Source organism: Streptomyces inusitatus (assembly GCF_014651115.1).
GTDB lineage: Bacteria > Actinomycetota > Actinomycetes > Streptomycetales > Streptomycetaceae > Streptomyces > Streptomyces amakusaensis.
Window position 1 is genome coordinate 230,686 of the sequence record NZ_BMWG01000004.1, and the last position, 54,983, is coordinate 285,668.

At 71.1% G+C, this 54,983-nt stretch carries 60 protein-coding genes and 2 pseudogenes (2 of these 62 only partly in view); 38 read left to right on the forward strand and 24 right to left on the reverse strand.

Annotated elements, in window-relative coordinates; translation table 11 throughout:
- Positions 1-786: the 3' portion of a radical SAM family heme chaperone HemW gene (gene hemW / locus IE247_RS10475; RefSeq protein WP_190122712.1), read on the forward strand. 456 nt of this gene lie to the left of the window's left edge; only the last 786 of its 1,242 coding nucleotides appear in the window; its start codon lies beyond the left edge, outside the window; the stop codon is at positions 784-786.
- Between the two features lie 35 nt (positions 787-821).
- Here the strand turns inward: hemW and IE247_RS10480 are convergent, their stop codons facing one another.
- The 3 genes from IE247_RS10480 to IE247_RS10490 all read right to left on the reverse strand — a co-directional run bounded on the left by IE247_RS10480 (position 822) and on the right by IE247_RS10490 (position 3,747).
- Positions 822-1,862 (reverse strand): PLL family lectin, encoded by a 1,041-nt coding sequence (locus IE247_RS10480; protein ID WP_190122713.1) that lies wholly within the window; start codon positions 1,860-1,862, stop codon positions 822-824.
- 246 nt (positions 1,863-2,108) lie between these two features.
- Complete coding sequence (locus tag IE247_RS10485; RefSeq protein ID WP_190122714.1) at positions 2,109-2,921, reverse strand: DUF3097 domain-containing protein; 813 nt, start codon at positions 2,919-2,921, stop codon at positions 2,109-2,111.
- A gap of 10 nt (positions 2,922-2,931) precedes the next feature.
- The gene (locus IE247_RS10490; RefSeq protein WP_190122715.1) at positions 2,932-3,747 is read right to left on the reverse strand and encodes an MBL fold metallo-hydrolase; all 816 of its coding nucleotides are present in this window, start codon (positions 3,745-3,747) and stop codon (positions 2,932-2,934) included.
- A 174-nt stretch (positions 3,748-3,921) separates the two neighbouring features.
- On the opposite strand from IE247_RS10490, the gene hrcA reads away from it, so the two are divergent.
- The 4 genes from hrcA to IE247_RS10510 all read left to right on the forward strand — a co-directional run bounded on the left by hrcA (position 3,922) and on the right by IE247_RS10510 (position 8,159).
- Positions 3,922-4,947 carry a heat-inducible transcriptional repressor HrcA gene (hrcA, locus tag IE247_RS10495; RefSeq protein WP_190122861.1) on the forward strand — a complete coding sequence of 342 codons (1,026 nt, stop codon included), beginning with the start codon at positions 3,922-3,924 and terminating at the stop codon, positions 4,945-4,947.
- Positions 4,948-6,084: a molecular chaperone DnaJ gene (gene dnaJ, locus IE247_RS10500; RefSeq protein WP_190122716.1), complete on the forward strand. Its 1,137-nt coding sequence runs from the start codon at positions 4,948-4,950 to the stop codon at positions 6,082-6,084.
- Positions 6,085-6,342: 258 nt separating this feature from the next.
- Positions 6,343-7,416: a nitronate monooxygenase gene (locus IE247_RS10505; RefSeq protein ID WP_190122717.1), complete on the forward strand. Its 1,074-nt coding sequence runs from the start codon at positions 6,343-6,345 to the stop codon at positions 7,414-7,416.
- Positions 7,416-8,159 (forward strand): 16S rRNA (uracil(1498)-N(3))-methyltransferase, encoded by a 744-nt coding sequence (locus IE247_RS10510; RefSeq protein ID WP_190122718.1) that lies wholly within the window; start codon positions 7,416-7,418, stop codon positions 8,157-8,159. The genes IE247_RS10505 and IE247_RS10510 overlap by 1 nt, the downstream gene beginning before the upstream one ends.
- Positions 8,160-8,189: 30 nt before the next feature.
- Here the strand turns inward: IE247_RS10510 and IE247_RS10515 are convergent, their stop codons facing one another.
- The gene (locus tag IE247_RS10515) at positions 8,190-8,579 is read right to left on the reverse strand and encodes a hypothetical protein (protein WP_190122719.1); all 390 of its coding nucleotides are present in this window, start codon (positions 8,577-8,579) and stop codon (positions 8,190-8,192) included.
- Positions 8,580-8,654: 75 nt separating this feature from the next.
- Between IE247_RS10515 and IE247_RS10520 the strand changes: the two genes are divergently transcribed.
- The 5 genes from IE247_RS10520 (at position 8,655) to IE247_RS10540 (ending at position 15,080) form a co-directional block, all read left to right on the forward strand.
- On the forward strand, positions 8,655-9,353 hold the full coding sequence (locus IE247_RS10520; RefSeq protein WP_229868991.1) for a hypothetical protein: 699 nt from the start codon (positions 8,655-8,657) through the stop codon (positions 9,351-9,353).
- A gap of 48 nt (positions 9,354-9,401) precedes the next feature.
- Positions 9,402-12,665 carry a S41 family peptidase gene (locus IE247_RS10525; protein WP_190122720.1) on the forward strand — a complete coding sequence of 1,088 codons (3,264 nt, stop codon included), beginning with the start codon at positions 9,402-9,404 and terminating at the stop codon, positions 12,663-12,665.
- Between the two features lie 110 nt (positions 12,666-12,775).
- Positions 12,776-13,135: a histidine triad nucleotide-binding protein gene (locus IE247_RS10530; protein WP_190122721.1), complete on the forward strand. Its 360-nt coding sequence runs from the start codon at positions 12,776-12,778 to the stop codon at positions 13,133-13,135.
- Positions 13,136-13,140: 5 nt separating this feature from the next.
- Positions 13,141-14,058: a ribonuclease Z gene (locus IE247_RS10535; RefSeq protein WP_190122722.1), complete on the forward strand. Its 918-nt coding sequence runs from the start codon at positions 13,141-13,143 to the stop codon at positions 14,056-14,058.
- Between the two features lie 14 nt (positions 14,059-14,072).
- Complete coding sequence (locus IE247_RS10540) at positions 14,073-15,080, forward strand: adenosine deaminase (RefSeq protein ID WP_190122863.1); 1,008 nt, start codon at positions 14,073-14,075, stop codon at positions 15,078-15,080.
- Positions 15,081-15,119: 39 nt separating this feature from the next.
- Here the strand turns inward: IE247_RS10540 and IE247_RS10545 are convergent, their stop codons facing one another.
- Entirely contained in the window at positions 15,120-15,632 is a 513-nt protein-coding gene (locus IE247_RS10545; protein ID WP_190122723.1) for a hypothetical protein, read from the reverse strand.
- Between the two features lie 91 nt (positions 15,633-15,723).
- Between IE247_RS10545 and IE247_RS10550 the strand changes: the two genes are divergently transcribed.
- From IE247_RS10550 to era, 13 genes are all read left to right on the forward strand, one after another.
- A complete protein-coding gene (locus tag IE247_RS10550; protein ID WP_190122724.1) occupies positions 15,724-16,074 on the forward strand; it encodes a PadR family transcriptional regulator in 351 nt (116 codons plus the stop codon).
- Positions 16,071-16,736 carry a permease prefix domain 1-containing protein gene (locus IE247_RS10555; protein WP_190122725.1) on the forward strand — a complete coding sequence of 222 codons (666 nt, stop codon included), beginning with the start codon at positions 16,071-16,073 and terminating at the stop codon, positions 16,734-16,736. Before IE247_RS10550 ends, IE247_RS10555 begins: the two co-directional genes overlap by 4 nt.
- 163 nt (positions 16,737-16,899) lie before the next feature.
- Complete coding sequence (locus tag IE247_RS10560) at positions 16,900-18,027, forward strand: PfkB family carbohydrate kinase (RefSeq protein WP_229868993.1); 1,128 nt, start codon at positions 16,900-16,902, stop codon at positions 18,025-18,027.
- A gap of 147 nt (positions 18,028-18,174) precedes the next feature.
- Positions 18,175-19,293: a PhoH family protein gene (locus tag IE247_RS10565; RefSeq protein WP_190122726.1), complete on the forward strand. Its 1,119-nt coding sequence runs from the start codon at positions 18,175-18,177 to the stop codon at positions 19,291-19,293.
- Positions 19,294-19,306: 13 nt separating this feature from the next.
- Positions 19,307-19,804, forward strand: coding sequence for an rRNA maturation RNase YbeY (gene ybeY, locus IE247_RS10570; protein ID WP_190122727.1), 498 nt, complete (start codon positions 19,307-19,309; stop codon positions 19,802-19,804).
- The gene (locus IE247_RS10575; RefSeq protein ID WP_190122728.1) at positions 19,801-21,099 is read left to right on the forward strand and encodes a hemolysin family protein; all 1,299 of its coding nucleotides are present in this window, start codon (positions 19,801-19,803) and stop codon (positions 21,097-21,099) included. The genes ybeY and IE247_RS10575 overlap by 4 nt, the downstream gene beginning before the upstream one ends.
- Positions 21,096-21,449 carry an MmcQ/YjbR family DNA-binding protein gene (locus tag IE247_RS10580; protein ID WP_190122729.1) on the forward strand — a complete coding sequence of 118 codons (354 nt, stop codon included), beginning with the start codon at positions 21,096-21,098 and terminating at the stop codon, positions 21,447-21,449. The genes IE247_RS10575 and IE247_RS10580 overlap by 4 nt, the downstream gene beginning before the upstream one ends.
- 156 nt (positions 21,450-21,605) lie before the next feature.
- Positions 21,606-22,304, forward strand: coding sequence for a hypothetical protein (locus IE247_RS10585; protein WP_190122730.1), 699 nt, complete (start codon positions 21,606-21,608; stop codon positions 22,302-22,304).
- A 56-nt stretch (positions 22,305-22,360) separates the two neighbouring features.
- A complete protein-coding gene (locus IE247_RS10590) occupies positions 22,361-22,723 on the forward strand; it encodes a cytidine deaminase-like protein (RefSeq protein ID WP_190122731.1) in 363 nt (120 codons plus the stop codon).
- A 222-nt stretch (positions 22,724-22,945) separates the two neighbouring features.
- A complete protein-coding gene (locus tag IE247_RS10595) occupies positions 22,946-23,425 on the forward strand; it encodes a hypothetical protein (protein ID WP_190122732.1) in 480 nt (159 codons plus the stop codon).
- Positions 23,426-23,617: 192 nt separating this feature from the next.
- On the forward strand, positions 23,618-24,985 hold the full coding sequence (locus IE247_RS10600; protein WP_190122733.1) for a WxL domain-containing protein: 1,368 nt from the start codon (positions 23,618-23,620) through the stop codon (positions 24,983-24,985).
- A 57-nt stretch (positions 24,986-25,042) separates the two neighbouring features.
- Positions 25,043-26,101 carry a WxL protein peptidoglycan domain-containing protein gene (locus IE247_RS10605; RefSeq protein ID WP_190122734.1) on the forward strand — a complete coding sequence of 353 codons (1,059 nt, stop codon included), beginning with the start codon at positions 25,043-25,045 and terminating at the stop codon, positions 26,099-26,101.
- A 29-nt stretch (positions 26,102-26,130) separates the two neighbouring features.
- Positions 26,131-27,084 (forward strand): GTPase Era, encoded by a 954-nt coding sequence (era, locus tag IE247_RS10610; protein ID WP_373305537.1) that lies wholly within the window; start codon positions 26,131-26,133, stop codon positions 27,082-27,084.
- Between the two features lie 33 nt (positions 27,085-27,117).
- Here the strand turns inward: era and IE247_RS10615 are convergent, their stop codons facing one another.
- Positions 27,118-27,384 carry a protealysin inhibitor emfourin gene (locus tag IE247_RS10615; protein WP_190122736.1) on the reverse strand — a complete coding sequence of 89 codons (267 nt, stop codon included), beginning with the start codon at positions 27,382-27,384 and terminating at the stop codon, positions 27,118-27,120.
- 76 nt (positions 27,385-27,460) lie between these two features.
- Complete coding sequence (locus tag IE247_RS10620; RefSeq protein ID WP_190122737.1) at positions 27,461-28,540, reverse strand: M4 family metallopeptidase; 1,080 nt, start codon at positions 28,538-28,540, stop codon at positions 27,461-27,463.
- Positions 28,541-28,834: 294 nt separating this feature from the next.
- Between IE247_RS10620 and leuA the strand changes: the two genes are divergently transcribed.
- Complete coding sequence (leuA, locus tag IE247_RS10625; RefSeq protein ID WP_190122738.1) at positions 28,835-30,604, forward strand: 2-isopropylmalate synthase; 1,770 nt, start codon at positions 28,835-28,837, stop codon at positions 30,602-30,604.
- 256 nt (positions 30,605-30,860) lie between these two features.
- Positions 30,861-31,556 (forward strand): TerB family tellurite resistance protein, encoded by a 696-nt coding sequence (locus IE247_RS10630; RefSeq protein ID WP_190122739.1) that lies wholly within the window; start codon positions 30,861-30,863, stop codon positions 31,554-31,556.
- A 28-nt stretch (positions 31,557-31,584) separates the two neighbouring features.
- Here IE247_RS10630 and IE247_RS10635 read toward each other — a convergent pair whose 3' ends face one another.
- The 3 genes from IE247_RS10635 to IE247_RS34205 form a co-directional block, all read right to left on the reverse strand.
- Complete coding sequence (locus IE247_RS10635; RefSeq protein WP_190122740.1) at positions 31,585-32,007, reverse strand: Rid family hydrolase; 423 nt, start codon at positions 32,005-32,007, stop codon at positions 31,585-31,587.
- Between the two features lie 92 nt (positions 32,008-32,099).
- Complete coding sequence (locus IE247_RS10640) at positions 32,100-32,363, reverse strand: hypothetical protein (RefSeq protein ID WP_190122741.1); 264 nt, start codon at positions 32,361-32,363, stop codon at positions 32,100-32,102.
- 183 nt (positions 32,364-32,546) lie between these two features.
- Positions 32,547-32,768 carry a hypothetical protein gene (locus IE247_RS34205; protein WP_229868995.1) on the reverse strand — a complete coding sequence of 74 codons (222 nt, stop codon included), beginning with the start codon at positions 32,766-32,768 and terminating at the stop codon, positions 32,547-32,549.
- A 16-nt stretch (positions 32,769-32,784) separates the two neighbouring features.
- On the opposite strand from IE247_RS34205, the gene IE247_RS10645 reads away from it, so the two are divergent.
- A complete protein-coding gene (locus tag IE247_RS10645) occupies positions 32,785-33,732 on the forward strand; it encodes a hypothetical protein (RefSeq protein ID WP_229868997.1) in 948 nt (315 codons plus the stop codon).
- Here IE247_RS10645 and IE247_RS10650 read toward each other — a convergent pair.
- The 4 genes and pseudogenes from IE247_RS10650 to IE247_RS10665 all read right to left on the reverse strand — a co-directional run.
- Positions 33,714-34,673: pseudogene (locus IE247_RS10650) on the reverse strand (serine protease); the annotation flags it as partial. The gene IE247_RS10645 and the pseudogene IE247_RS10650 sit on opposite strands and share 19 nt — an antisense overlap.
- Positions 34,674-34,936: 263 nt before the next feature.
- On the reverse strand, positions 34,937-36,388 hold the full coding sequence (locus tag IE247_RS10655) for a S28 family serine protease (RefSeq protein ID WP_190122743.1): 1,452 nt from the start codon (positions 36,386-36,388) through the stop codon (positions 34,937-34,939).
- A gap of 356 nt (positions 36,389-36,744) precedes the next feature.
- Positions 36,745-37,386, reverse strand: a complete 642-nt coding sequence (locus IE247_RS10660) for a DUF1326 domain-containing protein (RefSeq protein ID WP_190122744.1) — start codon at positions 37,384-37,386, stop codon at positions 36,745-36,747.
- Positions 37,387-37,691: 305 nt separating this feature from the next.
- Positions 37,692-38,579 (reverse strand): RNA polymerase sigma-70 factor, encoded by an 888-nt coding sequence (locus IE247_RS10665; RefSeq protein ID WP_190122745.1) that lies wholly within the window; start codon positions 38,577-38,579, stop codon positions 37,692-37,694.
- Positions 38,580-38,740: 161 nt separating this feature from the next.
- Between IE247_RS10665 and IE247_RS10670 the strand changes: the two genes are divergently transcribed.
- Complete coding sequence (locus IE247_RS10670) at positions 38,741-39,223, forward strand: carboxymuconolactone decarboxylase family protein (RefSeq protein ID WP_190122746.1); 483 nt, start codon at positions 38,741-38,743, stop codon at positions 39,221-39,223.
- Between the two features lie 34 nt (positions 39,224-39,257).
- Complete coding sequence (locus IE247_RS10675) at positions 39,258-39,659, forward strand: SgcJ/EcaC family oxidoreductase (RefSeq protein ID WP_190122747.1); 402 nt, start codon at positions 39,258-39,260, stop codon at positions 39,657-39,659.
- Positions 39,660-39,740: 81 nt separating this feature from the next.
- Here IE247_RS10675 and IE247_RS10680 read toward each other — a convergent pair whose 3' ends face one another.
- The 3 genes and pseudogenes from IE247_RS10680 to IE247_RS10690 form a co-directional block, all read right to left on the reverse strand.
- Complete coding sequence (locus tag IE247_RS10680; RefSeq protein WP_190122748.1) at positions 39,741-40,271, reverse strand: hypothetical protein; 531 nt, start codon at positions 40,269-40,271, stop codon at positions 39,741-39,743.
- Between the two features lie 23 nt (positions 40,272-40,294).
- Positions 40,295-40,504, reverse strand: a pseudogene (locus IE247_RS10685) (ADP-ribosylglycohydrolase family protein); the annotation flags it as partial.
- A gap of 109 nt (positions 40,505-40,613) precedes the next feature.
- Positions 40,614-41,165 carry a hypothetical protein gene (locus IE247_RS10690; RefSeq protein WP_190122749.1) on the reverse strand — a complete coding sequence of 184 codons (552 nt, stop codon included), beginning with the start codon at positions 41,163-41,165 and terminating at the stop codon, positions 40,614-40,616.
- A 493-nt stretch (positions 41,166-41,658) separates the two neighbouring features.
- On the opposite strand from IE247_RS10690, the gene IE247_RS10695 reads away from it, so the two are divergent.
- The gene (locus IE247_RS10695) at positions 41,659-42,090 is read left to right on the forward strand and encodes a VOC family protein (RefSeq protein WP_190122750.1); all 432 of its coding nucleotides are present in this window, start codon (positions 41,659-41,661) and stop codon (positions 42,088-42,090) included.
- Positions 42,091-42,463: 373 nt separating this feature from the next.
- Positions 42,464-43,105 (forward strand): nSTAND1 domain-containing NTPase, encoded by a 642-nt coding sequence (locus IE247_RS10705; RefSeq protein ID WP_190122751.1) that lies wholly within the window; start codon positions 42,464-42,466, stop codon positions 43,103-43,105.
- A gap of 57 nt (positions 43,106-43,162) precedes the next feature.
- Here the strand turns inward: IE247_RS10705 and IE247_RS10710 are convergent, their stop codons facing one another.
- Entirely contained in the window at positions 43,163-43,315 is a 153-nt protein-coding gene (locus IE247_RS10710; protein ID WP_190122752.1) for a hypothetical protein, read from the reverse strand.
- Between the two features lie 17 nt (positions 43,316-43,332).
- Between IE247_RS10710 and IE247_RS10715 the strand changes: the two genes are divergently transcribed.
- The 3 genes from IE247_RS10715 (at position 43,333) to pip (ending at position 45,408) form a co-directional block, all read left to right on the forward strand.
- Positions 43,333-43,614, forward strand: a complete 282-nt coding sequence (locus IE247_RS10715; protein WP_190122753.1) for a hypothetical protein — start codon at positions 43,333-43,335, stop codon at positions 43,612-43,614.
- A 409-nt stretch (positions 43,615-44,023) separates the two neighbouring features.
- The gene (locus IE247_RS34210; protein WP_229868999.1) at positions 44,024-44,407 is read left to right on the forward strand and encodes a hypothetical protein; all 384 of its coding nucleotides are present in this window, start codon (positions 44,024-44,026) and stop codon (positions 44,405-44,407) included.
- Positions 44,408-44,430: 23 nt separating this feature from the next.
- Positions 44,431-45,408, forward strand: a complete 978-nt coding sequence (pip, locus tag IE247_RS10725) for a prolyl aminopeptidase (protein WP_190122754.1) — start codon at positions 44,431-44,433, stop codon at positions 45,406-45,408.
- Positions 45,409-45,423: 15 nt separating this feature from the next.
- On the opposite strand, the gene IE247_RS10730 is transcribed toward pip, so the two are convergent.
- On the reverse strand, positions 45,424-46,059 hold the full coding sequence (locus tag IE247_RS10730) for an NADPH-dependent F420 reductase (protein ID WP_190122755.1): 636 nt from the start codon (positions 46,057-46,059) through the stop codon (positions 45,424-45,426).
- Between the two features lie 78 nt (positions 46,060-46,137).
- Here IE247_RS10730 and IE247_RS10735 point away from each other — a divergent pair, with 78 nt between their 5' ends.
- The 3 genes from IE247_RS10735 to IE247_RS10745 all read left to right on the forward strand — a co-directional run bounded on the left by IE247_RS10735 (position 46,138) and on the right by IE247_RS10745 (position 48,240).
- Positions 46,138-46,578, forward strand: a complete 441-nt coding sequence (locus IE247_RS10735) for a winged helix-turn-helix transcriptional regulator (protein WP_190122756.1) — start codon at positions 46,138-46,140, stop codon at positions 46,576-46,578.
- A gap of 4 nt (positions 46,579-46,582) precedes the next feature.
- On the forward strand, positions 46,583-47,329 hold the full coding sequence (recO, locus tag IE247_RS10740) for a DNA repair protein RecO (RefSeq protein ID WP_190122757.1): 747 nt from the start codon (positions 46,583-46,585) through the stop codon (positions 47,327-47,329).
- Positions 47,330-47,415: 86 nt separating this feature from the next.
- The gene (locus IE247_RS10745) at positions 47,416-48,240 is read left to right on the forward strand and encodes an isoprenyl transferase (protein WP_190122758.1); all 825 of its coding nucleotides are present in this window, start codon (positions 47,416-47,418) and stop codon (positions 48,238-48,240) included.
- Between the two features lie 33 nt (positions 48,241-48,273).
- Here IE247_RS10745 and IE247_RS10750 read toward each other — a convergent pair whose 3' ends face one another.
- From IE247_RS10750 to IE247_RS10765, 4 genes are all read right to left on the reverse strand, one after another.
- Positions 48,274-48,714: a Fur family transcriptional regulator gene (locus IE247_RS10750; protein WP_190122759.1), complete on the reverse strand. Its 441-nt coding sequence runs from the start codon at positions 48,712-48,714 to the stop codon at positions 48,274-48,276.
- Between the two features lie 58 nt (positions 48,715-48,772).
- Positions 48,773-49,708: a metal ABC transporter permease gene (locus IE247_RS10755; RefSeq protein WP_190122760.1), complete on the reverse strand. Its 936-nt coding sequence runs from the start codon at positions 49,706-49,708 to the stop codon at positions 48,773-48,775.
- Between the two features lie 2 nt (positions 49,709-49,710).
- Positions 49,711-50,451, reverse strand: a complete 741-nt coding sequence (locus tag IE247_RS10760; protein WP_190122867.1) for a metal ABC transporter ATP-binding protein — start codon at positions 50,449-50,451, stop codon at positions 49,711-49,713.
- Positions 50,452-50,531: 80 nt separating this feature from the next.
- On the reverse strand, positions 50,532-51,530 hold the full coding sequence (locus IE247_RS10765; protein WP_190122761.1) for a metal ABC transporter substrate-binding protein: 999 nt from the start codon (positions 51,528-51,530) through the stop codon (positions 50,532-50,534).
- 236 nt (positions 51,531-51,766) lie between these two features.
- Between IE247_RS10765 and IE247_RS10770 the strand changes: the two genes are divergently transcribed.
- A complete protein-coding gene (locus tag IE247_RS10770) occupies positions 51,767-53,152 on the forward strand; it encodes a glycine--tRNA ligase (protein ID WP_190122762.1) in 1,386 nt (461 codons plus the stop codon).
- Between the two features lie 217 nt (positions 53,153-53,369).
- Entirely contained in the window at positions 53,370-53,600 is a 231-nt protein-coding gene (locus IE247_RS10775) for a DUF6243 family protein (RefSeq protein WP_190122763.1), read from the forward strand.
- A gap of 88 nt (positions 53,601-53,688) precedes the next feature.
- On the opposite strand, the gene IE247_RS10780 is transcribed toward IE247_RS10775, so the two are convergent.
- A protein-coding gene (locus IE247_RS10780; protein WP_190122764.1) for an MFS transporter crosses the window boundary here: on the reverse strand, positions 53,689-54,983 show its 3' portion. Its footprint extends 142 nt past the window's final position; 1,295 of the gene's 1,437 nt are visible here — the last part of the coding sequence; the start codon falls outside the window, past its right edge; it ends in the stop codon at positions 53,689-53,691.

Sequence of the window (54,983 nt, forward strand, 5' to 3'; positions counted from 1 at the left end):
TTCAACCGGATCTCCTTCGGCATGCAGAGCGCCCGGCAGCATGTGCTGAAGGTCCTCGACCGCACCCACACGCCCGGCAGGCCCGAGGCGTGCGTCGCCGAGGCGCGGGCGGCCGGGTTCGAGCATGTGAACCTGGATCTGATCTACGGCACCCCGGGGGAGAGCGACGAGGACTGGCGCGCCACCCTGGCGGCGGCGGTGGGCGCGGGGCCCGACCACATCTCGGCGTACGCGCTGATTGTGGAGGAGGGCACCCAGCTGGCGCGCCGCATCAGGCGCGGCGAGGTCCCGATGACCGACGACGACATCCACGCGGACCGCTATCTGATCGCCGACTCCGTCCTCGCCGACGCGGGCTACTCCTGGTACGAGGTCTCCAACTGGGCGACCTCCGAGGCGGGCCGCTGCCTGCACAACGAGCTGTACTGGCGGGGCGCGGACTGGTGGGGCGCGGGCCCCGGCGCGCACAGCCATGTCGGCGGGGTGCGCTGGTGGAATGTGAAGCACCCCGGCGCCTACGCGGCGGCGCTCGCCGGGGGCCGCTCGCCCGGCGCGGCCCGGGAGGTGCTCCCGGACGAGGACCGCAGGGTGGAGCGGATCCTGCTGGAGCTGCGGCTGCTGGACGGGGTCCCGCTGCGGCTGCTGAAGCCGGACGGTCTGGCGGCCTCCCGCAAGGCGCTCGCGGACGGGCTGCTGGAGGAGACGGCGTACGCGCGGGGGCGCGGGGTGCTGACCCTGCGCGGCCGGCTGCTGGCCGACGCCGTCGTCCGCGACCTGGTGGACTGAGTGGACTGAAGGGGCCGGGGAGTCCGGGCCGAGGCTCAGAGCGCCGCCAGGCTCCCGCCGCGCGCCGCCCAGCTCGCGGTCCAGCCGTTGTTGGGCGAGGTCTGCCACTTGTGCCAGAGGGCGTTGTCGAAGCTGAGGTGGAGCGATTCCAGCCGGCCGTCCGCGTTGCGCCCGAGCACGGGATCGGTGGCGAGCAGCCCGCCGTGCGCCTGCCAGTCGCTCCAGCTGCCGCCCGGCACCTGCTGCTCCGCCCGCCACGCGCCCAGATCGGTCCCCCGGGCGAAGACCACCAGCCGCCCGTCGGCCTCCTGGGAGACGGCGGGCACCCCGATCCTCGGTCCGCCGCGATTGGCCCAGCTCTGATGCCAGCCGCCGCCGGGCACGGTCTGCCAGATGTGGCGCAGCGTGTTGTCGGGGGCCTTCGCGAAGACCTCCAGCCGGCCGTCCTTGTTGGGGAAGACCGCGGGATCGGCCCGCAGATCGCCGCCGCGCGAGACCCAGCCCGGGTTCCAGGGGCCGTTCGGCGCGGTCTGCCACCGGTGCCACAGGGCGTCGTCGCCGCCGCGTACGAAGACCTCCAGCCGCCCGTCGTGGTTCTGGAAGACGGCGGGGCAGCCGCGCAGCACCCCGCCCCGGGAGATCCACCGGTCGTGCCAGCGGCCGCCGGGCGAGGTCTGCCAGATGTGCCAGAGGGCGCTGTCCTCGCCCCGGACGAAGACCTCCAGCCGGCCGTCGGCGCTCTGGAAGACGGCGATGCGCCGCCCCAGTACCCGCTGGTCGCCCAGCGGTCGCCAGGCCGTCGTCCAGTCGCCGCCGGGCGCGGTCTGCCAGAGGTGCCACACCCGGCCGTCGGGGCCGCCCGCGAAGACCTCCAGCCGGCCGTCGGCGTTGCGGAAGACCGTGGGATCGGTGGTGAGCGAGCCTCCCCGGCCGACCCACTCGGTGGCCCAGGAGCCGCCGGGTCCGCTCTGCCGGATGTGCCAGAGCGCGCCGTCCGAGCCGGTGGCGAAGGCTTCGAGGCGGTCCTCCGCGTCCCGCGCGGCGCGGAGACTCGCGAGGCCGGGGTCGAGAGCCATGGCTGTCCTCCTCAGTCTGCGGCGTGAACTCGCTACACAGAGTGTGCATTCTGTCGCAGTGAGGAGTTGTCCACGGTCGACGGTTATTACACGACAGGAGTGATTAACGGCTCAAAGTCGCAATAGTGACCTGAAGGAGACTTATTCACATATTCATCCCGTCAATCCATCCCCACCCGGCGACCAATCCGGGGCGGATCCAGGGGCGGATCAGGGCGGATCAGGGCAGATCCCGGCCTTCGGCCGTCACTCCGCGGTCACGAAGTCGATCAGCTCCTCGACCCGCCCCAGCAGCGCCGGTTCAAGATCCCGGTACGAACCCACCCTCGACAGAATGTGCTGCCAGGCCGCGCCCGTGTTCTCGGGCCAGCCCAGGGCCCGGCACACCCCCGTCTTCCAGTCCTCGCCGCGCGCCACCGTCGGCCACGCCGCGATCCCCAGCGAGGACGGCTTCACGGCCTCCCAGACGTCGATGTACGGATGGCCCACCACCAGCACATCGGATCCAGTGACCCGGGCCGCGATCCGGGACTCCTTGGAGCCGGGGACCAGATGATCCACCAGCACCCCCAGCCGGGCGTCCGGGCCGGGGCCGAACTCCGCGACGACCGCGGGGAGATCGTCGATGCCCTCCAGATACTCGACCACCACCCCCTCGATCCGCAGATCGTCGCCCCAGACCCGCTCCACCAGCTCCGCGTCGTGCCGACCCTCGACATAGATCCGCCCCGCCCGCGCCACCCGGGCCCGCGCGCCCGGCACCGCGACCGACCCCGAAGCCGTACGGGCCGCGGGCGAGGCCGCCCGGGCCGCCCGCGCCGCCGGGCGGACCAGCGTCACCACCGCGCCCTCCAGCAGAAAGCCCCGGGCGGCCAGCGGGAAGACCCGGCGCTTGCCGAAGCGGTCCTCCAGCGTCACGGTCCCGGCCTCGCAGCCGGTCACCGCGCCGCAGAAGCCCGTGGTGACCTCCTCCACCACCAGATCGGGGTCGGCGGGCACCTCGGGAGCCGGGGCCGACTTCTTCCAGGGCGGGGTCAGATCGGGGTGGTAGCTGCGCATTCGGCCGACGCTACGACACGGCGAACCGCTCCGCCAGCGCATCCCGCTGGGCGCGTACGAAGGCCGCGCCGACCACCGCGCCGTGCCCCGGCACATAGACCGCGTCCTCACCGCCGAGCGCCAGCAGCCGGTCCAGCGCGGCGGGCCAGCGCGAGCCCGCCGCGTCCGGGCCCGCCTGCGGCTCGCCGGACTCCTCCACCAGGTCGCCGCAGAAGACCACCCCGGGAGCCCCAGGCACCCTGGGAGCCCCAGGCGCCTTGGAAACCCCAGGCATCCCGGGAGCTCCGGAAACCCCAGGAGCCCCGGCGGCCTCCGGCCGGCCCGGCACGAAGGCCGCCAGATCGTGCCCGGTGTGCCCGGGCCCCGCATTCGCCAGCAGCACCCGGCAGCCGCCCCCCAGATCCACGGTCAGCTCCCCGGAGACCAGGTGCTCCGGCACGACCAGCGCGTCGGCCGCCTCCGCCGCCTCGTCGGCCGCGACCCCGTGGCGTACCGCGTCGAGACGGAGCGCGTCCCGCTCCCGCCGCAGCAGCGCGTCGACGCCCATCGCGCCGTACACCCGGGCCCCCGCGAAGGCCGCGGTCCCCATCACATGGTCGAAATGGGGATGGCCCAGTGCGATATGCGTCACCCGCCGGCCCCGCAGCAGCGCCTCGGCCTGGACGCGCAGCTCCGCGCCCTCCCGCAGGGTGGAGCCCGTGTCGTACAGCAGCGCGCCCTCGGAACCCACGATCAGTCCGCAGGTCGCGTCCCAGCCCGGCAGTCTGCGCCGCCCCACGGTGTCGGCCAGTCGTTCCCAGCCGTGGTCTTCCCAACTCACGTTCATACCGCGACGCTACTGGCAGTGCCCGAAGCGGGCGCGCGGTACCGTGACCGGTCGCCCTTGCCCAGGGCGTACCCCACGGCCGTACACTGGCACGGAGAAATTTTGGCACTCGAACCGGGTGAGTGCCAGGCAGTGACCGAAGAACCACCGAGGGACAAGCTGGAGGTGTGCGCGATGCTCAGCGAACGCAGACTCGAAGTGCTGCGCGCCATCGTCCAGGACTATGTGGGCACCGAGGAGCCCGTCGGCTCGAAGGCGCTCACCGAGCGGCACCGGCTCGGCGTCTCCCCGGCGACGGTCCGCAATGACATGGCGGTGCTGGAGGAGGAGGGCTTCATCGCCCAGCCCCACACCAGCGCGGGCCGTATCCCCACGGACAAGGGGTACCGGCTCTTCGTGGACCGGCTGGCCGGGGTCAAGCCCCTGTCGTCCGCCGAGCGCCGCGCGATCCAGAGTTTCCTGGACGGCGCGGTCGACCTCGACGACGTCGTCAGCCGTACGGTGCGGCTGCTCGCGCAGCTGACCCGTCAGGTGGCCGTGGTCCAGTACCCCTCGCTCACCCGCTCCACCGTCCGGCATGTGGAGCTGCTCTCGCTCGCGCCCGCGCGGCTGATGCTCGTACTGATCACCGACACCGGCCGGGTCGAGCAGCGCATGATCGACTGTCCCGCGCCCTTCGGGGAGGTCCCGCTCGCGGATCTGCGGGCCCGGCTCAACAGCCGGGTCGTCGGCCGCCGCTTCGCGGATGTGCCGCAGCTCGTCCAGGATCTTCCGGAGTCCTTCGATCCGGAGGACCGGGGCGGTGTGTCGACCGTGCTCTCCACGCTGCTGGAGACCCTGGTGGAGGAGACCGAGGAGCGGCTGGTGATCGGCGGGACCGCCAATCTCACCCGCTTCGGGCACGACTTCCCGCTCACCATCCGGCCCGTGCTGGAGGCGCTTGAGGAGCATGTGGTGCTTCTCAAGCTGCTGGGTGAGGCGAAGGAGTCGGGCGGTATGGGGATGACCGTCCGCATTGGTCACGAGAACGCCCATGAAGGACTCAACTCTACGTCCGTGGTCGCCGTCGGCTACGGTTCGGGCGACGAGGCAGTCGCCAAACTCGGCGTGGTCGGACCGACCCGCATGGACTACCCCGGAACGATGGGAGCGGTACGCGCAGTGGCACGTTACGTCGGACAGATCCTGGCGGAGTCGTAAGTGGCCACGGACTACTACGCCGTACTCGGCGTGCGCCGCGACGCATCTCAGGACGAGATCAAGAAGGCTTTCCGGCGGCTCGCACGCGAGCTGCATCCGGACGTCAACCCGGATCCGAAGACCCAGGAGCGGTTCAAGGAGATCAACGCCGCTTACGAGGTGCTCTCCGATCCGCAGAAGAAGCAGGTCTACGACCTCGGCGGCGATCCGCTGTCGCAGGCCGGCGGCGCGGGCGCGGGAGGCTTCGGAGCCGGTGGCTTCGGGAACTTCTCGGACATCATGGACGCCTTCTTCGGGACGGCGTCCCAGCGCGGGCCGAGGTCGCGGACGCGGCGCGGCCAGGACGCGATGATCCGGCTGGAGATCGAGCTGGGTGAGGCCGCCTTCGGCACCACCAAGGAGATCCAGGTCGACACCGCCGTGGTCTGCACCACCTGTAGCGGTGAGGGCGCGGCTCCGGGCACCTCGGCCCAGACCTGTGACATGTGCCGCGGCCGCGGTGAGGTCTCGCAGGTGACACGGTCCTTCCTGGGCCAGGTCATGACCTCGCGGCCGTGCCCCCAGTGCCAGGGTTTCGGGACCGTCGTCCCGACCCCCTGCCCGGAGTGCGCGGGCGACGGCCGGGTGCGCTCCCGGCGGACCCTGACCGTGAAGATTCCCGCCGGTGTCGACAACGGCACCCGCATCCAGCTCGCGGGCGAGGGCGAGGTCGGCCCCGGCGGCGGCCCCGCCGGCGATCTGTACGTCGAGATCCACGAGCTGCCCCACCCGGTCTTCCAGCGGCGCGGCGACGATCTCCATGTCACCGTGACCGTCCCGATGACGGCGGGCGCGCTCGGCACCAAGGTGCCGCTGGAGACGCTCGACGGGGTGGAGGAGGTCGACATCCGGCCCGGCACCCAGTCGGGGCAGTCGATCCCGCTGCACGGGCGCGGTGTCACACATCTGCGCGGCGGCGGTCGCGGCGACCTCATCGTGCACGTCGAGGTGATGACGCCGCAGAAGCTCGACGCCGAGCAGGAGAGGCTGCTGCGTGAGCTGGCGAAGCTGCGCGGCGAGGAGCGCCCGCTGGGGCAGTTCCAGCCCGGGCAGCAGGGCCTGTTCTCCCGGCTGAAGGACGCCTTCAACGGCCGTTAGCCGCTGACGCGGACAGACGAGAGGGGGTACGGGTCCGTCCCGTGCCCCCTTCTCCGTGCCGCCCCGGCCGCAACCCCTTCGCGCTCGCCGCCGAGCGTTCTTGTGAGGGCTCCCGGTAAGGGGCGCGACATGGGAGCGGGCCCAACTCACCGCTGCCGCGAGGATCTTGGCGAACGGCCCGTCCGGGCCCCGAAACCCCTCTGCGGACTGGGCCGTGCTCGATTCGGCGGCCCGGGAGCGGCATGGCACGATGCAAGCATGTCCTCCGCACTGACCGATCTCTGCCGGTATCCCATCGTGCAGGCCCCCATGGCGGGCGGCGCATCGTGTCCGCAGTTGGCCGCTGCCGTGTCCGAGGCCGGCGGGCTCGGCTTCCTGGCCGCCGGATACAAGACCGCGGGCGGCATGTACCAGGAGATCAAACAGATCCGGGGACTCACCGCACGGCCCTTCGGGGTCAACCTCTTCATGCCGCAGCGGGCCGCGGCCGACCCCGCCGCCATCGAGGTCTACCGCCATCAGCTCGCGGGCGAGGCCGCCTGGTACGAGACCCCTCTCGGCGACCCCGAGTCCGGCGGCGACGACGGCTACGAGGCCAAGCTCGCCATACTCCGCGACGACCCGGTGCCCGTCGTCTCGTTCACCTTCGGCTGTCCGGGCTCCGAGGTACTGGAGTCCTTCGCCAAGGCGGGCACCCTCACCGTCGTCACCGTCACCACCCCCGAAGAGGCCCGGGCCGCCCAGCTCGCGGGCGCGGACGCGCTCTGCGTCCAGGGCGTGGAGGCCGGCGGACACCAGGGGGCCCACCGGGACGACCCCGCCGCCGACGGCGCCGGGATCGGGCTGCTCACCCTGATCGCGCTGATCCGCGAGGAGGGCGTCGAACTCCCGGTCATCGCCACCGGCGGCCTGATGCGCGGCACCCAGATCGCCGCCGTGCTCGCCGCCGGGGCGAACGCCGCGCAGCTCGGCACCGCCTTCCTGGTCTGCCCCGAGTCCGGCGCGCACACCCTGCACAAACAGGCGATGACCAACCCCCTCTTCACCCGCACCGAACTCACCCGCGCCTTCTCCGGCCGTCCCGCGCGAGGGCTTGTCAACCGCTTCATGCGCGAGCACGGGCCCTACGCCCCCGCCGCCTACCCCCAGGTGCACCATCTGACGAGCGGTCTGCGCAAGGCCGCCGCCAAGGCGGGCGACGCCCAGGGGATGTCACTGTGGGCGGGACAGGGCCACCGGATGGCCCGCGCCGTCCCCGCCGGTGAGCTGGTCGAACTGCTCGCCGCCGAAACATGTCATGCCCGCGCCGCACTCGCCCCGGAGAGCCCCTGATGACCGCGCCCGTCTTCCTCGTCGACTCCCTGGAGGGGGCCGCGCCCGGCTCCCCGCTCACCCTCGAAGGGTCCGAGGGCCGCCACGCCGTCTCCGTACGCCGTCTTGAGCCCGGCGAGGAGATCGTGCTGACGGACGGCCTGGGCCGGGGCGTGGCCGGGATCGTACTGCGGACCGAGGGGAAGGACCGGCTGATCGTCGAGGCCCGGGAGTTCCCGGTGGAGCCCGAGCCCCGGCCGCGGATCACCGTCGTCCAGGCGCTCCCCAAGGGCGACCGGGGCGAACTCGCCGTCGAGACCATGACCGAGACCGGTGTGGACGCGGTCGTGCCGTGGTCGGCGGCGCGCTGCATCACCCAGTGGAAGGGCGAGCGCGGGGCCAAGTCCCTCGCCAAGTGGCGTGCCACCGCGCGCGAGGCAGGCAAGCAGTCGCGCCGTCTGCGCTTCCCCGAGGTGGCCGAGGCGGCCACCTCCAAGCAGGTCGCCGCCCTGCTCGCGGCGGCCGACTTCGCCGCGGTCCTCCACGAGGAGGGCTCGGAGCCGCTCGCCACCGCGGAGCTTCCGGCGGAGGGCTCGATCGTGCTGGTCGTCGGCCCCGAGGGCGGTGTCTCACCGCAGGAACTGGCCCTCTTCGCGGAGGCCGGGGCCAGGCCCTACCGACTGGGCCGCACCGTGCTGCGCACCTCGACGGCGGGTACGGCGGGCGTCGCCCTGCTGCTCGGCCGCACCGGCCGCTGGTCGTAGCACCTCGCCCCTCGCCCCTCGCGCGGAGTCTCAGGCTCCGCCCACCCGCGAGCCGGTGATCGCGACGAAGAGCGGCCAGCCGTCGATCTCGGCCGTCCCCGGCCGCGAGGGCATCAGCCCGCGCGCCGTCACCTGGTCGGCGAAACGCCGAATGACTCCCGGTTCATGCAGATTCAGCCAATTCCGTTCACTGTCACCCACACTGCCGGATTCGTAGTACCCGTCCGCGATGATCCAGCCGCCGCCGGGCCGGAAAACGATGTTGAGCCGGGGTGTGGTGCCCTCGCGGCGTAAAGAGAGGACCGTACGACAGTCACGCCAACGGCCCTGTTCGCCCGAGTGTTTGTGGAGAACTGTCCACATATAGACCGTATCGGGGTCGATGATGAGTCTGCGGGGCCGGAGCGGCTTCCTGGTCATCCCCGTGACCGTACGGGGGATTTGTGTCCGCAACCACTCTTTTGCTGACCGCCGTCCGGTGCCACGCTGCCGTCCATGAACGGCACCACCGGTAACGGCATGACCACGAACGGCGCGCGACGCGGCCGCCGTTCACTCCCGGCCGCGAGCGGCACCGCGCTCGCCGCGCTCGCCGCACTCGTGACGGTCCTCGCGCTGGCCGGCTGCGAACCGGCCCCCGGCGGCGGACTCAACGCCGGTTCCGTGGCCCACACCACCGACCGCACGGCCACCAGCACCTTCGAACGCCTCGGCGTCGGAGTGCGCTGGCTCAGCTGCCGGGCGGCGCTCGGCGAGGCCGACGGCGAGGCCGACGGCGAGGCCGACGGCGAGGCCGACGGCGCGGGCGGGGGAGAAGACGGGGGAGAGGACGGGGGAGGGACCGCGACCCCGGCCGCCCGGACCGGCCCCGCCACCGTCGACTGCGAGGGCGAGACCGCCTCCCGCAAGGAGATCACCCTCAAGGGCACCGTCACCGACGAGCGTTCCGGCACCTGTGTACGCGGCGACCTCAGGGCCAGGATCGACGGCAAGACCGCCTTCGACGCGACCTTCCTCGGCTCCTGCGACGACCCCGCCCCCACCGCCACCCGCCCCACCGCGCCCGACCAGCGCTCCCGGCCCGTACCCGCCGTGACGGTGACAGAGACCGTCACCGCGACCGTGACGGTGACGCGGACCGCGACCGTGACCCGGACCGCGGCCCGGGCGGTGGCCGTCACAGCCGAACCCTGATCCGTGAAACCCCTGCCCTACCGGCCCCGGGCTGCCTAGGGTGACAGGGTGACGCAGCCTGCTTACCTCCGGTATCCGCACACCCACGGCGAGTTGATCGCCTTCACCGCCGAGGACGACGTCTGGGTCGCTCCTCTCGACGGCGGCCGCGCCTGGCGCGTCAGCGCCGACGACGTACCGGTCGACCATCCCCGGATCTCGCCCGACGGCTCGCACATCGCCTGGACATCGCGCCGGGACGGCGCGCCCGAGGTGCATCTCGCGCCCGTCGACGGCGGTCCGACCCGTCGGCTCACCCACTGGGGCAGCCACAAGACCGCCGTCCGGGGCTGGACCCCGGACGGCGAGATCCTCGCCCTCACCACCCACGGCCGGCACTCCCTGCGCCGCACCTGGGCCCGCGCCCTCCCGCTGGACGGGGGGCCCGGCGCCGAGCTGCCCCACGGCCCGGTCGGCGGCCTCGCCCACGGCGAACCCGGGGTGCTCCTGCTCTCCGCCACCATGGGCCGCGAGGCCGCCGCCTGGAAGCGCTACCGGGGCGGCACGGCCGGAAAGCTCTGGATCGACCGCGACGGCACGGGCGACTTCACCCGGCTGCACACCGGGCTCGACGGCAAGGGCAATATCGAGTACCCGCTGTGGGTCGGCGGCAGGATCGCCTTCCTCTCCGACCACGAGGGCGTCGGCGCCCTCTACTCCTCCCTGCCCGACGGCTCAGAACTGCGGCGGCACACCCCCGTCGACGGTTTCTACGCCCGGCAGGCCGCCACCGACGGCACCCGTGTCGTCTACTCCTCCGCCGGTGAGCTGTGGATCCTCGACGACCTCGAAGGGGCCGGGCCCCGCAGGCTCGACATCCGCCTCGGCGGTCAGCGCACCGATCTGCGCCCCCGGTACATCCACGGCGACCACCACGTCGGCGCCGCCTCGCCCGACCACACCGGACGCGGCAGCGCCGTGGAGATCCGCGGCGGCATCCACTGGATCACCCACCGGGACGGCCCCGCGCGGGCGCTCGCCGTGGAGCCGGGCGTACGGTCCCGACTGCCCCGCACCTTCCGCGCCGGGGGCGAACAGCAGGTCGTATGGGTGACGGACGCCGAGGGTGAGGACGCCCTGGAGTTCGCGCCCGCGGCCGGTGCAGTGCTCGGCGCGGCCCCGAACAGGGTCGGGGCCGGACTCCTCGGCCGGGTGCACGGCCTCGCCGTCTCGCCCGACGGGAACAAGGTCGCCATCGCCTCCCACGACGGCCGGGTCCTGCTGGTGGAGCGCGAGTCCGGCGCGGTGCGCGAGGTCGACCGCAATGAGGACGGCGACGCCACCGGGCTCACCTTCTCCCCGGACTCCCGCTGGCTCGCCTGGTCGCACGCGGGCCCGCTCCCGCTCCGGCAGCTGAAGCTCGCCGACACCGCCGACCCCGCGAACCCGGTGGTCTCCGAGGCGACCCCGCTGCGCTTCCGCGACTACGGGCCCGCCTTCACCCTCGACGGCAGACATCTGGCGTTCCTCTCCGAGCGCTCCTTCGACCCGGTGTACGACACCCATGTCTTCGACCTCGCCTTCGTCGGCAGTTGCCGCCCGCATCTGATCACCCTGGCCGCGACGACGCCCTCGCCGTTCGGCCCGCAGCGCCACGGCCGGGCCTTCGAACCCGAGAAGCCCGAGAAGGCTGACAAGTCCGAGAAGGACAAGACCGACAAGACCGACAAGGAGAACGGGCACCCGGACGGCGAGAACGGCGCCCCCGTCACCCGTGTAGACCTCGAAGGACTCGCCGACCGGATAGTCCCCTTCCCCGTCGAGGCCGCCAACTACTCCACCCTGCGCGCCGCCAAGGACGGAGTGCTGTGGCTGCGCCACCCGGTGCGCGGAGTCCTGGGCGCGGCCCGGGCCACCTCCGACGACCTCGGCCCCCGCACCACCCTGGAGCGGTACGACCTGGTCCAGCTGCACAGCGAGGAGCTGGCCTCCGAGGCCCGGGGCTACTCCGTCAGCGGGGACGGCAAGCGGGTGCTGCTCGCCGTCGACGGAGGGCTGAAGGTGGTGCCGAGCGACCGCCGCGCCTCCCGTGACGAGGACAGCGACAGCAATATCACCGTGGACCTCTCACGGATCCGCCGGCTGCTGGACCCGGCCGCCGAGTGGCGTCAGATGTACGCCGAGGCCGGCCGGCTGATGCGGGACAACTTCTGGCGGGCCGACCTCGGCGGCACCGACTGGGACGCGGTGCTGGAGCGCTACCGCCCGGTCCTCGGCCGGGTCGCCACCCATGACGACCTGGTGGACCTGCTCTGGGAGGTGCAGGGGGAGCTGGGCACCTCGCACGCCTATGTCACCCCCCGGGGCGGATACGGCAGCCGCGCCACCCGGCAGGGTCTGCTCGGGGCCGACATCTCCCGGGCGGCGGACGGGAACTGGCGGATCGACCGCGTACTCCCCTCGGAGACCTCCGACCCCGACGCGCACTCCCCGCTGGCCGCCCCCGGTGTCGCGGTCCGCGCGGGCGACGCGATCCTCGCGGTCGACGGCTGCCCGGTCGACCCGGTCGCGGGCCCCGGCCCGCTGCTGGTGGGCGCGGCGGGCAAACCGGTCGAGCTGACCGTCGCCCCCGCGGGCGGCGGCGAGCCGCGCCACCCGGTGGTGGTGCCCCTGGCCGACGAGGAGCCCCTGCGCTACCACGCCTGGGTCGCCGACCGCCGGGCCCATGTCCACGAGAAGTCCGGCGGCCGGCTCGGCTATCTCCATGTGCCCGACATGCAGGGGGCTGGCTGGGCCCAGATCCACCGCGATCTGCGCGTCGAGGTGGCCCGCGAGGGCCTGGTCGTGGACGTCCGGGAGAACCGGGGCGGCCACACCTCCGAGCTGATCATCGAGAAGCTCGCCCGCCGGATCGTGGGCTGGGACCTGCCGCGCGGCATGCGCCCCTCCAGCTATCCCCAGGACGCCCCGCGCGGCCCGGTGGTCGCGGTGGCCAACGAGTTCTCCGGCTCGGACGGCGACATCGTCAACGCGGCGATCAAGGCCCTGGGCATCGGACCCGTGGTCGGCACCCGCACCTGGGGCGGGGTGATCGGCATCGACAGCAGATACTCCCTGGTCGACGGGACCCTGGTCACCCAGCCCAAGTACGCCTTCTGGCTGGAGGGGTACGAGTGGGGGGTGGAGAACCACGGCGTCGACCCGGACGTCGAGGTGGTGATGACCCCTCAGGACCACGCCGCCGGCCGCGACCCCCAGCTCGACGAGGCCGTACGGATGGCCCTCGCGGCCCTGGCCGAGATCCCGGCCAAGACGCCTCCCGCACTGCCCTGACCTGCTGCCGCACCGGCCGGGACCGTGAGCGGGTCCCGGCCGGCGCGTCGGCGGCCCGCTCCGGTCGATAGCATGCTCGGGACATCGGCCCACCCGAGGAGGAAACCGGTATGGCGGGAGAACCCCAGGCTGACTGCCTGTTCTGCAAGATCGTCGCGGGCGATGTGCCGGCCACCGTGGTGCGCGAGACCGACTCCGTCGTCGCCTTCCGGGACATCAACCCCCAGGCCCCCAGCCATGTCCTGGTCATCCCCAAGGCCCACTACCCCGACGCCGCCTCCCTCGCCGCTGCCGAGCCCGCGCTCGCCGCCGAGGTGCTGCGCGAGGCCGGCGAGGTCGCCGCCCTGGAGCGGACCGTCGACCCCGGCTACCGGATCGTCTTCAACACCGGCTCCGGAGCCGGACAGACCGTCTTCCACGCCCACGCCCACATCCTCGGCGGCCGCGGCCTCGCCTGGCCCCCCGGATAACCCGCGTGTCCGTACGAGAGCTGGTAGTCCTCGGCACCGCCAGCCAGGTGCCCACCCGGCACCGGAACCACAACGGCTATCTGCTGCGCTGGGACGCCGAGGGCCTGCTCTTCGACCCGGGCGAGGGCACCCAGCGCCAGATGCTGCGCGCCGGTGTCGCCGCGCACGACCTCAACCGGATCTGCGTCACCCACTTCCATGGAGACCACTCCCTGGGGCTCGCCGGCGTCATCCAGCGGATCAATCTCGACCAGGTCCCGCACGAGATCACGGCCCACTACCCGGCGAGCGGGCAGCACTTCTTCGAACGGCTGCGGTACGCCACCGCCTACCGCGAGAACGTGGCGCTGACCGAGGCCCCGGTCGGCGGCGGCACCGGCCTGATCACTCTCGCCAGGACCGGCGCGTACACCCTTGAGGCGCATCTCCTCTCACACCCCGTCGAGTCCTACGGCTACCGGCTCACCGAGCACGACGGCCGCCGGATGATCCCCGAGCGGCTCGCCGCCCACGGCATCGCCGGGCCCGACGTCGGCCGCCTCCAGCGCGAGGGCGAACTCCGCGGAGTCACCCTGGACGAGGTCAGCGAGGAGCGCCGGGGGCAGCGCTTCGCCTTCGTCATGGACACCCGGCTCTGCGAAGGCGTCCACGCCCTCGCCGACGGCTGCGACATGCTCGTCATCGAGTCCACCTTCCTGGACGAGGACGAGCGGCTCGCCCTGGACCACGGCCATCTGACCGCCGGCCAGGCCGCCCGCGCCGCCCGTGACGCGGGCGTGCGCCACCTCGTCCTCACCCACTTCTCCCAGCGCTACCCGGACCCCGGGGAGTTCGAGCGCCAGGCCCGCGCCGCCGGGTTCGACGCCGAGCTGACCGTCGCCTCCGACCTTCTGCGCGTCCCCGTCCCCAAACGTCGACCATGAGCGAAGCTGGACCCGTGCCCCTCCCCAAAGCCGAACTGCACCTGCACATCGAAGGCACCCTGGAGCCCGAACTCGCGTTCGCGCTCGCCGCGCGCAACGCGGTGGAACTGCCCTTCGAGAACACCGAAGCGCTCCGCCGCGCCTATGACTTCGAGGATCTCCAGTCGTTCCTGGACCTCTACTACAGCCTGATGGCCGTGCTGCGCACCGAGGACGACTTCGCGGACCTCGCCGACGCCTATCTGACCCGTGCGGCGGCCCAGGGCGTACGCCACGCGGAGATCTTCTTCGACCCGCAGGCGCACATCTCCCGGGGCGTTTCCCTGGGCACCGTCGTCGACGGCCTGGCCCGCGCCCTGGACGCGAGCGAGCAGCGCCACGGCATCTCCACCCGTCTGATCATGTGCTTTCTGCGGGACGAGTCCGCCGAGTCCGCCATGGAGACGCTGGAGGCCGCCAAGCCGTATCTGCACCGGATCACCGCCGTGGGCCTGGACTCCGCGGAGGCCGGCAATCCGCCGTCCAAGTTCCGCGAGGTGTACGAGGCGGCCGCCGCGCTCGGTCTGCGCAAGGTCGCGCACGCGGGCGAGGAGGGCCCGGCCTCGTACGTCAGGGAGGCCCTGGACGTCCTCGGGGTGGAGCGCGTCGACCACGGGCTGCGCTGCCTGGAGGACGCCGAGCTGGTCGCCCGGCTGGCCAGGGAGCGGATCCCGCTGACGCTCTGCCCGCTCTCCAACGTACGGCTGCGAGTCATCGACACGCTGGAGGACCATCCGCTCGACCGGATGATGGACGCGGGCCTGATGTGCACCGTCAACTCCGACGACCCCGCCTACTTCGGCGGCTATGTCGGCGACACCTTCCACGCCGTGCGCGAGGCGCTCTCGCTCGACGAGGAGCGCCTGCGCGAGCTGGCGCGCAACTCCTTCCTCGCCTCCTTCCTGGAGGACGACGAGGAGCGGCGGGCCCGGCTGATCGCCGAGGTCGACGCGTACGACTTCACGGTGGAACTGGCCGAGTAGCCCCCGGGCCCGGCGGACAGGCTCTTCCGTCCGCCCCGGCTAGCCTCCTGTGGTCGCGCCGGGGCGGAAGATCATCAGTACGACGACGACCGTCCAGAGCAGATTGAAGATCCCGGTGAGCCCGCTGAGCCGGGCCGCCGCCGGGCGGACGCGCTTCTCGTCCGCACCCGCACCCACCCCCGCACCCGGCGCCGTCAGTTCGAGCAGGGTCGCCTGGAGGGGCAGCAGCATCAGGACGAGCACGCCCGCGGCGATCGCGGTGAGCACCGTCGACACCAGCAGCCAGGCGTCCGTCAGAATCCCCATCCTCGCCCCGGTGGCGACCCCGAAGACCGGCACGGCGAGCCCCGCGATGGCGTAGCCCCGGCATATCCGGTGCAGCAGCCCGGCGATCGAGGCCGCCCGCTCGCCCCTCTCCTCGCCGTCGTCCGCGATCTCCCCGCCTGCCCCCGCCGCCCGGGCGTAGCGGGGAAAGATCGAGGCGGCCACGGTGATCGGCCCGATCGTCAGGATCGCCGCGAGGACATGGATGGACAGCAGCATTTTTGACACGGGTGGTGGCCTCCGGGCGAACCGATGTGTTGGCTGCCAATAGATAGCACGCCAAGATAGCCCTTGTGTAGGCTGCCTACCCATGAGGCCCATGAGGACAGACGCGGTGCGAGGGCACCTGGACGGACTGCTGCTGGCGGTGCTCGAACCGGGCCCGCTGCACGGGTACGCGATCATCGCGGCGGTGCAGCGGCGCAGCGGGGGTGTGCTGGAGCTGAAGACCGGCACCATCTACCCGGCGCTTCAGCGGCTGGAGCGCCTCGGGCTGCTCGACAGCGGCTGGGAGTCGACCGGCGAGCGCCGCCGCCGCCGCTACGAGCTGACGGAGGCGGGCCGGGGGGCCCTGACGGCCGAGCGGTCCGCCTGGAGCGAGTTCACCGCCGCGATCGGCTCCGTACTCAACCCCGCCGTGAACCCCGTCGCTCCCCGGCCCGCCGGATGAGCGCCGCCCGGATTCTGACCCCCGCGGACGCGGATCCCGTCGAGGAGCACGTCGCGGCCCTCGCCGCGGCCGTGCACGGCCCGGCCCGGGTCAAGGCCCGGATGATCGAGGAGATCCGGGACGGCCTCGTCGAGACGGCCGCCGCCCACGAGGAGGAGGGGATGCCGCCTTCGGCGGCCGCCCGCCGGGCGGTGCGCGAGTTCGGGACCGTCGAGGAGCTGGTGCCCGGCTGGCAGCGGGAGCTGACCGTCGCTCAGGCGCGGCACACCGCCCGGGCCGCCGCCATGGCCTTCCCGTTCCTGCTGGTCTGCGGGCTCCTGGTGCACGCCGTGGGGGAGGGCTGGGGGCTGCGGCTGCTCACCGTCCTCCTCGCGGCGGTCGCGGGCGTCGCCGGAGTGCTCGCCGCCGCGACGCCGGCCGTCACCGGGATCCTCGCCCGCAGAGTGGCGCTTCCGCCGGGGCTGCCGCTGGCCGTCGCCTGGACCGGCACCGCCACCGCGGTGGCCACCGCGCTCGCCACCCTCGGCCTGGTCGTCGCCTCGGCGCTGGCGCGGGAGTGGCCGGTGACGGCGCTCGCCGGGGTGCTCGCCGCCGTCGCGCACGCGCTGGTCGCGGGCCCGGCCAGGGCCTGCCGTCGATACGCCCGGCTGACGGCCGCCTGAGCCTGCGGCCTCCACGTCGTACGCCTCAGAAACACCGGGAGAGCACAGCTTTCGCGAATGCCCCCAAGGCCCCAGCAGTCACCATGATTCGCCGTGTCCGACCGTCCCGCCGACCCGGTTTGGCAGACTGGCCGGAAGCACCACGCACAGAAGCGGCGGCACAGTGAGCACTCGGCACGCGAACCACCACGGCCCACCGGTGACGGGCCACCACGCCCCCTGCCTCGATCCCCTCGCCCATCTGCGGACCCCCGAGGACCCCGGCTGCGACGTCTATCTCACCGGCACGGTCTTCCTCGACATCATCTTCACCGGCCTCGACTCCGCCCCCGTGCGCGGCACCGAGTCCTGGGCCCGGGGCATGGGCTCCAGCCCGGGCGGGGTCGCCAACATGGCGACCGCCCTCGCCCGGCTCGGTCTGCACACCTCGCTCGCCGCCGCGTTCGGGGACGACCACTACGGCGACTACTGCTGGGACGCCCTCGAACAGGGCGAGGGCATCGACCTCTCCCGGTCGCGCACGGTGCCCGGCTGGCACTCTCCCGTCACCGTCTCCATGGCGTACGAGGGCGAGCGGACGATGATCTCCCACGGCCACGAGGCCCCGCCGCCGGAGTCCGCCCGCGACAGCCCGCCGCCCTCCAGGGCCGCTGTGGCCTCCCTGACCCCCGGCCGCCGCGACGAGTGGATCGCCCGCGCCGCCGCCGGGGGGACCAGGGTCTTCGCCGACGTCGGCTGGGACGAGACGGGCCGCTGGGACCCGGCCGACCTCGCCGATCTGGAGCACTGCGAGGCATTCCTCCCCAACGCGGCGGAGGCGATGCGCTACACCCGCGCCGCCACCCCGGTCGCCGCCGCCCACGCGCTCGCCGAGCGGGTGCCGGTGGCCGTCGTCACCCTGGGGGCCGAGGGGGCGTACGCGGTGGACGGCCGCACCGGCGAGAGCGCCCAGGTCCCGGCCATCGCGGTGGAGGCGCTCGACCCGACCGGGGCGGGCGATGTCTTCGTGGCCGGATTCGTCACCGGGACCCTCGCGGAGTGGCCGCTCGCCGACCGGCTCGCCTTCGCCGGGCTGACCGCCGCCCTCTCCGTGCAGGAGTTCGGCGGCTCGCTCTCCGCGCCCGGCTGGCTGGAGATCGCCGCCTGGTGGCAGCGGGTGCGGGAGGTCGCCGGACAGGACGCCGCCCCGCTGCGACGGTACGCCTTCCTGGACGCGCTGCTGCCCTCGCCCCCGCTGGACTGGCCGCGCCGGCGCGCCGTGCCGACCATCGGCTTCCGCAGCCCGGTCTGACCCTGCCCGGCGGGCCCCCGCTTCCGGCCGGGCCCGCCGGAAAACCCCTCGGCCCCTGTCAGTGCGGCGTCGTACGCTTGAGGTCCAGAGGTTGTCGAGCGGCGAGAACCCTCAGCGGGAGGTATGCGCAGGCCACAGAGCCGGCCCATGACTCAGACACCCACAGCCCATACCGTCCCCCCGCGCCCCGAGGGCGCTGCGGGACCCCTGGCCACGGGACAGGCGCGCGCCGCGTTCACCGTCCCCGCCCACCACCCGATGGTGTCGCTCCTCGGTTCGGGCGACGCCCTGTTGCGAGTGATCGAGAAGGCCTTCCCGGCGGCCGACATCCATGTCCGGGGCAATCAGGTCAGCGCGGTCGGGCCGGCGGCGGAAGTCGCCCTCGTCCAGCGCCTGTTCGACGAGATGATGCTCGTGCTCCGCACCGGGCAGCCGATGACGGAGGACGCAGTGGAACGCTCGATCGCCATGCTCCGCGCCAGCGCGGAGGGCGCCGCCGACGGCGCCGAGACCCCCGCCGAGGTGCTCACCCAGAACATCCTCTCCAGCCGCGGCCGGACCATCCGCCCCAAGACGCTCAATCAGAAGCACTACGTCGACGCCATCGACAAGCACACCATCGTCTTCGGCATCGGCCCCGCGGGCACCGGCAAGACCTATCTGGCCATGGCCAAGGCGGTCCAGGCGCTCCAGTCCAAGCAGGTCAACCGGATCATCCTGACCCGCCCCGCCGTCGAGGCGGGAGAGCGCCTCGGCTTCCTCCCCGGCACCCTCTACGAGAAGATCGACCCCTATCTCCGCCCGCTCTACGACGCGCTGCACGACATGCTCGACCCCGACTCCATCCCCCGGCTGATGGCCGCGGGCACCATCGAGGTCGCCCCCCTGGCGTACATGCGGGGCCGCACCCTCAATGACGCGTTCATCATTCTCGACGAGGCGCAGAACACCAGTGCCGAGCAGATGAAGATGTTCCTCACCCGGCTGGGCTTCGACTCCAAGATCGTCATCACCGGCGATGTCACCCAGGTCGACCTGCCCAGCGGCACCAAGAGCGGTCTGCGCCAGGTCCAGGAGATCCTGGAGGGCGTGGAAGACGTCCACTTCTCGCGTCTGACGTCCCAGGACGTCGTCCGGCACAAGCTCGTCGGCCGTATTGTCGACGCGTACGAGAAGTACGACGGCCGGGACGGCGGCCAGCACGGCGGCCCGAGCGGCGGCCGGAGCGCCGGACGCCACGGCCATGGGACCGGAAACGGGAAGTAGCGGTAAAAGCACCATGTCGATCGACGTCAACAACGAATCCGGGACCGAGGTCGACGAGCGGTCGATCCTCGATGTCGCCCGTTACGCCCTCGCCCGGATGCGCATCCACCCGCTCTCCGAGCTGTCGGTGATCGTCGTGGACGCCGAGGCCATGGAGCAGCTGCACCTCCAGTGGATGGATCTGCCGGGACCGACCGATGTCATGTCCTTCCCGATGGACGAGCTGCGTCCGCCGGTCAAGGACGACGAGGAGCCCCCGCAGGGCCTCCTCGGCGACATCGTGCTCTGCCCCGAGGTGGCGAAGCAGCAGGGCGAGCAGGCCCCGACGGGGCACTCCATGGACGAGGAGCTTCAGCTGCTCACCGTCCACGGAGTGCTGCATCTGCTCGGTTACGACCACGAGGAGCCCGACGAGAAGGCCGAGATGTTCGGCCTCCAGGCGGCGATCGTGGACGGCTGGCGGGCCGAGAAGGGCTTCACCGGCCCCTCCCCGGCGCCGACCGTCTCATGAGCGCCCCCCTGGTTCTCGGCGCGGTCGCGCTGGTCATCGTCGCCTGGCTGGCCGCCTGTGCCGAGGCGGGCATCGCCCGCGTCTCCAGCTTCCGCGCCGCCGAGGCGGTCCGCGCGGGCCGGCGCGGCGCGAGCCGGCTGGAGCAGGTCGCCGCCGACCCCACCCGCTATCTCAATGTCGCCCTGCTGGTGCGGGTCGCCTGCGAGATGGCGGCCGGGGTGCTCGTCACCTACGCCTGCCTCCAGGAGTTCCCCGAGACCTGGGAGGCGCTCGCCGTCGCCATCGGCGTGATGGTCCTCGTCTCCTATGTCGCCGTCGGCGTCTCCCCGCGCACCATCGGCCGCCAGCACCCGCTGAACACCGCGACCGCGTCCGCCTATGTGCTGCTGCCGCTGGCCAGGATCATGGGCCCGATCCCCCAACTGCTGATCCTCATCGGCAACGCGCTCACCCCCGGGAAGGGCTTCCGCAAGGGCCCCTTCGCCAGCGAGGCCGAGCTGCGGGCGCTGGTCGACCTCGCCGAGCAGGAGTCCCTGATCGAGGACGACGAGCGCCGCATGGTGCACTCCGTCTTCGAGCTGGGCGACACCCTCGTACGCGAGCTGATGGTGCCTCGGACGGATCTGATCAGCATCGAGCGGTACAAGACGGTCCGTCAGGCGCTCACCCTCGCGCTGCGCTCCGGCTTCTCCCGCATCCCCGTCACCGGGGAGAGCGACGACGACATCGTCGGCATCGTCTATCTCAAGGACCTCGCCCGCAAGACGCATGTCAACCGCGACTCGGAGTCCGATCTGCTCTCCACCGCGATGCGCCCCGCGGTCTTCGTCCCCGACACCAAGAACGCCGGGGACCTGCTGCGCGAGATGCAGCAGAAGCGCAATCACGTCGCCGTCGTCATCGACGAGTACGGCGGCACCGCGGGCATCGTCACCATCGAGGACATCCTTGAGGAGATCGTCGGCGAGATCACCGACGAGTACGACCGGGAGCTGCCGCCCGTCGAGGATCTCGGCGACGGCCGCTACCGGGTCACCGCCCGGCTCGACATCGGCGACCTGGGCGAGCTGTACGGCCTGGACGAGCTGGACGACGAGGATGTGGAGACGGTCGGCGGACTGCTCGCCAAGTCCCTGGGCCGGGTCCCGATCTCGGGCGCGAGCGCCGTGGTCGACCTGCCGGACGGACGCGCGCTGCGGCTGACCGCCGAATCCTCGGCCGGCCGCCGGAACAAGATCGTCACAGTGCTGGCGGAGCCCGTCGAGGCCCGCGCGGAGGGGGAGCACGCGGCATGAGAGCGCGACAGCTGAGGGCGTTCTGTCTGGACTTCAACGACGCGGTCGAGGAGTTCCCGTTCGGCCCGGAGACCTCGGTCTTCAAGGTCGCGGGCAAGATGTTCGCCCTCAGCGCGCTCGACGGCGAGCCGCTGACGGTCAATCTCAAGTGCGAGCCGGAGATCGCGGAGCGGCTCCGCGCCGACCATCCCGAGATCGTCCCCGGCTGGCACATGAACAAGCGCCACTGGAACACGGTCACCATCGGCGGGCTCCCGGCCAAGATGGTCCGGGAGCTGATCGAGGACTCCTACGACCTGGTGGTGGCCGGTCTCCCCAGGGCGGAGCGCCTCCGCCTCGACCGCCCCTGAGGCCGTCCCCGAGTGCGAGCGGCCCCGGTGGTATCACCGGGTGCTGCCGCCCTCGATGGCGGTGAGATCCCGATTTATGTGTACTCTCCTCCAGTCCAGCAGGGTGGGCGGAAGAGGCTCCCCGGCAGCAACATCCATCAGGGAGTCACCACTTTCATGCGTGCCCGTATGCGCCGCGGCGTCGCCGCCGTCCTCACCGCCTCCGCCCTCTCGCTGACGGCCGCCGCCTGCGGCGGGTCCGACTCCGGCTCCGACGGCGACAAGAAGGCGAAGGACTCGGCCGCCAAGCCGCTGACCGCGGCCCAGATGAAGGCCGGTCTGGTCGGCGTCAAGGACCTCCCCGCCGGTTACAAGGTCGGCGAGGAGACCGCCGACGACGAGAAGTACACGGCGGACAAGAAGGAGTGCCAGCCGCTGGCCGACTTCCTCAGCCAGAAGATCGCCGGGGGCACGGACGGCGGCTCCGCCGACTTCGAGAGCGCCGACCAGAGCAGCATGGTCTCCCAGAACATCGTCACCTTCCCCGGCGCGGGCGCGACCGACTACGCCAAGAAGCTCTCCACCGCGCTGGACGCGTGCAAGGGCTTCGGCGTCGGCGAGGGCGACCAGAAGATGGCCATGACCATCGAGAAGCTCTCCGCCACCCCCAAGGCCGGCGAGGAGTCCCACTCCTTCCGCATGAAGACCGAGATCAAGTCGCTCTCCCTGAAGTTCGAGACGAACTTCCAGGTCGTGCGCCAGGGCACCGGCATCTCCCGGGTGCTCCACGTCCCGGCCGACGCCTCCGGTCACAAGGACTTCGACGAGCTCGCCAAGCGCGTGGGCGAGAAGTTCGTCAAGGCCGTCCAGAGCTGATCCACCCGGGCCGGGGCCCCCGCGTACGCGCCGGGGCCCCCGCCTATGCTCGGGGCATGACGCAGAGCACCGATTCCGGCGACCTCGGCCCCGAGGACCGCAAGATCATCACGCTGGCGCGCAGCGCCCGCGCCCGCAACGGTGTGCCCGAGGGCGCGGCCGTGCGCGACGAGACCGGCCGCACCTATGTGGCGGGCACCGTCGCCCTGGAATCCCTCGCGCTCAGCGCGCTCCAGACCGCCGTCGCCATGGCCGTGGCCAGCGGCGCGCGCTCCCTGGAGGCGGCGGCCGTCGTCTCCGAGGCCGAGACCGCGTCCGACGCGGACCGCGCGGCGGTACGCGACCTGGGCGGGCCGGACACCCCGGTGCTGCTCGCCGGTCCCGACGGAGAGCTGAAGTCGTCGGTCACCGCCGGCTGACCCCTTCGCCCACCCCCTCCCGATTCCGGTACGGCGCAAGAATCAAGCTGCCTTGTCTTGCAATCGCCGCCCGGGTGCGCCTCAATGACGCAGCCGCCTCCGTGAGCGGTCGCCTCCGTCCGCCCGTGCTGCCCGGGTGCCCCTGACCCGGTGCGGGCCGCCGTCGTGCGAGCCCCGGCGGCGGCCGCCCATCCATCCCTGAACGGGAAAGGGGACTTCCCCATGCGAGGCAGCGGTCCACTGATCGGCACGGCACTGACGGCGGGGACACTCGCCGCCCTCTCCCTCGTCTTCGCCCCGGCCGCGGCGGCGGTCACCCCCGGCACGGCACAGGCCTCCTACGACTGTGGATCCTGGGGCGGCGGTACGGCGACGCTCACCGCCACCCAGAACGGCACCTCGGCCACGATCACCATCAACTCGGCGGTGACCACCCCGGTCGCCGTCGCCAGGGACACCATCAGCTCGACGCTCACCCTGGCGAAGCGCGGCGGCGGGACCGTCACGTTCACCGGCAAGAGGAATCCCGCGCTCGCCGCCAACTCGGCGGTGACGATGGGGCCCCTGAGCGGCACGGTGGCCGCCGGGAACAGCCTGGACTCGTACTTCGCCGGGACCGCCCTGTCGATGACGATCTTCGGCTTCCCGGTCGGCTGCGACGCGCTCACCTCGCAGACCCCGGGCCCGTTCGTCTTCAACTGAGCCGTACCCGCTCAGAAAGCCACCCAGCCACCCAGCCAGCCGGGCGGCGGTGCGCGCGACGCCCGCCGCCGTCCGGCCGGACGACCCCGCCATTATCTGATGGGCCATCAGTCGACGGGTCCCGGCTCCCTTGACTTCTCGCCCGGCCCGCCCGTCAATGGCCCCCCGCGACTCTCCGAAGGGGGCACCCCGATGGCCTCAGCCGACCGAGCGGCCGCCGCGCGAAAACCAGCCTCCCGCCGTGGCGGCGCCCCCCGCCGGGCCGTCGCACTCGGCGCGCTCGCGCTCGTCATGGGGACGACGGCCCTCGCCGCGCCCGCACAGGCGCGGAGCGCCGCCGACGGCGCGGTGACCTTCGCGACCCGCTGTGTGCCCCCGCCCGTCGCGGGCATCCCGCCCATCCAGGGCACCACCACCGCCGAGATCACCGTCGACACAGCGACCCCCCGGGTCGGCGACACCGTCACCGTCACCTACAAGGTCGCCAAGCCCGCCGCGAGCAACCCGGTCGACCTGGCGCTCCCCGCCGACATCATGACGCCGAGCGGCGAGGTCGCCCTCGGCGGGGCGCAGAGCGGCAAGCTCACCGTCACCGGCCCCAAGAAGAACCCGCCCGTCCCCGGCAAGGGCGAATTCCCGCCGTTCTCGATGACCGGAACCTTTAAGGTCACCGCGCCCGGCTCGATCACCCTCTCGCCGGGCGACTACAACATCCACACCAGCTACATCATGGAACTCGACACCCCCTGCGCGGTCAGCACCCCGCCCGCGCCCGTCTCCCGGACCATCGTCGCGAGCGGGGAACCTGGAGCCAATGAGCGCGCCATCGCGCTCGCCACCGCCTCCGGCAAACCCGGCGACCGGGTCACCGTCACCGGAACGAGGTTCACCCCGCTCACCGAGATCACCCTCGCCGGCCGGGCCGGTCAGGCCCAGACCGCCGACAGGCTGACCTTCACCTCCGACGCCGAGGGCGGCTTCACCGGCCGCCTCAAGGTCAACGACAGGGCGACCACCGGAATCGTCGCGTACGAGGGCTCCGCCTGGTCGGCCGAGAAGGGCGCGGGCCCGGCCGCGTACACCGTCACCGACGACACCCCGCTGCCCAGGGACAGTCAGAAGCTGACCGCGTCCGTCACCGCCGGTGAGCTGTCCATGTCCCAGGAGGGCGACACGGTCCGGCTCTCCTCCGTCGACTTCGGCACCGGCGGGGGAGCCGACGGCGATCTCCGCACCATCACCGTCAAGGACTTCCGGGGCGGCCCGGCCGGCTGGTCCCTCACCGGCAGGGTCACCGACTTCACCGGACCGTCCGGCGGCGAGATCGACGCCGGACGGCTCCACTGGGTCCCCGCCTGCACCACGAAACAGGGCAGCCCCAGCACCTGCGAGGCCGGTTCCGAGGGGGCCGTCGGCAGCGCGGGCGCGACCCTCGCCTCCGCCCCGGACGCCACACTCACCGGCGGCGAGTTCACCGTGGACGCCTGGGTGTCGCTGAAGGTCCCGGCCTACACCGCCCCCGGGACCTACTCCGGCGTACTCACCCTCACGCTCACCTGACCGCCCGGCGGGCGGGCGCGCACCCGGCCCGCCCGCCCGCTCCCGGGAGCCGCCCCCATGCCCGTACCGCGCCGCCCCGCGCTCCCGGCCCCGCCCGGCCGCCCGCCCGCCCTCGCGCTCGTGCTCGGTCTCGCCCTCCTCGCGACCCTCCTCACGGCGCTCGGCCCACTGCCCGCCACCGCAGCGCGCGCCGCCGACAACGGCGAGTGGTCCGTCTTCCCCGCCGCCTCCCGGCCGGACGGCGGACGCCCCTACTTCCATCTCTCCGCCGACCCCGGCCACTCCGTCACCGACCGGGTCACCGTCGCCAACAAGACCGCCGCCCCGCTGACCTTCCGGCTGTACGCGGCCGACGCCTACAACACCGCCCGCGACGGCGGCTTCGCCGTGCGCTCCCCGGACGAGCGCCAACGCGGCGTCGGGGCCTGGGCGAAGCCCGCGCGGCAGCGGATCACCGTCCCCGCGCGCTCCTCGGTCACCGTGCCCTACACCCTCACCGTCCCCGAGTCCGCCGAACCGGGCGACCACGCCGGCGCGCTCGTCGCCCTGGACGAGCGCCTCGCGCCGCCGTCCGGCGCGGTCGCCGTCGGGGTCCGCCGGGCGGTGGGCGCGCGCGTCCACCTCAAGGTGACCGGGCCCGCCGTCCCCGCCCTCACCGTCGAGGACGTACGGATCACCCAGGACCGGCCACTGGTGCCCGGCACCGGCGAGAGCAGTGCTCTCATCTCGTACACCCTCCACAACCGGGGCAATGTGACCCTCGGCCCCGAGGTCGTCCTCAAGGCCGAGGGCCTCTTCGGCCGCGATCTGCTCAACCGGCGGCTGACGAGGGTCCCCTCCGAGCTGCTGCCCCGCCAGCGGATCCGTCTCACCGAGCGCTGGGCCGGCTCCCCCTGGCTGGAATGGGGCGAGATACGGCTGACCGCGAGCGCCGGACGGTTGCGGGAATCCGCCGGCGCCTCCTTCCTCGCGCTGCCCTGGACGGCAGCCGCCGCGCTCGCCCTCGTCCTGGCGGGAATCGCCCTCCGGATACGGAAACGAGTACGGAAACGAGTACGGGAAGGAGTACGCGAGCGCGTACGGGCACGGCGCGCCGGGACCCCGGCGAGAGCCTGACGACACGAGGGCGTCCGGCATCAGCGACAATGGGCGGCATGAGTGTTCGTACCCCGTCCTCCGAGCCCGCCGCCCACCGGGCCGGCTTCGCCTGCTTCGTCGGCCGCCCCAACGCGGGCAAGTCCACCCTCACGAACGCTCTCGTCGGTCAGAAGGTGGCGATCACCTCCAACCGGCCGCAGACGACCCGCCACACCGTGCGCGGCATCGTCCACCGCCCCGAGGCGCAGCTGATCCTGGTGGACACCCCCGGTCTCCACAAGCCGCGCACCCTTCTCGGCGAGCGCCTCAACGACGTCGTGCGCGCCACCTGGGCCGAGGTCGACGTGATCGGCTTCTGCCTGCCCGCCGACCAGAAGCTCGGCCCCGGCGACCGCTACATCGCCAAGGAGCTGGCGGAGGTCAAGAAGACCCCCAAGGTCGCGATCGTCACCAAGACCGACCTGGTCGACTCCAAGGCCCTCGCCGAGCAGCTCATCGCCATCGACCAGCTCGGCCGTGAGCTGGGCATCGAGTGGGCGGAGATCATCCCGGTCTCCGTCGTCGGCGAGAAGCAGGTCCAGCTCGTCTCCGATCTGCTGGTCCCGCTGCTCCCGGAGGGCCCCGCGCTCTACCCGGAGGGCGACCTCACGGACGAGCCCGAGCAGGTCATGGTGGCCGAGCTGATCCGCGAGGCCGCGCTGGAGGGCGTCCGCGACGAGCTGCCGCACTCGATCGCGGTGGTGGTCGAGGAGATGATCCCCCGCGAGGACCGCCCGGCGGACCGGCCGCTGCTGGACATCCACGCCTATCTGTACATCGAGCGCCCCAGCCAGAAGGGCATCATCATCGGCCCCAAGGGCAAGCGCCTGAAGGACGTCGGCACCAAGTCCCGCAAGCACATCGAGGCGCTGCTCGGCACCCCGGTCTTCCTGGACCTGCACGTCAAGGTGGCGAAGGACTGGCAGCGGGACCCCAAGCAGCTCCGCAAGCTCGGCTTCTGAGGCCCGGCGGTGGCGCGTGACCGTCGCGGACGGTCACGCGCCCTCCCTCAGCACCCGGGAGAACAGCTCCCGCTGCTCGTCGGTGAGCCGGGGGTCCGAGCAGTACACCGTGTGCCCGTCCACCGTCAGCTCATAGCCGAACCCGTCCGGAACGCCCGCCGGGGGAGCCCCGGCGGCGTCCGCGAGGGCCCGTTCGGCCAGCGCGCGCCATGTCTCCGCGTCGGCCCGGTCCAAGGTCTCCACCTCGGCGTATCGCTCGATCCCGGCGAAGCCGCCGGTACGTCGTACCTGGATGCGCATGGCTTCCGTTCTAGTACGGATCGGCCCGGGGCGGAAGCCGGATCCACCCCGGGCCACCCGGCCGTGGAACAAGCTCTCAGTTCGTCGGCACCTTCACCGTCGACCACGCCTTCAGCACCGCCTGGAGCTCCTCGCCGTCCCCGTAGCGGGCCCGCGCGGACTCCACCGTCAGCCGGGCGAACTCGCGGAACCGCGCGTTCGGCGACAGCTCGCCGCCGGTGAGGGTGTCGAACCAGATCTGACCGGCCCGCTCCCACGACTTTCCGCCCAGCTCGGTGGCGAGCAGATAGAAGGCGTGGTTGGGGATGCCGGAGTTGATGTGCACCCCGCCGTTGTCCCGGCCGGTACGGACATAGCCGTCCATGGTGGCCGGCTGCGGGTCCTTGCCGAGGACGTCGTCGTCGTACGCCGTCCCCGGGGCCTTCATGCTCCGCAGCGCCACGCCCGTGACCTCCGGGCCCAGCAGCCCCGCCCCGATCAGCCAGTCGGCCTCGGCGGCGGTCTGGCCGAGGGTGTACTGCTTCACCAGCGAGCCGAAGACGTCGGACACCGATTCGTTCAGCGCGCCCGACTGGGTGAAGTACTCCAGGTTCGCTGTGTACTGGGTGAGGCCGTGCGCCAGCTCGTGCGCGATGACGTCGACCGGGATGGAGAAGTCGAGGAAGAGCACCCCGTCCCCGTCGCCGAACACCATCTGCTCGCCGTCCCAGAAGGCGTTCGCGTACTGCCGGTCGTAGTGGACGCTGGCGATCAGCGGCAGCCCCTCGCCGTCGAGGGAGCTCCGGCCGTACGACTTCAGCAGCAGCTCGAAGGTGGCGCCGAGCCCCGCGTACACACGGTTGACGGTCGCGTCCTGCCCGGGCTCCGAGCCCTCCTCGCGGACCTTCTTCCCGGGCAGCAGGGTGCGGTTCTCGCAGTCGTAGACCGTCCGGTCCGGCTCCTCGGGGCCGACCGCGGCGGCGGAGGGGGCCGCGGCGCTCAGCCCCCGTACGGTGGTGATCCGCCGCCTGGTCCGGTTGGCGGCGTCGAGTTCCAGGGTCCGCTGGGCGAGCGTGGCGATCGCGGTGTCCGCGCCCCGGGCGAGGGTGTCCAGGACATGCGGCGGGATGATCGTGCAGAAGACGGGATGCCGGGAGCCTGCGTGGGTGTTTGCCATGAGCGGCAATGTGGCATCGGGTCACCCTCCTGTCACTGGTTGCCACGATGATTAGTGAAATAGAGTGAAGTATCCCGGTTGGCCGAATACAATCGACATCCCGCATAGTGATACGACACGGTGGGCCGGGGATTCCTCGGTTAGGCTGCCTCGCATCATGCGTTTCGGGCTGCTTCTTCTTAGCTGCCGCGGCGAGGGCCTGTAGTCGTAGGCCGACTCCCTCCCCGCGGGATCTGGTGCTGCTTCGAAATCGTCGGCCGTCCACACCTTTGGACCCCGAGGAGCCCTGCGCATATGTCTGAATCGTCCGTCGGTCGCCCCACGCCCATCACCAACGCGACCCACACCCAGAAGCCGTCCGGCATGCCGATCCACAAGTACGGCCGGTACGAGGCCGTCGACATCGCCGACCGCACCTGGCCGGACAACCGCATCACCGCCGCCCCCCGCTGGCTCTCCACCGATCTGCGCGACGGCAACCAGGCCCTGATCGACCCCATGTCCCCCGCCCGCAAGCGGGAGATGTTCGATCTGCTGGTACGCATGGGGTACAAGGAGATCGAGGTCGGCTTCCCCTCCTCCGGCGAGACCGACTTCGCCTTCGTCCGCTCCATCATCGAGGACGGCGCGATCCCCGAGGACGTGACGATCTCCGTACTGACCCAGGCGCGCGAAGAGCTGATCGAGCGCACCGTGGAATCCCTGCGCGGAGCCCACCGAGCCACCGTCCATCTGTACAACGCGACCGCGCCCACCTTCCGCCGGGTCGTCTTCCGGGGCTCGCGCGAGCAGGTCAAGCAGATCGCCGTGGACGGCACCCGGCTGGTCGTCGAGTACGCCGAGAAGCTGCTGGGCCCGGAGACGGTCTTCGGCTACCAGTACAGCCCCGAGATCTTCACCGACACCGAGCTGGACTTCGCCCTGGAGGTCTGCGAAGGCGTCATGGACGTCTGGCAGCCGGAGGCCGGCCGCGAGATCATCCTCAATCTGCCGGCCACCGTGGAGCGCTCCACGCCCTCCACCCACGCCGACCGGTTCGAGTGGATGAGCCGCAACCTGTCCCGCCGTGAGTACGTCTGCCTCTCCGTGCACCCCCACAACGACCGGGGCACCGCCGTCGCCGCCGCCGAGCTGGCGATCATGGCCGGCGCGGACCGGATCGAGGGCTGCCTCTTCGGCCAGGGCGAGCGCACCGGCAACGTCGACCTGGTCACCCTGGGCATGAACCTGTTCTCCCAGGGCGTCGACCCGCAGATCGACTTCTCGCAGATCGACGAGATCCGCCGCACCAGCGAGTACTGCAACCAGATGGAGGTCCACCCGCGCCACCCCTACGCGGGCGACCTGGTCTACACCGCCTTCTCCGGCTCCCACCAGGACGCCATCAAGAAGGGCTTCGACGCCATGGAGACCGAGGCGCGGGCCGCCGGCAAGAGCGTGGACGACCTGGAGTGGAACGTCCCGTACCTGCCCATCGACCCCAAGGACGTCGGCCGCTCCTACGAGGCGGTCATCCGGGTCAACTCGCAGTCGGGCAAGGGCGGCATCGCGTACGTCCTGAAGAACGACCACAAGCTGGATCTGCCCCGCCGGATGCAGATCGAGTTCTCGAAGATCATCCAGGTCAAGACCGACACCGAGGGCGGCGAGGTCACCCCCGCCGCGATCTGGTCGGTCTTCCAGGACGAGTACCTGCCCAACCCGGAGAACGCTGCGGCTCGATGGGGCCGGGTCCAGCTGCGCTCGGGCCAGTCGACCACCGACACGGACGGTATCGACACCCTGACCGTCGAAGCGGTCGTGGACGGCGTCGAAACCGTGCTGTCGGGGTCCGGGAACGGTCCGATCTCCGCCTTCTTCGCCGCACTGGGCGCGGTGGGCGTCGACGCCCGGCTGCTGGACTACACCGAGCACACCATGAGCGAGGGCGCGTCGGCCCAGGCCGCCTCGTACATCGAGTGCGCCATCGACGGAAAGGTGCTGTGGGGTATCGGTATCGATGCCAACACCACCAGGGCATCTCTGAAGGCGGTCGTCTCCGCCGTCAACCGCGCCAGCCGCTGAACCGGGTTCTCTTCGCCGCCGTGCCCCTGGCACATCCAGCCGTGGATGTTCCAGGGGCACGGCCCGTCGCGCCGTGAATTCCCCCTGCCGACAGCCGGAATCCGGGTGTGGTTCGCGGGGATTTCGCCGGTGGACCGGATGGCGGGTAATCAGCCATGTGCCGATGTCCTGCCGCCCGAGTGCTGACGGCACCCTCGTCATGTGGCTAACATCACGTCAACGCGGGAATGTTGCCGGAGCGTTACGGAGGTGCGCGGTGCGCGCAGGCCGGGGTTTGTTTGGCCGAAAGCTGCTGGTCTGCGGCATTCACACATCCTGGAACACGGTGGGGGACGGCGAGTTCTTCTGCCCGGACTGCGGCGGCGATCGCAACTACCGCCGCCGGACCGGCCGCCGCCGTTTCACCCTCCTCGGTGTTCCGCTGCTGCCGCGCGGCGCCGCGGGCCCGGTCGTCGAATGCGCCTCCTGCCACGGCCACTTCGGCATGGACGCCCTCGACCACCCCACCACCGCCCGCTTCTCCGCGATGCTCCGGGACGCCGTGCACACCGTGACCCTCGCGGTCCTCGCCTCCGGCGGCACCGCCTCCCGCCAGGTCAGGGAGACCGCCGTCGCCACCGTCCGCGCGGCCGGCCTCCACGACTGCACCGAGGACCAGCTCACCGGCCTCATCGAGGCGCTCGCCGCCGACACCGGCCGCTTCGTCACCGACGCGGGCCCCTACGGCGCGGCCCTGGCCATCGAACTCCACGAGGCACTGGAGCCGCTCGCTCCGCACCTGGCCCCGGCCGGCCGGGAGTCCATCCTGCTTCAGGGCGCCCGTATCGCCCTCGCGGACGCCCCCTACAGCCCCGCCGAACGCGAAGTCCTCGCCACGGTGGGCGCCGCCCTCCAATTCCTCCCGGCCGACACCGACCGCCTTCTCTCGACCGCCCGTACGCCCTCGCCCTGAGGGCTGAGGCGTCTGAGGCGTCTGAGGTCTACCGCTCGGGTCTCACCTCGTCGAGGACGGCGTCGACCTCCACCTCGACGAGCCAGTCCGGATCGATGAAGCGCGAGACCTCGACGAAGGTGGTCACCGGGCGGACCGCCGCGAACCGCTCCCCGTGGGCCCGTGCGGCTTCCCTCCACCGGGTCACGTCCGTGAGCATGACGCGAGTCCGCACGACATCCCCCAGTGATGCCCCCGCCGCCGTCAGCGCCGCCTCCGCGATGTCCAGGCATCTGACGGTCTGGGCATGGACGTCGCCCCGCCCCACGGTCGTCCCGTCGTCCCCGATGGGGGCGGTTCCGGCGACCGCGACATGCGCCCCCTTGCGGACCGCCCGGGAGAACCCGATGTCGGGTTCGAGCGGCGACCCCGAGCTGACGGTCTGGCGGGCTGTCCGGTGAATGGATTCCATCACCCCATGATCCCGGAGTGCCCTGTTCCTGAGGCGAGTTCTACGGGTTACAGGCCCCACGGGTTCTACGGGTTCTACGGGTCCTACGGGTTCTAAAGAGGTGCCACGCCGAACGGCAGCAGAAGCAGCAGCACCGTGGGAACGACCCCGGCGAGCAGCCCCGCCGCCGACTTGGCCCGGTTGATCCCGCTGACCAGCCCGAGGATTCCGAAGGTGACGGCCAGGGGACCCAGGGCGAAGGCGAGCGGAGCCACACCGAAGGCGTAGAGAGCCAGGCACACCAGGCCGATGACGCCCAGCCCGAGGGAGACGCCTCCGTAGAGACCGGCGGGACCGTCTGCCGCTTTGTCAGTCATGGCGAAACCCCTGCATTAATCCATGTTCACCCTGCATGTAAAGCCCTGTGCGCGAGGTGAAAATTACATTTGGGTGACATGATCACCACTCCGGCGATCATGTTAGCATCCCCGTCTGTTCCGGTCGCTCGGGCCCCCATCCGCTTACTGCGGGGCCCTGCTGACGGGACTGAATGACAGGAATCATGGGGGGAAACAAATGAAGAGCTTTTCAGTGGCGAAGATATCGGCCCTGGTGCTCGCTCCAGCCGTAATGGTGACGTCGGGAATCGCCCCGGCGGCCTCGGCCTCCGACATTGAGAAGAACGCCGATTCGGTGGCGTTCTCCCTTTCGGCGCTCACAAACGGCGAGACCCGGAAACTGGATTCGTCCGCCGCGCGCGGCACGTCGGCCGGTGCGCCCAAGGGGACGGACTTCGGCGTGGAACAGGCGAAGTCGGGCGAGAGGGCCGTGGTCGACCGCTCCAGTCTGGAGCAGGGAATCGCGGTTTCGTACGGCGGCTCGTTCGTCGATCTGTCGTGGCGCGCGTACGCGCCGGACGCGCGGTACGCGGTGACGCGGGACGGGCGCGAGGTGGCCGTCCTCCCCGCCGGTGTGTCCTCGTTCCGCGACACGAACGTCGTGAAGGGCGCCGAGTACGACTACCAGGTGGCCCCCGTGCTGCCGAAGGGCGGCCACGCCGAGGCCCGCCTCTGGGGAGTGAAGGCGGCCGTCCCCGAGTCGAGTTCCCGTGACGGGCTCCGGCGCGCGGCCTCCGAGCGGGTCGCGCTGGCTGCGGCGGCGAAGACCACCACGCTCTCCTGGATCACCTTCATCCCGCAGAAGAAGATCGACGCGCCGCCGGCCGGCTGCTCGTACAAGAAGGGCTACCAGTTCGGCGGCGACGGGCGCGGATACGACTGGAAGTCGAGCAAATACCGGTCCGCTCTCCACGCGACCGTCACCTGGAGCAATAAGAAGGTCGTCGGCAATAAGTCGATGGGTTCGACGACCGTCTACAAGAAGAGCAGTGGAAAGAAGGTGGCGACCAAGACCGCCACCGACAAGAAAATGGAAGCCAAGAAGCTCGGCAGCAGCGGCAGCAGCGTCGACATCCGTATGAAGATGCTCGCCCAGAACCCCTTCTGTAGCGGAATTCTGGGCATCAAGGGCGGAATCGATGGCGCCTTCACCATCAATATGACCAAGGGCGGAAACTGGACCATCCGCTCCGGCAAGCACCGTCTGATGCCCAACCACCACATCTACATCTACAACGGCGGCAAGGTCACCAACGTCTACCAGCGCGGGTACGCCTCCGTCACGTGCCTGATCGGCAAGGCGACCTGCTCCGAGGCCGACCTCACCGGCTACCGCGGCAAGTTCTGACGCGGCCCGGGGGCGCCCGGTGCGACCCGCTTCGCACCGGGCGCGACCCCGGCCCACCGCAGGAGCTTCGCGGTGGCCGAAGCCCTGTCCCGCTCGCTCAGATCCCTGATGTGGGCGTAGTGGTCCGCTCCCGGGGCCGTCAGCACCGCGCTGTCCCTCGCGCCCCTGCCGAGGCGGTACGGCTCCGCGCTCCACGGGTCGTACTCGCCGTTCACGAAGAGCATCCGCCGGGCGCTGTCGCGCACCCAGCGGTCGATGTCCGCCATGGCCTTCGGCTTGAACGTCATCGGGATCCCGCGCGGCACGAAGGTGCGCGGCGGCTGGTACGGATACCGGGTCAGCCCCTTGAGGTGCGCGGGCGTCCGCCGCGTGGGGGAGCCCAGCTCGGTCCCGGCCTGGTACTCGTAAGCGAAGTCGGTGAGGTTCTGATCGGCGAACGTGCTCAGCTTCACCAGCCCGTTGAGCGTCTCGTACAGCCGCTGGTCCGTGAGGGCCGCCGGGTCGGGCAGCGCTGGACGGCCGCCCTCCGGCGGCATGGCCCAGTAGTTCCAGGACACCTCCCGCACCACGGCCTCGTACGCCTTGTCCAGCGAGCCCACGGTGGTGAAGGTCAGTCCCTCGGCCGCCGCCTCGGCCGCCAGCCGCCGTTCCATCGCCTCCCGTCTGATCAGCCCCTCCCGCTCCAGAGCCCGCAGCCCGGCGCGCTGCTCGGCGGTGCCGACCCGCTCGAAGAACCGGTCGTACGCCGAGTCCTCGTCGTTGTCGACATCGTTGGGGGCGACATAGGCGACCACACCGTCCATGTCGTCCGGGTGGAAGCGCTCGTAGAAGGTGGCCGTCATCCCGCCCTTGGAGTTGCCGGTGGCGATCCACTTCTTGGGGTAGATCTTCTTCAGCGCGGTGAACAGCCGGTGCTGGTCGTCGGCGGCCTGCCGGACGGTGAGCTTCGACGCCGGTCGCGCCGGCCGCTGTCACGGTGCCCGCCAGCACGGCCAGGGACACGAGTCCGGTCAGCGTCTTGCGCTTATGTCTCCTCGTGGTGGATGTACGCACCTACGGACGTCGGCGTACGCACCCGAGTTGAGAAGACCGGCGGCCAGGGAGATCAACCGGCCTGAAAAGAAGGGCGGGTCGGCTTGAAGCGGCCCCTTCCGGACCTCCTTCCCACCGACCCGCCCACCCGCCCGCTCAGGGGCGATGATGCCTACGGAAGCCGCAGCACCCGGTCCCGCTGACCGTCCCTGCGGTCCAGCTCAGGGCTGAACGCACCCAGCGGCTTCGCCTTCGACGGGTCCTTCAGCACGGACCTGGGCGCGACCCCGGCCCACTTCTGGATCTTCGCGATGGAGAGCGTCCGCTCCTTCTTGGGCAGCCCGGCCACCTCCGCGCCGTGGTTGGCCTTGGGCACGGTGAAGACATAGCTGTCCTTCGCGCCCTTGCCGAGACGGAACGGCTCCGCGCTCCACGGGTCGTACGAGCCGTTGACGAAGAGCATCTGCCGGGCGTTGTCCCGCACCCAGCCGCCGACGTCCGCCATCGCCTTCGGCTTGAACGTCATCGGGATGTCGCGCGGCACATACGCGCGCGGCGGCAGGTCCTCGTAACGCGCCAGGTCCTTCAGATGCTTGGGCACCTTGATCGTCGGCGCGCCCAGCTCGGTGCCGGCCTGGTAGTAGTACGGCGTGAACGGTTCGAGGTTCGCGTCGCTGGCCCCGTCGACCCCGCCCAGCTCCAGCAGCGCGGTGTAGAGCCGGTCGTCGCTCAGCTTCTTCGGCGAGGCGGGGATCGCGTCGCACGCCTCGACCCCCGAGTACTGCCAGAAGCCCCAGGGCATACCGAGGATCGCGCCCTCGTACGCCTTGGCCAGTGAGCCCACCGTCTTGAAGGTCGCGCCGGTCTCGGCCGCCGTGGCGGCGAGGCGCTTCTCCATCGGCCCCCGGCGGACCAGCGCCTCGCGCTGGATGCCCTTCAGCAGGTCCCGGCACTTCTTGGTGCCGACCGTGTCGAAGAACTTGTCGTACGCCGAGTCCTCCTTGTTGTTCACGTCGTTGGGCGCGACATACGCGACCACGCCGTCCATGTCCTTGGGGTGGAAGCGCTCGTAGTACGAAGCGGTCATGCCGCCCTTCGAGGCCCCCGTGGAGATCCACTTCTTGGTGTAGATCTTCTTCAGCGCGGTGAACAGCCGGTGCTGGTCGTCGGCCGCCTGCCGGATGGTGAGCTTCGACCAGTCGGCGGGCTTCGGCCGCGACGGCGGGAAGAAACGGTGCTCCAGCGAGACCTCATTGCCGTCGATGATCTGCGCCGGCTCCGAGCGCTCCGGGTTGGGCCACAGGAAGTAGCCCGAGGTGTGGAAGACGGTGGGGCGGCTGGTGTCCTTGTGCAACAGGGTGAACTGCTGCCGGAAGGTGCCCTTGCGCGGGTTCTTGTGGTCGATCGGCTGTGCGTAGCTGAGCGTGAAGAAGCGGTGCTTGCCGACCTTCTCCTCACTGATGAACTTGATCCCCGGTATCGCCAGCAGCCGGCTCTTGATGTCCGCCGCCTTCGCCTGGCTCCCGACGGGCCGCTCCGGCACCTCGGCCGCGTGGGCCCCGGCCGCTGTCACCGTGCCCGTCAGCAGGGCCAGGGACACCATTCCCGTGAGCGTTCTGCGCATGCGCTGTCCTCCCCATGGATGCATCTACGACCGGGGGGACGGCGGAACGCGCCGGATGGTTGAGAACCAGGTGTGTGACATGGGCAACTCAACGGACCTCTGGACAGGGCGGGATGACGCACCGTCTCCGGCGGCGGCGCCGCGTCCGCCAGCTCGGCGGGCACCCTCCGCCGCAGAAAGCGCAGCACCGGCAGCGAGGTCTCCCGGTGGACGCCCTCGAACCCGCGCCAGTCGTCCATGGCCGCGCCCTCCCCTCCTCCGCATCGATCCACATCCTGTCTGTGTCCGGACAACGCGACTTCTTGCAGACCGGACGGGACCGATGCGCTCAGGAGCGGGGGCGGGAGCAGGAGCCGTTACGCCTCCGGCCGCCAGTCGAACGGGAAGTGCTTGCTCGACCCGCCCCGGTACTCGCGCGAGAAGTCAAACCCCTCCGCGCGGTCCTCACTCACCACACCCCACGTCGCCACCTGCCCCGGCCCGACCTCCGCCCCCGGCGCGTTGATCAGCTGCACCCGGCGCGTGGGATCCGACGTCGGCCCGGTCAGCGCCTTCGCCCCCACACTCACCTTGTCGGACACACTCGCCCGCCAGTACGCCAGATCCGGCGCGGCATCGAAGCGGATCGGCGCGTACGCCACCTCCCGCACCTCACTGATCAGCGAGCCGAACTTCCCCGGCCACCCGCCGACGTTCCCCCGGAAGATCTCCTCCAGCGCGTCCCGCTGCTCCCGCGTCCCCTTCTCGTCTATGTAGAACATCGCCTTCATCGTGGCGTCGGGGTCCCCGACCCACATGTTCCCCGCGAACTCCCCGAGCGCCACGATCCCGAGGCCGTCCAGGCGCACATCCCCGAAGTGCCCCTCATGGATCTGCCACACGAGCGTGAACAGACACCCGCCGTCCGTCGGAGCCTGCGCGAAGGTGCAGGGGCAGGGCATCGAGCAGCTGCACACGTCGAACCACTCGCCCTTGAGGTGCCAGTTGGTCTCGGTCATCACGGTTCCCTTCTCTACATACCCCGATGGGGTATGTGCCTATGGGAACGGTAGCCCGGCGTTCGCCGCTGCGTCAATTACCCCTGGGGGGTATCCGATTGAGTCTGCGGGTCCGGTGCGCGGGTCCGGTGGTCGGGGTACGGGTCCGCTCCGGGCCCGGGTCCGGGACTGCTTTCCTCACCGCGCTCCGCGCGAGCTGCGCCGCTTTACGTCCCGGCCCCGGTCCCTGCGCGGCCCCTTCGCGTGTACGTCGCCCCCCGGGGCCGTTTGTGACCGCACATCAGATCTCCCCCGAGCCCACGGCTTCACCGCCTCACAGCGGTCTCCCGGCCGACGCGTGACAGCTTCTCGGGATTGCGCACCGCGTAGAGCCCGGTGACGAGCCCGCCGTCGATACGCACCGACATGACCGTGTCGATCCCGCCGCCCCGCCGGAGGACCAGCCCCGGGCCGCCGTTGACCCGGGCCGCCCCGAGCGACATCGCGCCGCCGATCCCGCCGAGCACCCTGGCCACCCTGTCCGCGCCCACGACCGGCGAGAGCGCGGCCCGTACGACTCCGCCGCCGTCGGTCAGCAGGACGACGTCCGGCGCGATCAGGCCGAGGAGCAGCCGTAGATCACCCGTTTCGACGGCCTGTTGGAACGCCGCGAGCACACGGCGGGCCTCGGCGGGGGAGACCGCCTCGCGCGGACGGCGGCGCGCCGCGATGTGCGCCCGCGCCCGGTGCGCGATCTGCCGGACCGCCGCCGGGGACTTGCCGACGGCCGCCGCGATCTCGCCGTACTCAAGAGCGAACACCTCGCGCAGCACGAACACCGCCCGCTCGGTCGGCGCGAGAGTCTCCAGTACGAGCAGCATCGCCGTCGAGACGCTGTCGGCCAGCTCCGCGTCCTCGGCCACATCCGGCGCGGTCAGCAGCGGCTCGGGCAACCAGGGCCCGATATACGTCTCCCTGCGCCTGCGGAGCGTGCGCAGCCGCCCCAGCGCCTGGCGCGTCACCACCCTGACCAGGTACGCACGCTGATTCCGCACCGATCCGAGATCGACGTCCGCCCAGCGCAGCCATGCCTCCTGAACGACGTCCTCGGCGTCGGCGGCGGAGCCGAGCATCTCGTACGCGACGGTGAACAGCAGTGCCCGATGAGCGAGGAACGCCCCGGTGGCCGCCGTGCCCCCCGCGTGTTCCCCCATGGCCGCCGCCCCCCTTCGCCGTGTCACGCACACAGGACGCCGGTCCCGGCCGCCCTGTGACACCCGTGACCGGTGGTCCACGTCACACCGCCGCGCTGTCACAGGACCCGGGCGGCCGGCATCCCGTGTTCGTCATACAGATCTGCGAATGAGGACGAACCATGGAACCCCGTATGAACCTGTTCGCCAGTGGACTCGGCACCAGGATCGCCAAGCGCGTCTACGCCGTCAGCCTCGCGATCCAGGAGTCCCCCCTGCCCGAGTCCACCCGGGAACTGGTCCAGCTCCGCGCCAGCCAGATCAACGGCTGCGGCTACTGCGCCGACATCCACGCTAAGGACGCCACCGCCGCCGGTGAGACCCCGGCCCGCCTCCACCTCCTCGCCGCCTGGCGCCACTCCACCGTCTTCACCGACCCCGAACGCGCCGCGCTGGCCCTCACCGAGGAGGGCACCCGCATCGCCGACGCCGCCCAGGGCGTCTCCGACGAGACCTGGGCCCGGGTGCGTGAGCACTACGACGACGACCAGGCCATCGCCCTCGTCTCCCTGATCGCCATGATCAACGCGACCAACCGGCTCGGCGTGATCCTGCACCACCGGGGCGGTTCCTACGAGCCCGCCGAACTCGCGACCGGGTCTTGACCTCAAGTCCGCTTCGGGTACCAGGGTGATCCGCATGGACACCAGAACCGCAGACACCGCAGACATCAAAGCCATCGGACAGGTCGTCGCCACGGTCGAGCGCACCCAGCGCGCCAAGGACACCGAGGGCTTCCTCGCCCTCTTCCACCCCGACGCCCTCTGGACCACCGGCCACGGCAAGGTCCTGATCGGCTTCGACACGATCGCCGAGTTCACCCGCTCCGTACTGCCGACAGCCAGTTGGGACGGCGAGATCACCTACGAGGTCGTGCACACACAGTTCCTCCGGCCCGACGTCGCGGCCGTCAAGGTCCGGCAGCTCTACCGCTCACCGGAGGGCGAAACGGAAGGCGCTCCGCTTTACATCATGACGAAGCAGGACGACGGGAGGTGGCTGCTGCACGCCTGCCAGAACACCGGCGTGCAGGCTGAATAGAACCGCCGGGGCGCGGGCGGACCGCACTCGGTCCGGCCGGTGCCGAAAGGCCCGCGCCCCGGGCGTCAGGCCGGCGGGTGTTCAGCAAACCGACCACACATCCCCGGGAAGGAAATGAGAAAGGTCGTCCATCGCTTCGAAAGGCACGAACACCGGCCGCGTGAGCAGATGATCACCGGCCCGCTGAACATCGATCACCACCCCCAAGGCGTCGGACCCGGGCACGCCCGCGTCCATGTACGTGAGTTCCGCGTACGGCTCACCGGCCTCCGCCCGATCGGCCATCCACCGCTCCAGCACGGAGGGCACCCGCCCGACCAGCGCGACGCCTTCCGCGAAGACCTGAGGCCCGCACAGCGCGTCGACCACCACCCCCGACAGCCGCTCCTCCCGGTAGCAGAGCTTCAGGCCGAACTCCCGGTACACGCCCTCCACGACCGCGGATCCCCGGTGCTTGTGTCGCTGGGATTCCGCCGTGACACCGCTCAGCGCCTCCGACACCTCCCCGGGGCCCATGCCGAAGCGCAGCGGCCCCACGCTCACGAACGGATCCAGCGCCCACTGCCGCCGCTCGTCGTCCGGCAGCACCTTCCACCACTCGTACATACCCACGAACGCTACGGCAGCAAGATCCGTCAGGCGGAGCCCAGCCGCCGCGCCAGATCGACCAGATCGCCCAGCCGCAGCACCGTTCCCGGCCTCTCCGCCCCCGACAGGGGCACATGCAAGGGCTCGGTCCAGCGCGCGGGAATCGCCTCCGGCCCGTAAAGCGCGCCCGCGAGCCCTCCGGTGACCGCCGCGACGGTGTCCGTGTCACCACCGAGGTCGATCGCCGCGCGAATCGCCGCCCGCCGGTTGATCCGGAAGTGGGTCGCGACGGCCCGCTCCACGTTTTTCATCCGCGCAGGTCAGTGCGTGTACGTGTACGGGCCCGGAGGCGGCCGAGAGCTACGGCTACGCGCGGGTGCAGACGAGGTGGGTCTTGCTGGCACCGTCCACGTGGACGATGCGCAGGGTGCCGCTCTTCTTGTCGTACTTCACATCGAGCCGCTGGTCCCCGGTGTCGAAGGAGCCCGGCGGCGGCTTCCACGGCAGGCTCAGGGCGACGGAGCCGTCGACCGTCGCCGGGAGGTTCTCGGCGGAGGAATCGGTCATCTCCTGCGAGCCGCCAGGGTTGAGGCTCTCGGGGTGGTGCAGGTTCAGTCGGCCCCCCTGGAGAGACCATGTTCCCGCGAGCGTTCCGTGCTCGCCGAAGTCCAGCGTCCAACTGGTGCCCTCGACGGTCGCGGAGAACGTGCGGGTCTCCTCGCCCGGGTCTCCGACGGCGACCTTCCAGCCGCCGCGGAGGAACGCCGCGAGTGCCTGACCCGCCACGGATTCCGTCGGGGTGGGACTGGCATCGCCGCCCCCGCCCCCGCCGCCCCCGCCGCACGCCGTGAGCAGCGAGGCCCCGACGCCGACCGCGAGGTAGCGCAGAGCCGTACGGCGGCCCACCGCTCGGGACACTGTCCGTAACGCGTCCAGACTCATTGCTTCCCTCTCTGTTGTCTGCCTGTCAACAGAGAGGCTAATCGGGGGAGTTCACTGATTTCCTGTCATTAATTCCGGCAGTACAGGGGCGGCGCCGTACAAGAATTGCGCAAGGCGCTCCAACGTTCCGGAATCGTCAGTCGATGTCGTCCGCCGCCTCACCGCCGCCCTCCGAAAGGAACGAGAGCGCGGGGACCCAGTGACCGAGACCCCGCCGGCTCCTGCGCCGGGAAGCCTGCACCGGCCATCCCAAGGGCCGTGAGGGCCGCCATTCTTACGGAGCGGATCAGCGCGATGAACGCGTACGCGAACGCGCGCAGTCGGGGTGAGATGGTTTGAGGTCGTCTTACCGATGTGCCCGATAAATGGTTCACGGACGGCCGGAATACCGACTCGTCCGAGAACACTGCGCGCCGGACCTTCGAAAAACCAGATGCCGAGGGACAGCGCCCGCCACTACGGTGAGCCAATGGCATTGATCAGGAAGTTCCAGGTCACCTTCGACTGCGCGGAGCCCGAGCGTCTCGCCCGTTTCTGGTGCGAGGTGCTGGGATACGTCGTCCCGCCGCCGCCGGAGCCCTTCGCCACCTGGGACGAGTACAAGCACTCCCTGCCGCCCGAGAAGCGGGATTCCTGGTCGGCCTGCGTCGACCCCTCCGGCGAGGGCCCGCGTCTGTTCTTCCAGCGCGTCCCCGAAGGCAAGGTCGTCAAGAACCGCGTCCATCTCGACGTCCGCGTCGGCACCGGCCTCATCGGCAAGGAGCGCCTGGCCACCCTTGAGGCCGAGTGCACCCGCCTGCTCCCGCTCGGCGCGGTACGCCAGCGGCTGCTGTACGACGGCGGCGACGACTCGTGCATCGTGATGCAGGACATCGAGGGCAACGAGTTCTGTATCGACTGAGGCCTTGCGAACACTGGTGTCAGTAGCGATTTCTCCTTTCGGCCTCTCCCACGACGGCCGATGTCATCGACTGTGAAGCAGCGTGCTTGACGGGATCCTTCGATCATCTTGAGGGGTGATTGATGCGGGGATCGACTCGGATGCCGCTGGAGGGCGGCGGGGTGATTCTGGTCGAGGCCGGGCCGGGCCGGAACCGGAACTCGGCGGGCCGGTGAAGGCGGGCCGGGTCGGGGACGCTCTCCGTGAGCTGCCACAGACGTTGCAGGCCGCTCTGGTGCCGGTCCGTCACCAAGGCCGGCGCAACCGTTCATCTGAAGGTCAGACTGCTCTGGAAGAAGGATGAGCCCGCACCCGCTGCGGGGAACCCCGGAGCATGAGCGCCGGGGACGGGTCCGTGCCGGACTCGGTGGTCCAGGTACTGGCGGTGGACGGTGAGGTGGCCGGGGCGGGCTTTCTGGTCGCTGCTGATGCCGTCGTCACCTGCGCACATGTCGTACGCGCGGCCGGACAGGGGCCGGGCGGCCGGGTGCGGCTCGCCTTCCCGCACCTGCCGGGCGCGCCGAGGGTGTGGGGCGAGGTACCGGCGGAGCAGCGGCGGATGCTGATGCTGCTGGGCTCTTCCGGAGCGGGAAAGACTTCGCTGGTCAACGCAGGTGTGCTGCCCGCCCTGGCGGACGGGGCACTCTCGGGCAGCGACCGCTGGCTGCCCGTGGTCACCCGTCCCGGACAGGACTTCTTCGCGGAACTGGAGAACGCGGGGCTGCCCGGCGCTTCCACCGACTGCCTGACAGCCTCGGCCGGGGCCCGCCTCGATGCGGAGCCCGGCTTCGACCGGCTGCTGATCGTCGACCAGTTCGAGGAACTTCTGACTCGGCCGGGCCCCGTGTCCGACAGTGACGCATCCGAACGTCCGCACCCATGGCGCGTAGAAACATGCCCTCGTTCTCGGCCAGGACGCTCACCGTGTTCGTGCATATCGGGCGGCGGTACCCGAGCTCGGCATGCCACCGAGTAGTCGAACCACGCGAACCAAATGTGCGCGGATCAGGGAGACAGGCCCTGGTTCCCTGTCTCAGGTCTCCGCCGCCGTGGGCGTCATCGTCTCGCTGGAGTTCTGCGATACGGGCTGAAATACGGTCAACCATCGATGCGCTGACGCGACGGCCGTCCAGGGCTGGTACAGCTCCGGGGGCAGCAGGTCGTCGGGGAAGTCGGTCGCGTCCATACCCGTAGGCTGGGCAGGTGTCCGAACTCCTGTCGTTTCAAAGCTACTTCGCCCGTTGTTCGGAGAGGTCCGACAAAGTCGGCTTCTCGCTCCGGGACGGCAGGGAGTTCCTCGGCTGGGTGGTCGAGGTGGAGGAGAGCCGGATCCTTGTCTCCTGGGCGCCGGGTCCCTTTGACGACCCGGTCGACGACGGTGACGGGGAAGATGGCGACGAGTGGGTGGCGTTCGCATCGATCCGCCCCGGCACCGTCGGCCACTACGACCGGACGGTCCGCCGCTGGGTGAGCATGTTCGGCTGAACCGCGCGGCTCGTCAGGGCGTTGCGGGTGGCTCCGGCACCTGTACGGATACGGGCAGCAGGCCGTCGGCACGGTCGGCTCCTGCGGCACGCACCTGCTCGGGCGAACGGGACAGTCCCCCATGTCGTGGGCGCTCTGGCGGAAGTCGGGCGAGGACGGCCCCCAGGGCTCGAAGTGTCCGGCGGGAGGGTCCCCCGGATCTGGGTGATTCGCAACCCGGGGAAGCTGCGGCCGTGGACGGGGGAGCCGCCGCTTCGGACGCCGGGCAACGGGCAGCCGTCAGAGGTCACTTGGCTCGGCGTGGAGCCTGAACGGTCCGGTGGCCGTCCACGTAAAATGATCTGCGGGGAAGTGGCAGGCGCCGGCCCGCACCGTATCTCTCCCGATCTTCCGGAAGGGTTTCGCTCTCGTGCTCACGACCGTTGCCATGCACTGGATCTGGCTGATGGCCGCTGCGGCCACGGTGATTCACTGTTTCGCCATGGCGAAGTGGATTCCCCTGCCGGTGGTCCGTACGGCATATCCCTTGGTAATCGTCGGGTGTGGCGTTCTCGTCATCGCGCTCGGCGACGGGAGGGAACTCACTTCGGTCGAGAAGCTGGTGCTGTACCCGTCCTCGCTCATCGGCCTGACGGTCGGGCTGCTCCCCAGCCGCAAGCTGTTCACGGTGTGGGCCCTGGAGCTGAAGGAGGGTGTGAGGCGCGAGAGGTTCGAATACCCGCGCTGGCACGTCCCGTTCGCGGTCGGTACCACGGTCGTCTTCATCGTTCTCGGGTTCGCGCTGACGCGCTGACGCGGTTCGCCGATGATGTGGTCATGACCTACATCACCGAGATGTATCCGCCGATCGAACCCCGGCTGCGCGGCATGCTCGATGTCGGGGACGGCAATCGCGTGTACTGGGAGGAGTGCGGGAACCCGGAGGGGAAACCGGTGCTCGTGGTGCATGGAGGGCCGGGGTCGGGGTGCCGGCCGGGGCTGCGGAGGATGTTCGATCCGGGGAGGTGCCGGATCATTCTGTTCGATCAGCGGGGGTGCGGGCGGAGCACGCCGCACGCGAGTGATCCGGCGACGGACATGCGGCACAACACCACCGCGCATCTGATCGCGGACATGGAGCGGCTGAGGGAGCGGCTGGGGGTCGGGAGATGGCTGCTGTACGGGGGATCCTGGGGCTCGACGCTGGCGCTGGCGTACGCGCAGACGCATCCGGAGCGGGTGTCGGAGATCGTCCTCCAGGCCGTCACCACCTCCCGGCGCTCCGAGACCGACTGGCTGTACCGGGGCGCGAGCCGCTTCTTCCCCGAGGCGTGGGACCGCTTTAGGGCGGGAGCGCCGGGAGTCCCGGCCGACGGGGAGGGGATCGTCGCCGCGTACGCGCGGCTCACCGGGCACTCGGACCCCGCCGTACGGGCGAAGGCGACCGCGGACTGGTGCGCCTGGGAGGACTCCGTGCTGCTGATCGAGACGGCGGGGGCCACCACCCCGTACACCGATCGCGCGGACCTCGCCAAGCTGGCGTTCGCGCGGATCTGCGCGCACTACTTCGCCCATGGCGCATGGCTGGAGGAGGGGGCGCTGCTGCGGGACGCGGGACGGCTCGCGGGGATCCCCGGGGCGCTGATCCACGGCAGGCTCGACATGGTGTGCCCGGTCGGCACGGTGTGGGAGCTGGCCAAGGCGTGGCCGGACGCGGAGCTGACCGTCGTCGAGGACGCGGGGCACATGGGGTCGGAGGCGATGCTGGACCGCGTACTGCGGACCCTGGACCGGTTCGCGGGGGCGCCCCGCTGACGTCGGCCGCGGCGCTCAGCGGGCGACCGCCAGACCGAAGGGCACCGGACCCAGCGCCCGGACCAGGCCGCCGACCATCAGGACGAAGGACTCGGGGCCCCGGGCGCTCGCCACACCGCCGAGATCGAGGATCCACGCGGGCGGCCAGCCCAGCGAGATGAGCAGAGCCTCGGCCGCGCGCTTGGCGTCGCCGTCGTCCCCCGACAGAAAGGCGGACGGCGGGACGCCGAGCGAGGAGGGAACGGCCATGACCGAGACATGCACGGTGTTGAGGGTCTTCACCCCCCGGACGCCGGGCAGCGTCCGCTGAAGCTCCTCGGCGAGGCTGCTCCCCGGATACCGCAGGGCCGAGGCGAAGCCGTGCGCGTCCGGCACCACCGCGTTGGCCACATCGATGAGCACCTTCCCCGCGAGCCGGGGCGCGAGCGGGCCGAGCACCTCGGCCGACACCGCCCCGGGCAGCGCGTTGATCACCAGATCCGCCGCCTCGGCGGCCTCTTCGGGCCGGGTGACCCGTACCCCCGGGCCCCAGTCCCCGGCGGCGTCCGGGCGGCGGGCGCCCACGATCACCCGGTGGCCCGCCGCGCTCAGCGGGAGGGCGAGGGCGCGGGCCACTTGGCCCGCGCCGACAATGCCAATGGTCTGTGTCATGCCCCCGACGCTAGGGCGGCGCTACGGTCGGACGGGAGTAGGCACTTCACCGTGCCCAGCGCACCCGGAGGGACGCCCATGACCACCCGCACCGCCGCCGAGCGCCGCGCCGAGGCCCGTACCGCGCACCGGGCCCGGTTCGCCGACTGCCCCACCAACCGGCTCCTCGACCGCCTGGGGGACAAATGGGTCGCGCTCGTTCTCAAGGAACTCTCCGACGGGCCGCGCCGCCACGGCGAGCTGAACCGGGCGATCGCGGGCGCGAGCCAGAAGATGCTCACCGAGACCCTGCGCCGCCTGGAGCGCGACGGCCTCCTGAACCGGACCGTCACCGCCGCCGTCCCGGTGCGGGTGACCTACGACCTCACCCCCCTCGGCCGCGGTCTGCTGCCCGTCCTGGCCGCCGTGACGCGCTGGGCCGAGGAGAACTCCGGCCGGATCGACGCGGCGCGCAGGGAGTACGACGAGTCCGGGGCCCGGGACGCGGTACGGGCGGGGTCCGGCGGTACGGGACAATGAGGCCATGAGCCTGTTCCGCGACGACGGCATCGTGCTGCGCACCCAGAAGCTGGGCGAGGCCGACCGTATCGTCACGCTGCTCACCCGCGGCCATGGGCGGGTGCGGGCCGTGGCGCGCGGGGTCCGGCGGACGAAGTCGAAGTTCGGGGCCAGGCTGGAGCCCTTCTCCCATGTCGATGTGCAGTTCTTCGCGCGGGGGAGCGAGCTGATCGGCCGGGGGCTGCCGCTCTGCACCCAGAGCGAGACCATCGCCCCCTACGGCGGCCGGATCGTCACCGACTATCCGCGCTACACGGCGGGCACCGCGATGCTGGAGACCGCCGAGCGCTTCACCGACCATGAGGGCGAGCCCGCCGTACAGCAGTACCTCCTGCTCGTCGGCGCGCTGCGCTCGCTCTCGCGCGGCGAGCACGCGCCGCACCTGATCCTGGACGCGTTCCTGCTGCGCTCCCTCGCGGTCAACGGGTACGCGCCCAGCTTCGACGACTGCGCCAAGTGCGGGCTGCTGGGGCCGAACCGATTCTTCTCCGTCGCCGCCGGCGGCGTCATATGCGGGGACTGCCGGGTGCCCGGGAGCGTCGTACCCTCGGCGGAGGCCATCGGGCTGCTCAGCGCGCTGCTGACCGGCGACTGGCCCACGGCGGACGCCTGTGAGGCGCGTCATGTCAGAGAGGGCAGCGGGCTGGTCTCCGCCTATCTGCACTGGCATCTGGAGCGCGGCCTGCGCTCGCTCCGCTATGTGGAGAAGTAGCGGCCCGCCTTCAGTACCGAGCGAACACCGAAGCAGAAGAAGCAGAAGAAGCAGAAGCAGAGCAGAAGCTAGGAGATGTGAGCCGCATGGCACGACGCGGAATCCTGGGCCGGTCCCGCCGCGAGTACAAGATCCCCGAGCCGCACCCCTCCGGGGAGCGGCCGCCGAAGATCCCCGGCGAACTCGTCCCCAACCACGTCGCCTGCGTCATGGACGGCAACGGCCGCTGGGCCAAGGAGCGCGGCCTGCCGCGCACCGAGGGCCACAAGGTCGGCGAGGCCGTCGTCCTCGATGTGCTCAAGGGCTGCCTGGAGATGGGCGTCAAGAACCTCTCCCTGTACGCCTTCTCCACCGAGAACTGGAAGCGCACACCCGACGAGGTGCGCTTCCTGATGAACTTCAACCGGGACGTCATCCGCCGCCGCCGCGACGAGATGAACGAGCTGGGCATCCGCATCCGCTGGGTCGGCCGTATGCCCAAGATGTGGAAGTCGGTCGTCCAGGAGCTTCAGATCGCCCAGGAGCAGACCGTCGACAACGACGCCATGACGCTGTACTTCTGCGTCAACTACGGCGGCCGCGCCGAGATCGCCGACGCCGCGCAGAAGATCGCGCGCGATGTGGCGGCGGGCCTGCTCGACCCGGCGAAGGTCAATGAGAAGACCTTCCAGAAGTACATGTACTACCCGGACATGCCGGACGTGGACCTCTTTCTGCGCCCGAGCGGCGAGCAGCGCACCTCCAACTATCTGCTCTGGCAGAGCGCGTACGCGGAGATGGTCTTCCAGGACGTGCTGTGGCCCGACTTCGACCGCCGCGACCTGTGGCGGGCCTGTCTGGAGTACGCCCGGCGCGACCGCCGCTTCGGCGGCGCGGTGCCCAACGAGGTCCCCGGGCAGAGCGGTGCCTGAGGACAGGCCCTAGGGCCTGTGGGCGCCCGGGGGTCAGCGACCCCCGGGCTTGGCGCTCGCGCACTCCGCGCAGGTGCCGAAGATCTCCACGGTGTGGGCGACATTCACGAAGCCGTGCTGCGCCGCCACCGTCTCGGCCCACTGCTCCACCGCGGGGCCCTCGACCTCGACCGCCTTGCCGCACACGCGGCAGACCAGATGGTGGTGGTGGTCGTCGGTCGAGCAGCGGCGGTAGACGGACTCGCCGTCATTGGTGCGCAGGACGTCGACCTCGCCCGCGTCGGCGAGGGACTGGAGCGTCCGGTAGACCGTGGTCAGCCCGACCGAATCGCCCCGGTGCTTGAGCATGTCGTGCAGCTCCTGGGCGCTGCGGAACTCGTCCACCTCGTCCAGTGCCGCCGCCACCGCGGCGCGCTGCCGTGTGGATCGGCCTCGCACTGGTGCGGTGTTCCCGCCGCTTGGCGCCGTCGCCACAGCTGCCTCCTCGCTCGCCCCGACCTGCTTGTCAGGGCCAATTCTGCCAGGCCCGGCGTCAGACCTTGACGTCGTCGCCCGGGAGCCGGGTGCGCGGGACCTCGGAGAGGGTCTCCGAGGGGCACTCCGGCGCGCCCGTTCCCCGGCCGTCCGCCCCGGCCCTCGCGGCCTCCGTGCGGCGCGCGCGGAGCCTGGCGAGCGGGGTGGCGAGCGCGGTGAGGGCGATGAAGACGGCGATGGCGAGCAGGACGATGGTCGCGCCCGGGGGCACGTCCTGGTAGTACGAGGTGGTGGTGCCCGCCAGGGTCACGGCCACGCCGATGCCGACCGCCAGCGCGAAGGTCGCCCTGAACGAGCGGGAGATCTGCTGGGCCGCCGCGACGGGGACCACCATCAGGGCGCTGACCAGCAGCAGCCCCACGACGCGCATCGCGACCGAGACGGTGACGGCGGCGGTGACCGCGATCAGCAGATTCAGGAAGCGCACCGGCAGCCCGGTGACCCGGGCGAACTCCTCGTCCTGGCTGACGGCGAAGAGCTGCCGGCGCAGTCCGACCGAGACCAGGACGACGAAGGCGGCGAGCGCCCCGATGGCGATCAGGTCGGAGTCGGAGACGGAGGAGAGCGAGCCGAAGAGGAAGGAGCTGAGATCGCCGGTGGAGCCGGTGTCGGAGACATTGATCAGCAGCACACCGCCCGCCATGCCCCCGTAGAAGAGCATCGCGAGCGCGATGTCGCCCCGGGTCCGCCCGTACGCCCTGATCAGCTCCATGGTGACCGCGCCGACGACGGAGACGAGGGTCGCCATCCAGATCGGGTTGGTGGAGAGCAGGAAGCCGAGGCCGACACCGGTCATCGCGACATGGCCGATGCCGTCGCCCATCAGCGCCTGGCGGCGCTGCACCAGATAGATGCCGATGGCGGGCGCGGTGATGCCGACCAGCAGGGCCGCGATCAGCGCCCGCTGCATGAAGGCCGTCTCAAGGATTTCCATGGTCAGGTCAGCAGTCCTGTGCGGAGCGGCTCGTCGGCCGCGTGCGGATGTACGTGGTCGTGGCCGGGCAGCGCGTGCTGGCCCACGGCCTTCGGCGGCGGCCCGTCGTGCACCACGCAGCCGTCGCGCAGCACCACGGCCCGGTCGATCAGCGGCTCGATCGCGCCCAGCTCGTGCAGGACGAGGAGCACGGTCGTACCGGCGGCGACCTGGTCGCGCAGGGTCGCGGCGAGGATCTCCTGGCTGGCGAGGTCGACCCCGGCCATCGGCTCGTCCATGATCAGAAGCTTGGGCTCGGAGGCGAGCGCGCGGGCGATCAGCACCCGCTGGTGCTGGCCGCCGGAGAGCGCGCCGACGGAGTCCTTGGCCCGGTCGGCGAGGCCGACCAGCGCGATCGCCCGGTCGACGGCCGCGCGGTCGGCGCGGGAGAGCAGTCCGAGCCGGGTGCGGGAGAGGCGTCCGGAGGAGACGACCTCGCGCACGGTCGCGGGGACCCCGCTCGCGGCGGTGGTGCGCTGGGGCACGTATCCGACGCGGGACCACTGGCGGAAGCGGCGCAGCCCGGTGCCGAAGAGTTCGATCTCGCCCTCGGTGAGCGGTATCTGTCCGATCACGGAGCGTACGGCGGTGGACTTGCCGGAGCCGTTCGCGCCGAGGAGGGCGACGACCTCGCCGCGGCGCACCGTCAGATCGACGCCGCGCAGCACGGGGCGGGAGCCGAGGGTGGCGCGTGCTCCCCGCATGCTGATGACGGCGTCGCCGATGGCGGTTTCGCCGTCGGCGGCTATGGCGGGCTCGCTCACAGGGGACTCCGATCGGGTGGTCACGACGCGCCCAGCGCCTTCTTCAGCGCCGTCAGATTGGACTCCATCACCTCGATGTAGTCGGAGCCCCTGGACTTGTCGGTGATGCCTTCGAGCGAGTCGAGGACGTCCGTCGTGAGCCCGGTGTCGTCGGCGAGGGTCTTGGCGGTCCGGTCGCTGGCGAGGGTGTCGAAGAAGACGGTGGTGACCTTGTCCTTCTCCGCGATGGTCTGGAGTTCCTTGATCCGGGCCGGGCTGGGCTCCGCGTCGGGGTTGATCCCGGCGATGCCCTCCTGGTCCAGGCCGTACCGCTCGGCGAGGTGGCCGAAGGAGGTGTGGGTGGTGATGAAGGTCTTGGTGGCGGTCTTGCTCAGGCCTTCGCGGTAGTCGGCGTCGAGCTTGTTCAATTCGCCGACCAGGGTCGCGGTGTTCTTCCGGTAGGCGTCCGCGTTCTTCGGGTCCGCCTTCCCCAGGGACTCGCCGACGCCCTCGGCGACCTCCGCGTACTTCGCGGGGTCGAGCCAGATGTGGGGGTCGCCGGCCTCGGAGCCGTGGTCGTGGCCGTGGTCGTCCTCTTCGGCGCCGTGGTCGTGGCCCTCGTGGCTCTCCTCGTGGCCCTTCTCGTCCTGGTGGGTCTCCAGGGAGGTGAGGGTCGCGGCGTCGACCGTGTGCTTCACGCCGGACTGCTCGATGGCCTTGTCGACGGCGGGCTGGAGACCCTTGAGGTAGAGGATGTAACCGGACTCGCCGAGCTGGGCGGCCTGGCGCGGCTTGAGTTCGAGATCGTGCGGCTCGACGCCCGGCTTGGTCAGCGCCGTGACGGAGACATGCTCGCCGCCGATCCGCTCGGCGAGGAACTGCATGGGGTAGAACGACGCCGTCACCTTCAGCCTGCCGTCCTCCGAGCCGCCCCCGGAACCGGAGCCCGAGTCGGCGGAGGAGCAGGCGGCGACCGCCGTCAGGCCGAGAACGACTGCTCCGGCGGTGGCGGTGGTGCGTATGAGGCGTCGTACGTTCATGACAGTCATTTTCAACAAAAGTGGAAACGATTGTCAACAAACCTGGAGCGAATGCGGGCGAACACACACAGCCGCCCCCACCCGGGGGACCCCCGGGGATCCCCCCGGCTCCCCGGGGTGACCTGCGCGGCGAGTCCCGGCCGTACCCGCCCGGCCATCGATTTGATCCGGGGGGTGCGTGCGCCGGTAATCTGGAGCATTCCTCGTTCGTCGTCGTCATCTATGAAGAGAGCACCGTGGCCGCCGACAAGATCGACACCATCGTCAGCCTCAGCAAGCGCCGTGGCTTTGTCTACCCGTGCAGTGAGATCTACGGCGGTCAGCGCGCCGCCTGGGACTACGGACCCCTCGGCGTTGAACTGAAGGAGAACCTCAAGCGCCAGTGGTGGCGCTACATGGTCACCTCGCGCGAGGACGTCGTCGGCATCGACTCGTCGGTGATCCTGGCCAGCGAGGTCTGGGAGGCCTCCGGCCACGTCGCGACCTTCTCCGACCCGCTCACCGAGTGCACCTCCTGCCACAAGCGCTTCCGCGCCGATCACCTGATCGAGGCGTACGAGGAGAAGCACAACGGCCGCGCCCCCGAGAACGGCCTCGCCGACCTCAACTGCCCCAACTGCGGCAACAAGGGGACCTTCACGGACCCCAAGCAGTTCTCCGGCATGCTCTCCACCCACCTCGGCCCCACCCAGGACTCCGGCTCGGTCGCCTATCTGCGCCCCGAGACCGCCCAGGGCATCTTCACCAACTTCGGCCAGGTGCAGCAGACCTCCCGCAAGAAGCCGCCGTTCGGCATCGCCCAGATGGGCAAGTCGTTCCGCAACGAGATCACGCCCGGCAACTTCATCTTCCGCACCCGTGAGTTCGAGCAGATGGAGATGGAATTCTTCGTCAAGCCCGGCGAGGACGAGGCGTGGCAGGAGTACTGGATGGAGCAGCGCTGGAACTGGTACACCGGTCTGGGCCTGCGCGAAGAGAACATGCGGTGGTACGAGCACCCGAAGGAGAAGCTCTCCCACTACTCCAAGCGCACCGCCGACATCGAGTACCGCTTCCAGTTCGGCGGCAGCGAGTGGGGCGAGCTGGAGGGCGTCGCCAACCGCACCGACTACGACCTCTCGGCGCACTCCAAGGCCTCCGGCCACGACCTGTCGTTCTTCGACCAGGAGGCCGGCGAGCGCTGGACGCCGTACGTCATCGAGCCCGCCGCCGGTGTCGGCCGCACGATGCTCGCCTTCCTCCTCGACGCGTACAACGAGGACGAGGCCCCCAACGCCAAGGGCGTCATGGAGAAGCGCACCGTGATGCGCCTCGACCCGCGCATCGCGCCGGTCAAGGTCGCGGTGCTGCCGCTCTCCCGCAACCCGCAGCTCTCCCCGAAGGCCAAGGGCCTCGCGGCCGACCTGCGGCAGAACTGGAACATCGAGTTCGACGACGCGGGCGCCATCGGCCGCCGCTACCGCCGTCAGGACGAGATCGGCACCCCGTTCTGTGTGACCGTCGACTTCGACACCCTCGACGACAACGCCGTCACCGTGCGTGAGCGCGACACCATGGCGCAGGAGCGGGTCTCCCTCGACCAGATCCAGTCCTACCTGGGCTCGCGTCTGCTCGGCTGCTGACGACGACACGGCCACGGAGAGGCCGGACGGGCGTCCTTAGCCCGTCCGGCCTCTCGCCGTTCCCGGCGGAAAAAGCTGGTGCGACCCCGCTTCGGGGGCCTGTAGGCTCGCCGACATGTCTTCGTTCTTCCAGATCTACGAGTGAGAGAGCCTCGGCGCACGCCAGCCCTCATCTGACGATCACCCAGTCACTTCTCACCCTGAATGGGAGAACCCCATGGCCAAGAGCCGTAACAACCTCCTCGGCGTCGGCGGACAGCGCAAGAAGGTGTCCCGCGCCGACCAGTCGGGCCTCGGCCCCACCCCCGAGGCCAACCGCAAGAACGCCGCCGACCAGAAGGCCGAGCTGCTCCGCAAGATGCGCGAGCGCGCCCAGGGCGCCTCCTCGGACGACTCCTCGGACTCCGGCTCCGCCGGGTCCGCCGGGTCCCAGGACTCCCAGGGCTGATTCGCCCCGTAAGCCTTGTCTCGCCCCGCCGGGCCGCTGCCCGGCGGGGCGAAGCGCTGTCCGGGGGCGGGATGCGAAGGGCGCCGGCTCAGCGGCGTACGGCGGGCTCCACCGGGCGGTCGGAGCCGAGGCGGTCGGCGCAGTGGAGGGCGGTGCGGCGGGCCCAGGGGCCGGTGGTGAGGGCGCCGACGGCGAGGATGCAGAGGCCGCAGCCGGCGATGATCCACCAGGCGGTGCGGGAGGCGGCGAGGAAGGCGTCCGGGTATCCGGGGGAGCCCGCGGCCGTGGCGGCGACGCCGTGGGCGAGGACGGTGCCGATCACGGCGACGCCGAGGGTCTGGCCGATCTGGCGGCTGGTGGAGGCGACGGCCGCGGCGACCCCGGCCTGGGCGCGGGGCATGCCGGAGACGGCGGTGTTGGTGATCGGGGTGTTCACCAGACCGAAGCCGATCCCGAAGAGGACGTATCCGATGAACAGCAGGGTGTCCGAGGTCTCGGCCTCGAAGGCGGCGAAGAGCACCCCGCACGCGCCCATGGTGACCCCGGCGAGCAGCAGCGGCAGCCGGGGCCCCCGGCTGCCCACCATCCGGCCCGAGAGCGGGGCGCAGACGAGGGTGAGCGCCGCCATCGGCAGCATGTAGAGCCCGGCGTGGAGCGCGGAGTAGCCGCGTACGTCCTGGAGATAGAGGGTGTTCAGGAAGAGGAACCCGCCGAGGGCGGCGAAGGCGGAGACGGCGATCACGGTCGCGCCGCTGAAGGGCGCGCTGCGGAAGAAGCGCAGATCGATCAGCGGCTCCGGCCGCCTCGGCTCGTACAGCACCACCCCGATCAGGGAGACCACCGCGACGGCCGCGAAGAAGAGATCGGTCTCGATGATGGCGTAGGTGAGCGAGCCGAGCAGCGCGATGATCAGCAGTTGGCCCACCGGGTCGATCCGGCGGGGGTGCGGGGCGCGGGACTCGGGGACGTACCGCCAGGTCAGCAGGAGGGCGGCGATGCCGACGGGCAGATTGACCCAGAAGATCGAGCGCCAGCCGACGGTGTCCACCAGCAGACCGCCGATGAGCGGTCCGGCGGCCATGGAGATGCCGACGACCCCGCCCCACACTCCGATCGCCCGGGCGCGTTCGGCCGGATCGGTGAAGGTGTTGGTGATGATCGACATGGCGACCGGGTTGAGCATCGAGCCGCCGACCGCCTGGATCATCCGGAAGGCGACGAGGGACTCCAGGGTCGGGGCGAGCGAGCAGAGCAGCGAGCCGAGGGTGAAGAGCACCAGACCGGCGACGAAGACCTTGCGGCGGCCGATCCGGTCGGCGGTGGAGCCCGCCAGCATCAGCAGGGAGGCCAGGACCAGGGTGTAGGCGTCGATCGTCCACTGGA

Coding starts and splice junctions, on each gene's coding strand:
- IE247_RS10530 (WP_190122721.1), top strand. CDS start 12,776: ATGGCGGGAGAACCCCAGGCTGACTGCCTGTTCTGCAAGATCGTCGCG.
- IE247_RS10765 (WP_190122761.1), bottom strand. CDS start 51,530: ATGAACGTACGACGCCTCATACGCACCACCGCCACCGCCGGAGCAGTC.
- IE247_RS10585 (WP_190122730.1), top strand. CDS start 21,606: ATGCGTGCCCGTATGCGCCGCGGCGTCGCCGCCGTCCTCACCGCCTCC.
- IE247_RS10640 (WP_190122741.1), bottom strand. CDS start 32,363: ATGACTGACAAAGCGGCAGACGGTCCCGCCGGTCTCTACGGAGGCGTC.
- IE247_RS10580 (WP_190122729.1), top strand. CDS start 21,096: ATGAGAGCGCGACAGCTGAGGGCGTTCTGTCTGGACTTCAACGACGCG.
- IE247_RS10755 (WP_190122760.1), bottom strand. CDS start 49,708: ATGGAAATCCTTGAGACGGCCTTCATGCAGCGGGCGCTGATCGCGGCC.
- IE247_RS10615 (WP_190122736.1), bottom strand. CDS start 27,384: ATGCGCATCCAGGTACGACGTACCGGCGGCTTCGCCGGGATCGAGCGA.
- IE247_RS10660 (WP_190122744.1), bottom strand. CDS start 37,386: ATGACCGAGACCAACTGGCACCTCAAGGGCGAGTGGTTCGACGTGTGC.
- IE247_RS10520 (WP_229868991.1), top strand. CDS start 8,655: ATGAACGGCACCACCGGTAACGGCATGACCACGAACGGCGCGCGACGC.
- IE247_RS10605 (WP_190122734.1), top strand. CDS start 25,043: ATGCCCGTACCGCGCCGCCCCGCGCTCCCGGCCCCGCCCGGCCGCCCG.
- IE247_RS10730 (WP_190122755.1), bottom strand. CDS start 46,059: ATGACACAGACCATTGGCATTGTCGGCGCGGGCCAAGTGGCCCGCGCC.
- IE247_RS10515 (WP_190122719.1), bottom strand. CDS start 8,579: ATGACCAGGAAGCCGCTCCGGCCCCGCAGACTCATCATCGACCCCGAT.
- IE247_RS10655 (WP_190122743.1), bottom strand. CDS start 36,388: ATGCGCAGAACGCTCACGGGAATGGTGTCCCTGGCCCTGCTGACGGGC.
- IE247_RS10695 (WP_190122750.1), top strand. CDS start 41,659: ATGGCATTGATCAGGAAGTTCCAGGTCACCTTCGACTGCGCGGAGCCC.
- IE247_RS10555 (WP_190122725.1), top strand. CDS start 16,071: ATGAGCGCCGCCCGGATTCTGACCCCCGCGGACGCGGATCCCGTCGAG.
- IE247_RS10565 (WP_190122726.1), top strand. CDS start 18,175: ATGACTCAGACACCCACAGCCCATACCGTCCCCCCGCGCCCCGAGGGC.
- IE247_RS10665 (WP_190122745.1), bottom strand. CDS start 38,579: ATGGGGGAACACGCGGGGGGCACGGCGGCCACCGGGGCGTTCCTCGCT.
- era (WP_373305537.1), top strand. CDS start 26,131: ATGGGCGGCATGAGTGTTCGTACCCCGTCCTCCGAGCCCGCCGCCCAC.
- recO (WP_190122757.1), top strand. CDS start 46,583: ATGAGCCTGTTCCGCGACGACGGCATCGTGCTGCGCACCCAGAAGCTG.
- IE247_RS10510 (WP_190122718.1), top strand. CDS start 7,416: ATGACCGCGCCCGTCTTCCTCGTCGACTCCCTGGAGGGGGCCGCGCCC.
- leuA (WP_190122738.1), top strand. CDS start 28,835: ATGTCTGAATCGTCCGTCGGTCGCCCCACGCCCATCACCAACGCGACC.
- IE247_RS10505 (WP_190122717.1), top strand. CDS start 6,343: ATGTCCTCCGCACTGACCGATCTCTGCCGGTATCCCATCGTGCAGGCC.
- IE247_RS10620 (WP_190122737.1), bottom strand. CDS start 28,540: ATGGCAAACACCCACGCAGGCTCCCGGCATCCCGTCTTCTGCACGATC.
- IE247_RS10550 (WP_190122724.1), top strand. CDS start 15,724: ATGAGGACAGACGCGGTGCGAGGGCACCTGGACGGACTGCTGCTGGCG.
- IE247_RS10490 (WP_190122715.1), bottom strand. CDS start 3,747: ATGAACGTGAGTTGGGAAGACCACGGCTGGGAACGACTGGCCGACACC.
- IE247_RS10775 (WP_190122763.1), top strand. CDS start 53,370: ATGGCCAAGAGCCGTAACAACCTCCTCGGCGTCGGCGGACAGCGCAAG.
- IE247_RS10670 (WP_190122746.1), top strand. CDS start 38,741: ATGGAACCCCGTATGAACCTGTTCGCCAGTGGACTCGGCACCAGGATC.
- IE247_RS10745 (WP_190122758.1), top strand. CDS start 47,416: ATGGCACGACGCGGAATCCTGGGCCGGTCCCGCCGCGAGTACAAGATC.
- IE247_RS10710 (WP_190122752.1), bottom strand. CDS start 43,315: ATGGACGCGACCGACTTCCCCGACGACCTGCTGCCCCCGGAGCTGTAC.
- IE247_RS10635 (WP_190122740.1), bottom strand. CDS start 32,007: ATGGAATCCATTCACCGGACAGCCCGCCAGACCGTCAGCTCGGGGTCG.
- IE247_RS10480 (WP_190122713.1), bottom strand. CDS start 1,862: ATGGCTCTCGACCCCGGCCTCGCGAGTCTCCGCGCCGCGCGGGACGCG.
- ybeY (WP_190122727.1), top strand. CDS start 19,307: ATGTCGATCGACGTCAACAACGAATCCGGGACCGAGGTCGACGAGCGG.
- IE247_RS10760 (WP_190122867.1), bottom strand. CDS start 50,451: ATGCGGGGAGCACGCGCCACCCTCGGCTCCCGCCCCGTGCTGCGCGGC.
- IE247_RS10595 (WP_190122732.1), top strand. CDS start 22,946: ATGCGAGGCAGCGGTCCACTGATCGGCACGGCACTGACGGCGGGGACA.
- IE247_RS10485 (WP_190122714.1), bottom strand. CDS start 2,921: ATGCGCAGCTACCACCCCGATCTGACCCCGCCCTGGAAGAAGTCGGCC.
- IE247_RS10675 (WP_190122747.1), top strand. CDS start 39,258: ATGGACACCAGAACCGCAGACACCGCAGACATCAAAGCCATCGGACAG.
- pip (WP_190122754.1), top strand. CDS start 44,431: ATGACCTACATCACCGAGATGTATCCGCCGATCGAACCCCGGCTGCGC.
- IE247_RS10735 (WP_190122756.1), top strand. CDS start 46,138: ATGACCACCCGCACCGCCGCCGAGCGCCGCGCCGAGGCCCGTACCGCG.
- hrcA (WP_190122861.1), top strand. CDS start 3,922: ATGCTCAGCGAACGCAGACTCGAAGTGCTGCGCGCCATCGTCCAGGAC.
- IE247_RS10705 (WP_190122751.1), top strand. CDS start 42,464: ATGAGCGCCGGGGACGGGTCCGTGCCGGACTCGGTGGTCCAGGTACTG.
- IE247_RS10600 (WP_190122733.1), top strand. CDS start 23,618: ATGGCCTCAGCCGACCGAGCGGCCGCCGCGCGAAAACCAGCCTCCCGC.
- IE247_RS10575 (WP_190122728.1), top strand. CDS start 19,801: ATGAGCGCCCCCCTGGTTCTCGGCGCGGTCGCGCTGGTCATCGTCGCC.
- IE247_RS10590 (WP_190122731.1), top strand. CDS start 22,361: ATGACGCAGAGCACCGATTCCGGCGACCTCGGCCCCGAGGACCGCAAG.